We start from the raw sequence: 57,671 nt of genomic DNA, 5'->3' as shown, positions 1-57,671 counted from the left end.
TCAATGGAACACTCCTTCATCTTCAAATATTAATTTATAAAAATATACACAATTAAGTATATTAGATAACCTAATTATATGCTTAAAAAAATTTATCTTCCCACCCCCAGTTTATCTTCCATATGATGATGGATTTTTTCTATAATTCGCAAAAAAACGATCTGCTCCTCGGGCTCCAAAATACTCGCTAGGGAAGCACAGGAAGACCAAAATACAGGAAGCACCTGCTGTACAAGATGAGAACCCGCTTCTGTAATGCGCACATGAATTTTGCGTCGATCTGAAGAATTATGTTCTCTGATAATCCAGCCTCGTTGCTCTGTCCAATCCAGGAGAGATGTCACAGATGCACGACGAATTCCCAGACGGTCGGCAATCATTGAAGGGCTCATCTGGGCCTGAGATTGGTGCAGTGTCAACAGCAACAATAAATCTAGCTTACTCTCTGTCAGGCCGTAAGCAGCTAGATCCAAATCTATTGCGTCGAGCGTATTATCACCGGTCCATAACAAGAAGAGACCAATACGGGCAAGTTGGCGATCCGTTTCTGCAAGGGCAGTTTGATCCATTAGCTCCAGATAAGGTTCTGTTCCCAGACGAGGCAGAGACTGCTGGACGGTGTCCCGCTTACGTTGCTTTGACGACATAAGTTCACTCTTTTCATATAATTAGGTTATCTAACTATTATCAATATAACGTATTGTCATGCATAAGACAATATCTAGCAAGAAATACTGCTACATTCGATACATAAGCAGGGTTAAAAACCGGCTGAATGAACCAAACTGTAAATAGGTTACCAAAATGCGCCAAAAGATAAGGGAAGGAGGCGTTGCTATGTTCCGCAAGCAGGAAAGAACGCTCATTATTGTATGTATCGTAATTGCGGCCATCATGCTATATGCCGTAATTAAAAGCATAGCTCGCTTGACTCCCTAGCTGGTAATCAAGAGTGATTTCGAAGTTTTCCCTATTAAAAATGTGGAATGAAGGAGTGAAACCGATTTGTCTTCACTGGACCCTGTATTACTAAGCCGGATACTGACCGGAGTTACCCTGTTTGTACATATCGTATTTGCATCCATCGGCGTTGGCATACCCTTAATGATTGCACTTGCTGAATGGCGCGGGCTGCGAACCGGTGATCCGCACTATACACTACTGGCCCGGCGGTGGGCGCGGGGATTCGTCATTACTGTTGCCGTGGGTGTCGTGACAGGCACCTCCATTGGTCTGCAGCTCAGCTTGCTCTGGCCTACCTTTATGCGGGTGGCCGGACAAGCGATTGCGCTGCCCCTGTTTTTAGAGACGTTTGCTTTTTTCATCGAAGCTATATTCCTAGGCATGTACTTGTATACTTGGGATCGGTTTAAAAGTAAATATTTTCACTTAATGCTGCTCATCCCGGTAGCGATTGCCTCGTCTGCATCAGCGGTTTTTATAACGACGGTGAACTCGTTCATGAACCAACCTCAAGGTTTCACACTCAAAAATGGAGTCATGACCAATATTCATCCCATCGAGGCTATGCTAAATCCGGCCACGCCGACCAAAGTGTCTCATGTACTGGCCTCCTCGTATACATTGAGCGCCGGGGTGCTGATGGGGCTGGCTGCTTACAGCATGCTGCGGGGGCGTAATCACCCTTATTTTAAAAAGGCGCTGAAACTGACGGCTACCTGTACCATTGTGTTTGCCATCAGTACTGTGATGATTGGAGACGCATCCGGTAAGTTTTTGGCCAAATATCAGCCGGAGAAGCTGGCTGCCGCCGAATGGCATTTTGATACGATGACGCACGCCCCCTTTGTATATGGCGGCTTTATGGATAAAAACGGTGAAATCAAATATGCCCTGAAAGTGCCTTATGCACTTAGTGTGTTGGCTGGTAATTTGCCTAGTACGGAGGTTAAGGGATTAAATGACTATCCAGTGGAGGAGCGTCCGCCGCTGTCTATTCATTATATGTTTGACCTCAAGATCACTACAGGAGTGCTGATTCTCGTCATCCCACTGCTGTATCTGATCCGCAAGCGGTTGCCAGGTCGTAAACCCTACCCCAAATGGCTGCTGTTAGCGCTCGTTCTGGTCGGACCGATGGCGATGGTAGCTATTGAGCTGGGCTGGATGTTTGCGGAGGTCGGCAGACAGCCGTGGATTTTACGCGGATATATGAAGGTGTCCGAAGCAGCAACCACTTCGACAAGTGTTGGGTGGATGCTGGTGTTGTTTGTTATTTTGTATCTGGTGCTGTGTTTCTCGGCCATCAAGGTACTCAGCAAGCTATTCCGTAATAAGGATGCCGTGGAAGAGATCAGACAGCTGGGCCTGGAAGGGGCTGATGGCAAGTGAGCTATGAAATTGTAGGGATCGCCATTTTGTGGACCTTCCTGTTCGGATACTTGCTGGTGGCATCTATTGATTTTGGTGCAGGCTTTTTCAGCTTTTACAGTGTGCTGACAGGCCACCAAAACAAAATCCACAATATCATTCAGCGGTATCTGTCTCCAGTATGGGAGGTCACGAACGTATTTCTTATCTTTTTTGTGGTGGGGCTGAACGGTTTTTTCCCGGATGCGGCTTATTATTATGGGACAGCGTTGCTCATTCCCGGTAGTATTGCGATCGTGCTGCTCGCGATCCGGGGAGTATATTATGCTTACAATACTTATGGGCATTCGGGTAAAAATAATATCGTCTACATGGCTTTGTACGGTGCGACAGGATTGCTGATTCCCGCAGCACTGTCGACGGTCCTCGCCATTTCGGAAGGCGGCATTATTGTTGAGAACAGCACGGGTGTTCATCTGCTATGGGGTCATCTATTAAGCAACCCTTACACGTGGGCGGTTATTATTCTGGCGCTGGTGAGTGTATTGTATATATCGGCGATGTTTTTGTGCTTTTATGCCAAAAGGGCAGGGGACAAGGTCGCTTTCGAAATCGTACGAGGGTACGCAATGCTCTGGAGCGCTCCTACGATTTTGGCGAGTTTGTTCGCATTTTTTCAGATTAACAAACAAAATCCGGATCATTTTGCCAATATGCTGAGCATGGCCTGGATGTTTATCGCCTCCTTCATATGCTTTGTGGGGGCAGTTTATCTGGTATGGCAGCGGCGTCATTTGGGAATTTCCTTTATATTGGTGATGCTGCAGTTTGCATTTGCCTGGTATGGCTATGGCCGCTCACATCTTCCGTATGTTTTGTATCCCTACATTAATGTATATGCCAGCTTTACAAACTCTACGATGGCGTATGCATTGATTACAGCGTTTGTCGCGGGTCTGCTGGTGCTGGTTCCTTCGCTGCTTCTGATATTGAGATTGTTCCTGTTCGATGCGAAGTATGTACGAGGACAAGCAGGAAAGAAAGGGTGAGTTAGAGTGGTAGCATTTGAGCATTTTACAATCATGTATGAGTCGCCGATCATTATCGTGGTGGCGATTGTGTTTTTGTTTATTTATTCGGCACGCTTTAAAAATCCACAGGACTGACAATAACATGCGAAACAGGCCTTCCCGATCGATTTCAGGAGGTCTGTTTTTGCTGTATTATCGCAGAATTTCCTTTACAGATGTGATTGAATTATACTTTACATATATCAGAATGTTGGATCATTTCATGTTCACATTCAAGTGACAATATATAGTTAAATTGAACCGTTGCGCTTTTGGAGAACGGGTCTGTCAGGGAGGGGGTTGCACCATGCCCAAAGTGCGTTTTACCAATATGGATCATGTAAATACCGATAAAACCATCAAGCAATTCAGACAATGGCGGCAGGAGCGACGCAGCAAAATAAAGGATTATACGTTCGTTGTGCCAAACCATCCCCCGGAGCTGGAGTTTTTGCATCATAATCGGGAAATGGCGACGGCGACCTGGGTGGGCCATTCGACCTTTTTCATTCAGTACCTTGGACTGAATATGGTCACCGATCCGGTGTGGGCAGAGCGTATGGCTTTTGATAAAAGGTTGGCTCCGCCCGGCATTCGCATTCAGGATGTACCGCCGCTGGATATCATTCTGCTATCACATTCGCATTATGATCATTTACATTTAGCATCGTTGCGGAAGTTATATCGCGCAGATACATTAATGCTCGTACCTAAGGGGTTAAAGTCGAAAATGATCCGCAAAGGCTTTCGCAACTGCCATGAGCTACAATGGTGGGAGCATTTTACGGTAGGCGGGGTGCGGATTACATTTGTTCCGGCCCAGCACTGGACGCGGCGTACGCCGTTTGATACCAATACTTCGCATTGGGGCGGATACGTTCTGCAAAGTGAACAGCAGGTGACCGGCTCTGCCACGTCTGTTGCAGTGGCGGATGCTCATGCCGGATCTGATTCAGCGGAGGCACCTACGTTGTATTTTGTGGGAGACACCGGATATTTCCGTGGGTTTAAGGAGATTGGCGAGCGCTTTGCCATTGATCTGACCTTTATGCCGATTGGCGCGTATGAACCGGAATGGTTCATGACCTCACAGCATGTGACACCGGAGGAGGCGTTGCAGGGGTTTGTGGACTGTGGCGCAGATCAGATGATCCCGATGCATTATGGAGCCTTTAAGCTGGCGGACGATACGCCGAGAGAGGCGCTGGATCGACTCGAAGCCGAGCGTGAGCGCTTGGGGATTGCTAAGGAACGTATCCATGTACTGGGACACGGAGAGACGCTGAAAATTGGACGCCGAAGCTCAACTAGAATCTGAGGAGTTCAATAAACAAGGTATATAAAAACGCGGCTCGCGGACAATTATTTGCCTGCGAGCCGCGTTTTTTAATTCTAGACTACCGTCCGGAATTAAACGGCTTCGATTTCACTCGCCAAAGAGGGATCATGGTTAGCGATGGGGTGACGAACGATTTTGACCTCATAGAACGTGATTTTATTTTCAATAATATAGTCTGGAATTTGGCGGTGGTTGTGAGATTCGCGGAAGGCTTCGCTTTTTGTCCAGCCTTGAAAGTTCTCTTTTTCCTTCCAGCGTGTGCTAATCGTTACTTCCTCATAATCCTTCGTGTTTTCCGTCAGCAGTACCTCCAGACCGAGGAATCCTTCCATCTTTTCAACTTGTCCTTCTTTGTTAAATCTTTCGATGAGCAGGTGGGCATTGCCCGGTGTGATTTTAGAAGTATTTGTTACGATAACCATATTAAATTCCTCCTGAATGATGTGGTATGGTCGGTATAATAACCGGATAGCCACCCTCAAATTTGATGGTAGCGTTCATTTCATAAATGTCGCGAAGAAAAGCAGACGTCAAAATCTGGCGGGGTTCGCCAGCAATGGCGATTCGTCCCCTTTTAAGCGCAATCATATGATGACAATAGGCCGCAGCTTGCTGCAAATCATGCAGTACCATAACAATCGTCAAGCCGGACTCGTGATTGATACGCCGCAGCATATCCATAACTTCAAATTGGTGGGTGATATCCAGAAAAGTGGTCGGTTCATCGAGCAAAAGAATATCCGTTTGTTGGGCCAGAGCCATAGCAATTCGTGCTTTTTGTTGTTCACCTCCCGATAGAGTATGGAACATCCGATCTGCGTAGGGCATGATGCTTGTGATTTCCATGACATGATCGACAATTTGCTGGTCTTGTCTGGTAGGGCGTGTCCTCAAGCCCTTGGCATGAGGGGATCTTCCATAAGCGACCAGCTCGCGAACCGTTAATAACGGCAGCATATCCTTCATTTGCGGCAGCATGGTAATCGTCTGGGCCAAATCCCGCCGTTTGTATTTTTCCACAGGCTTGCCCAATACAGAAACCTCGCCTTGATCTTGCTTGAGCAGCCGGGTCAAAATCCGCAAAAGCGTAGATTTGCCTGAGCCGTTGGGACCGACAATGGCAGTTAGTTGGCCGGCAGGCAAGGTAATGTTCACATCGTCCAGCTGGAAGTATCCGCGTTGTAAGGAGAGATGCTCACCCTGAATGGCTGTCATCCGAAATTCCCCCGTTTCTTGAGCAGGATTAAGAAGAACGGTGCCCCAATGACGGCTAGCAAAATCCCGACAGGCAATTCAACCGGATCAAACCAAGAACGTGCGACTGTATCCGCCAGGACAACCAGTGTCCCACCGCCCACAATGGAAAGGGGCAAGAGGAAACGATAATCTTCCCCAATCAGCAGCCTTATGATATGCGGAATGACCAGTCCTACGAACCCGATCAGCCCGGCTACACTGACCGCCGTGCCGGCGAGCAGGGCAGAGAGCAAGATAATCAGCATCCGTTGAAGCTCTACCCGCTGGCCCAGTAGCTGTGCTGAATCGTCGCCCAGCAGCAGCAAATTCGCAGGCTTAATCGCAAATAAAGAGGCGATTAAGCCAATGATAGCGTAAGGAGCCATGAACTCCAGATGATGCCAGCTTCGTCCATTTAGCCCGCCGGATAGCCATGGAAGTACGGCCTGCACGCGGTCACTGTACATGACCATCACCCCGTTGGTGAGCGCGCCCAGCAGCGCGTTGATCGCAACGCCAGCCAGCACAATTTTGACTGGGGAAGCCCCGCGGTCCCAAGCCAGCAGGTAAATGACGATTGCGCTCAAAAAGGCTCCCAAAAAGGCGCTTACTGGAAGAAGGTAACTTAGCTGTGGAAGCATCACCATCGTAATGACGGCAGCAAGTCCACCTCCAGCCGATACACCAATAATGCCTGGGTCAGCCAGTGGATTTTTCATGACGCCTTGCAGAAGTGCTCCAGAAGCCGCCAGGCAAGCTCCTACCAGTAAACCTACCAGTACTCTAGGAAGTCGAAGATTCATTAGAATCGTACGATAGGTGGATTCATCGTTATGTAACAAAATCTGATTGATTTCTTGAAGTGGAATCGATACCGAACCGTAAGCCAGTCCGTACATAGAGACGACTAGTAGCAAGATCGGAAGGGTAATCCAGGCGATGGTGCGTCTTCGAGTGCGCTGTAGTTTGTTCATTACCATCGCCTATTTCGCCGGATACAGCTTTTGGTGCATCAGATCCAGCGCCTTAGTGACCCGTGTCCCTGGATTCGTCCCGAACAAGTCTGAAGGTAAAACCTCGACCTGATTGTTTTGGACTGCCCGGATTCCGTTCCAAGCTGCATTTTCCTGCATTTCTTTTATAAATGCGGCTTTAACCTCTTCCGTATTTCCGTGAGTCATGATGAAGATGTAATCAGGGTTAGCCTGTAGGATGCGTTCTGTGTTCAACTGTGCATATTGCGGGAAATTTTGCAGGCTCGGAAAATCAGCGGCAATGTTGGAGCCACCTGCGACTTCCAGAATGTTTCCACCCAGAGAATTCGGCAGCGCTGCCATGTACGTAGCCGGAGCTCCGTAGACCAGCAACACCTTCGGTTTGGAGGCAGAAGCGGTTTCCTGTTGCAGCTTGGCTACTTGTTGGTCAATTTGCTGGTTCAGCTTTGCAGCCTGAGCCTGCTTTTGTAGTAATTGTCCGAACAGCGTAATTTGTGACTGGATATCCTGAACTGAATTGGCACCAGTCAGCAACAGCTGTGAACCGACTCCTTCAATGGCTGGAATGTCTTTTTCATTCATAGGATAACTGCCTAACACCACATCCGGCTTGAGCATCGTAATTTTCTCCAGATCCACTTCATGAGTGGAGCCTATTTGCTGAACGTTTTCAGCAGCGGGTACGACGGAAGGTCCATTGGAGTTGGGCCTGCCCACGGCGGTCCCGCCCAATGCGTAAATAATGTCCAGATCGCCATTGCTGAGCGCAACGATATGCTGAGGGACTTTTTGAAACGATAATGTCCGTTTTGAAAAATCAGTAATTTGAATCGTCGCGCCGCTTGTCGTATTTGAAGTGGCAGATACGGAAGGACTGGCTGGTTTGTGATCTGTGGTCGAAGTTCCATGACTGCATCCGGTAACTACCAATAAAAGCGCTGCGGACGACCACAACACGTAAGATTTCATGTTATTCCTCCTGCAATTTCAAGTTAAACAATAATGATAATCATTTTCATTTATAGTTAAGAGAATGATAATGAATATCACTGACGATTGTCAATTGAAAATAGAAAATTTTTAAATAAATTTTGAATCAAAAACAAATGAGATTCACTCGAATTATAGAAGAAGGAACTACAAATTTTTCTTAAAAAATAGCATATATCAAGGGATTCCGCATACACAAATACATATTGACATTTTCGAAAAGTGTAAGATATATTGGTGATGGGTTTGCTTAATTTTGCGAAATTCTGGAATAGAAAGGTGGGGGAGAAAGCTCGAAAAGAGCTATTTTTTTAATTTATTTATTGAGAATGATAATCAATTAGTTATACTCGTGGGGAGGGACTGCTGTCAAAATGAAGAAGGGGTATTCTGCAATAATAGCTGTGTTTCTGCTGGTGAGTGTGCTGAGCTTTTGGCCGACTTCGTCATCTGTAGGAGCCGCTGCGGCTTCTCCAACATTGGCGGATGGTACATACACGCTCAAATACAATATTCTTAAGGCAGAAAATGATTCGGTATCCATGGCTAACGATTATTTTGAGAAACCAGCTAAGTTGTATGTGAAAAAAGGGCAAATGACCATGCAAATTAAGCTGAATCATAGCGAATGGACAACCGGGTTTAAAGTGGATTACAAAGGTAAAATCATCGATACAAAGGTCATCCATAAGGATGCCAAAACCGATACTCGCACCGTACAATTTCCAATTTCGAGTGTCAACAGCCCGTTGATCTCTAAAATTCATGTTACTGTCCCTGCATACAATTACGATCATGATTATACGATCCGCTTCGCTTTTGATTCCAAAAGCATCAAAAAAGTTGCAGCCGTTCAGTCAGCTAAATCAGCCAAATCCTCTAAAAAGTAAATTGAAGCTTCTTTATCATTCATAAAATCAACATAAATTCAAGCATAAATAATGGAGGAGAGTGTGTAGATATGAATATGGTAATGAATCGCTCTGAGCAATTTTTTGGATCAAACCAATGAAACTTCTCGATTGGATAGCTATCTGACAAAGCCTGCGCAGGTTACGGTAGCCAATGGCAAAAATGTCGTTCGTCTGACTGTAAAAAGCAGCAATCTGATTACAGCCTTCAAAGTGGAGCAAAACGGCGTACTGCAAGATGCGACTGTGGTAAGCACCAATACGGCGAACAACACTCGTGTAGTGGAATTCGAAGTAGCTGACCTGAATGCAAAAGTAAATGCTTACGCGGAAATCACCATCCCAGTGATTGGATACACAGGCAAGTACGATGTACAACTGCAATTCGACGAAATCTAATTCAAAATTATACGTAAAAGGAGATGGAAAACATGAACATGGTTATGAATGGTATGAGGAAATTGTCTCTGAAAAAAGTAATGCTCACTGTATTGATGGCTGCGCTTATTTTTGTGGTACTAGCCCCATTCTCGGCTAATCAAGCGAATGCGGCTTTGCCTAATGGAACATATCAATTGCCTTACACCGTGTATAAAGATGGAACTACGGAGCCTTCTTACATGGATACGAATGGTTATGTGAAAAAACCAGCCACACTGATTGTTACAAATGGTCAATTCAAAGTGCGAGTAGCGATTACCAAAAGTGCTTGGGTTACTGAATTCAAAACTCAACAAAACGGCCAGTATGTGAATGCGACTGTGGTCAGCACCTCCGGGGATACAAGAATAGTTGAATTTCCTGTAACTAGCCCAGCTCAAAAATTGAATGTCAAACTGCATGTAAGCGTGCCTAAAGAACACACTGGTGGTATTCCTTACGATCACGACTATGTCGTTCAGTTTCAATTCGATGATAGCGATATCTAAGAGTTTGTCTTCGAAAATATGATTTTGAATTGAATACTCATTTGGAGCTTAGTTTCAAAGCTCCAAATGAGTATATTTTAAGTAGGGGGATACATCACCTTGAAGAGCCGATTTAACAAATATATTTCGACATTCGCTGCTATTCTAATGTTGTTTTCTTTAATTTCACCATACGCAGGAGCAACATCCGAGGATGAACCCACTTCGTCGAATTTGCCTGATTCAAGCACTACAGTGACTAGTGCTACGTATGCTACTTATCAGTATCCGGTAGAACTGCCAAGTCCATATGTTGAGCCTACCCAAGCTATAACTACAACTAAAGCGACTTATGCAGATGGAGAATACCTGATTGATTATAAGCCTTTACGAAAGACAGTCAGCGGAATCACCAAGGATTCGAGTTTTAAAACAAACTATACCTATCCTGGAGACCTGATCATTAAAGATGGAAAATACCATTTTTCATTTAAATTTGCGGAGGCTCAAGGACTTTCGAAATTTGTAGTAGAACAAAACGGGGAAACGGTTCCCGCCAAAATAGAAGTAGATTCCGGTAAAGCTTCGGGAAGTGTGAGCTTCGATGTTTATGATTTTCATCAAGACGTAAATACGGAGTTTGGGTTTAACAGCAGTTCTCCATGGTATGTAGACACCGATCCAGACCGTTCAGTGAAGGAATGGATTGAGTTTGATCCTTCCAGTTTGCGACTTAAAAATTCAACGGAGAATCCAACGATTCCACCAGTGACACCGCCGGTAACGCCTCCTAGCACAGGAGAAAAATTAGCTGACTTGGACTTTACCCTCCTGAAAGACGGAACAGATGAAAAGTCTATGATGGATGGGTATACAGAAAAACCAGGCTCACTAATTGAGCGTGGAGGTAAGCAATATGCCCGGTTAACATTAAAGAATAGTAAACAAATTGATGGCTTCAAGGTAGAGCAAAATGGAGTGTTAAGCGACACCTCTATTGTAAGTGAAGATCAGAATGCGAATACACGAGTTATCGAGTTTGAGGTAAAAGAACTGCCTGCCAAGCTGAACGCATGGGTGAGCATCAACTGGCCTGAGCTAGGCTACGTGCATACTTATAATGTAGATCTGCAGTTGGCTTCTGTACCTGTACCAACCACTTTGGCGGATGGAACGTACTCGATCAACTTTAACGCGTTGCATGCCACAAAAGATCAGCCATCAGCTATGGCACAATATTTGTTGTCTCCAGCGACTTTGACGGTAGTGAAGGGACAGAAAGAAGTTTCATTTACGATTAAAGACAGCACCACCGTAACAGAATTTAAAACAGAACAAAACGGAACATTGACGGATGCAGATATTGTAAGTGTGGACAAGACAGCCAATACGCGTATTGTGAAATTTAAGGTAGCCGATTTGGACGCTGTTTTGAATGCACAGGTTCATGTAAGCACCACCTATCCAGGTGGGGTTTATGAGATGGATCATAAGCTTCGTCTTCAGTTCGATAAAAATAGTATCACAGAAAATGGAACGTCTCCAGAAACAAGATCCAATCTGGACTTCACGCTTTTGAAGGATGGAACGAATGAAAACTCCATGATGGATGGGTATACGGAGAAACCAGGCACCTTGATTGAACGTAATGGCAAGAAGTATGTTCGTTTTACCTTGAAAAACAGTAAACAAATTGACGGATTTAAGGTTGAACAAAATGGAGTTTTGACCAACACGACTGTAGTAAGCGAAGACCAAGCTGCGAATACACGTGTCATCGAATTTGAGGTTAAGGAAGTGCCTGCCAAGCTGAATGCATGGGTAAGCATCGACTGGCCTGAGCTGGGCTATGTGGAAACATATAATGTCGATCTCCAATTGGGAACGGCTACAACCCCGGTTGATCCTGGGACGCCAGGTACACCAGGGACGCCCGGGAAGGGTATAGCGGATGGAACGTACTCGATCCATTTTAACGCGCTCCACGCAACTAAAGACCAAAAATCGGCCATGGCACAATACTTATTGTCCCCAGCCACGCTGACGGTATCGAAGGGCAAGTATGAAGCTTCCTTTACGATTAAAGACAGCACCACCGTGACCGAGTTCAAAACAGAACAAAACGGAACGTTGACAGATGCAGATATCGTTAGTGAGGATAAGAATGCGAATACACGTGTTGTGAAATTCAAGGTGGCGGATTTGGACGCTATTCTGAATGCACAGGTTCATGTGAGCACGACCTATCCAGGTGGGGTTTATGAGATGGATCATAAGCTTCGTCTTCAATTTGATCGCAGCAGCATTACAGCTAAAGGTTCGGATAACGGAACAACGACTCCAGTTGAAAACGGCAGATACAGCATTGATTTCACCGTACTCAAAAATGGAAGCAATGAACTATCTGTGATGGATGGATATATGCAAAAGCCAGCCACACTGTTAAAACAGTCTGGGAAAAATATCATTCAAATTAAAATGGATAAAAGCAGCTGGATTAAAACGTTTAAAGTAAATGGTTCTGAAGCTCAGGTGGTTGAACAGTCCACCTCTGCAGACACAAGAACAGTACAATTTGAAGTGCCTAATCTTTCAGATAAAGTTACAGTGAATACGCATGTCATCGTACCTGGATTGGATTTGGGTGGCACCCCATATGATCACGTATATGATGTGCAATTCCAGTTCGAGCCTGCTACCATTCGCGGCTTTGTTGAGCCTACCTCTTCAGGGGCCGCTGATCCTATGGTTAAATTGGATTTTGACAAGCTTGCCAATGGTAAATATGCATTGAAATTCAGCATTGTGCTGCCAGACGGTGTTACAGGATCTGAATCTCCGGCTCAACGCTTCATCACCAATGAACCAGCGCAATTGGTCGTGGAAGGCGACAAACGGTTTGTTGGTCTCAAGCTGCAAAACAGCAATGAAGTTAAGGCGCTGCGCATTTGGGATAACGCAAGTGGAGGTTACCAGGATGCAGAAGTGACCCGGGAAGATGCGGCAAGTAATACGAAGGACGTCCGTTTTGGCGTAAGTGACTTTAAGAATAACGTAAAAGGTCAACTGGTTGTCTATGAAGCTCCTAAAGTGGCAAGTAGTACTCCGATGGTTTTCAAGGCGGAGGATCGAGTAGAAAAAGTATACGATTTTGAAATTAAATTCGATACCAGTAATGTATCTTATCACAACGAAACCAAAGCAGACAGAGTAGAACAGGTGAAAAATAACTTAGCCGATGGCGAGTACACTGCGAACTTCCGCGTGCTTGCGAACGGAACGGACAAGGATTCTTTGGTGGCACCGTTTGTACAAAGCCTGGCCAAGCTGATTGTGAAAAATGGTAAGGTCCAAGCCTATGTAACCGTAACGAACAATCAGGCTTTGAATTTATTCCAAACGGATTTTGAAGGCCGCTATACCAATCCGACGATTGTGGCTTCCGACGTCAAAGGTGATACTCACACAATGGCCTTCGAAGTGCCTGATCTGGACAAAAAGTTAAGTGTGTACACACAGGTATATCTGCCCGAGAAATACATTTTTAATGAGAAATTTGGCGGACAGATTCAATTTGACCGTGCATCGCTCAAAGGTGAGGGAGTTAACGCAGCAACTACCGCAACTACTACTGAACCGACAGCAGCTTCTACGGATAAAGCAGTGGAACCGACCACATCCGTAGCTGAAGCCAAACCAGCAGTTGAACAGCCGGTTCAAGCGGCTTCCGAGAAGCGATACACGATCAATTACAACGTATTTAAAGACAAAACGAATGAGGCGTCCGTTATGGATGGTTATCTCGTTAAGCCGGCCACATTGATCGAAAAGGGAGACAAACGCTACATCCAAGTCACTTTGAAAAATAGCTTTTGGATGCCAACTCTACAGGTGGAGCAGAACGGTACGCTAAAAGATGTGGAAGTGATTTCGACATCCGGCGATACACGTATCGTTCAATTTGAGGCAGGGGACTTGTCTCGGAAAATCAGTGCTCACACACACGTCATTGTGCCTGGTTTGGTCCTTGGCGGAGTACCCTATGATCACTGGTATACGGTTCAGTTCCAATTTGATGAAGCAAGCCTAAAAGTGAAATAACCTCAGGTTATGGCATCAATGAAGCCCGAATAACAGCAAAGTTTGTAAGCGTGCAAGTCTTGGTGCCCCGGCATCAAGACTTGTCAGCATACATACCCGAAAAAGTTGGGACTCACGCTGTTGCTTTATATTTTGAATTGAGGTGATTGGATTTTCATGAAACAGTATGCAGCTTTGGCTGAGAGGAAATCGTTTGGTTTCTATATGTTAATCGGTATCATGATCTTATTGCTGGCTGGATGCTCCGGGGGAACAGTGGCTGGACAGAACCAAAGCGCTGGTTCGGCTTCAACGACAGCATCTGAAGCAAACGGAAAGTCGTCTGACGATAAAGCACAAGCTCCACGTATTGTGGCGACTACAGTAGCCATTGCTGAAATTACGGATGCGCTGGGCTTGGATTTGGCTGGCAAGCCGACCAGCACCAAAGCACTGCCTGACCGTTACAAGGACGTTCCTGATGTCGGGAATCCAATGAGTCCTGATATGGAAAAAGTAATGTCTTTGAAGCCTACAGATGTGCTGTCGGTAACCACACTCCAATATGATTTGGAGCCTAAGTTTAAGGACCTGAACATCAATGCTGAATTTTTGAATTTTGAAAGCCTTGCGAATATGCAAAAGGAAATTCAAAAGCTGGGGGACCGATTTGATAAAGCTGAAAAGGCAAAAGAGATAAATGGGGCGTTGGATGCCAAAGTCGCCGAGATTCAGCAAAAGATCCAAGGCAAGAAGTCCCCTAAAGTCCTAATTTTACTGGGGGTTCCGGGAAGCTATCTGGTAGCTACCGAACATTCCTATATTGGGGATTTGGTTAAAATTGCAGGCGGAACCAATGTGGTTCAGGGTGAAAAGGTAGAGTTCATAGCCCACAATACCGAAGCCTTGCAGCAATCCAATCCCGATATCATTTTGCGCGCTGCGCACGGGATGCCGGATGAGGTCGTAAAAATGTTCGATGAAGAGTTCAAAACGAACGATATCTGGAAGCATTTCAACGCTGTGAAGAAGGGGCATGTTTATGATCTGCCTGAACCGTTGTTTGGTACCACAGGGAACTTAGCGGCAAGCTCTGCGCTGGATGAGCTGATGAAAATGCTGTATCCTTCGAATTAAAGGAAGCTGATGACATGTCCAAAAAATTATGGAGCCTTATTGTTGTAATTGTCTTACTTGTCGGTATCATGTTGTATTCAGCGATGACAGGCAGTCTCAAGGTAAATTTGAGTCAGTTGGTGACCGGATTGTGGACAGGTACAGATGATCAGGTAAATGTGGTCAAGGATCTCAGACTACCGAGAATTATCGTAGCCGTGATGGCGGGTGCAGCCCTTGCAGTGGCGGGCGTTTTGCTGCAAGCTGTCATGAAAAACCCGCTGGCAGATTCCGGGGTGATCGGCATTTCTTCGGGAGCGGCCTTGATCTCGCTGATTGCGGTGACCGTCTTTCCGACGCTATATTTCTGGATGCCGTTCTTTTCGTTTATTGGCGGTGCATTGGCCTGCCTAATGGTGTACGGATTTTCATGGAAATCCGGCTTGCATCCCATTCGTCTTATTCTGATTGGGGTGGCAGTAAACGCTATTTTCTCCGGTCTAGGTCAGTCGTTTAATTATCGGGGCAGTTATGCGGTCACCAGCATTAATCAGGTCACCACCTCAACGTTGTCTATGAAAAAATGGGTGGATGTCGAGGTAATTGTGACCTATGGCGGGATGGGTCTGATTTTAGCCATGCTTGTGTTCTCCTGGTGTAATTTCTTGTCCCTTCAAGATAAGACGGCTAAAAATCTGGGCTTCAATGTGACGCGCGCACGACTTTTGATTTCTGTGATTGCAGTGCTGCTTGCAGCAACGGCTACAGCCATTGCAGGGGTGATTGCTTTTATCGGTCTGCTTGTCCCGCATTGTGCCCGCTACCTGGTTGGCTCGGATCATAAGTGGCTGATTCCGTTCTCGGCCCTATGCGGCGGTTTGCTGCTGTTGCTTGCGGATACACTCGGACGAACGGTGCTGGCTCCCAATGAAATTCCGGCCTCTATTATTATGGCAGTCATTGGCGGACCATTCCTGATATTCCTGATCAGAAAGGCGGATCGCACCTATGGACATTAAAGATGTAACCTTCTCCTATGATCGGAAAACAGATCGTTTACATGCGATCAATGCTGTTATTGAGCGGGGACGAATTACGACAATTATTGGGCCCAACGGATGTGGCAAATCGACACTGCTCAGCGTAATGTCCAACAATGCCGCTCCTCGCATGGGTCAGGTCGTTCTGGACGGCAAGGAGATAGCCCACTACAAGCCCAAGGAGCTGGCTCGCCAATTGGCGGTGGTTCATCAGCAGAACGAGGCACCCTCCGACCTGACAGTAGAAAAGCTCGTCAGCTTCGGAAGACTGCCTCATAAGAGCATGTTCACAACCAACCGGGACGAGGACGAGGAAGCAGTCGAATGGGCGATAGCCTGTACCAATCTGGAGGAACGCAGAACACGTACACTGGATCAGCTTTCCGGCGGGGAACGACAGCGTGTATGGATTGCGATGGCCTTGGCGCAGCGAACGCCGATTTTGTTTTTGGATGAGCCGACCACCTATCTGGATATGTATTACCAGCTCGAGATTCTGGAGCTGATCCGGCAGCTCAATCAGGAGCACGGACTGACCATCGTGATGGTGCTGCATGATATGAATCAGGCTATTCGGTATAGCGATGTGATGATCGCTATGAAGGAAGGACGTATTATAGCGAATGGTCCACCTACAGAGGTCGTTACACCCGAACTGATTCAGGAAGTCTATGGTGTAAAGGTAGCCATAAGACAAGACGACGAGGCGGGCATGTATCTGATCCCGATAGGCGTTGGAGCTTCCGGACATTTACACGTACAGAGAGAGTGCAAGGTGCCTGTCCTTGAGTTATCCCATTGAATTTAAAATATAAAAATGGTTCTGGTCCAGGTGTTTGTCAGGTGACAATCGTGGAGACAGAAGCATTTTTTATTTTATTTGACGGATTGTAATATGAAGTGCGACACCTACGGGAAATAAATAAAAAATGGCCCATGGCCGGATTCGTGTAGAATGAAGGTTCCTACACCACATTCACACAAGGAGAATCCACCATGAGCTACACACATCTTAGCATAATCGAGCGCAGCAAGCTAGAAATCCTCCACCAGCAGGGGAAAAGTGCTCGAGCCATTGCCAGTGAATTGGGCAGGCATCATGCCACCATTTGCCGAGAACTCCGTCGAAATGAAACGCAGAAGCCCTATTGTGCCGAGCGATCTCAGGAGAGCTATGTCCAGCGACGTAAGTCCTCCGTCCCAGCCGGAAAATAGACACCACAGCAGTCGGTCCTTATTGAAGAAAAGCTTCATGCCACGTGGTCTCCCGAGCAGATCGTAGAACGACTCCGTCAAGAGGGACACCCTGTGGTCTGCTTTAAAACCATCTATCGCTGGCTATATACAGGCCGTTTGGTGAAAGGAGTGCTTGCCGTCCTACGCCACAAAGGTAAACGGCAGAAGCCTGTAGAGACACGCGGCAAGTTCGCTGTGGGTAAGACCATCTCTCAGCGTCCGAAAGAGGTTCGTTCCCGGAAAACCTTCGGTCATTGGGAACTCGATACGGTCGTCTCGGGCCGTGGGAAAAGCAAGGGCTGCGTAGCTACATTCATCGAACGCAAGACCCGACTGTACACCGCCGTTCCCATGCCTGACCGTACAGCTTTGTCCATGGAAATTGCTTTTGGTGTAGTAGCCTCGCAGTACCCTGACGGTGCATTTCAAACCGCTACTGCAGATCGTGGCAAGGAATTCGCCTGTTACGCCAGCCTGGAAGAAGCTCATGGCCTACAGGTATATTTCGCAGATCCGTATTCTTCCTGGCAACGCGGCTCGAATGAGAATGCCAATGGCCTCTTGCGAGAGTTTTTTCCCAAGGGGACAGATTTTGCGCAAATCACGGATGAAGCCTTGGAGACTGCTCTGCGCTTGATCAACCATAGACCACGAAAATGCTTGGGTTGGAGAACCGCTCACGAATCCTTTTCAGAGGAACTGTCGCACTTAGCTTGACAATCCGTCATTTATAAGAAATTGAATGAGATTCAAGGACAGTTCTGCTTAGACTACGGTTCGAATCCGAACTTTTGTGTGTTATACTATTGCCGTCGGTAATTTTGTGTTTAGCACTTAACTAATGATAAGGATGGTATGCTTATATGATCAGTACAAGCGGCGTAACGCTTCGTTATGGCAAACGCCCACTTTTTGAAGACGTAAATATCAAATTTACTCCCGGAAACTGCTACGGCCTGATTGGGGCGAATGGCGCGGGTAAATCCACCTTTTTGAAAATTCTTTCCGGTGAAATCGAAGCCAATTCAGGTGAGGTTCACATGACACCGGGCGAACGGATGGCTGTCCTCAAGCAGAACCATTATGAATACGATGAATTCCCGGTTCTGGAAACCGTTATTATGGGTCATACGCGTCTGTATGAAATCATGAAGGAAAAGGATGCGCTGTACGCCAAGGCGGAGTTTTCCGAAGCAGACGGTCTGCGTGCGGGTGAATTGGAAGGCGAGTTTGCAGAGCTGAACGGTTGGGATGCCGAGCCGGATGCAGCTGCATTGCTGATCGGTCTGGGTATTCCGCGTGACCTGCATGACAAAAAAATGGCTGAGATGAGCGGCAATGACAAAGTGCGCGTTCTCTTGGCACAAGCGTTGTTTGGTCGTCCGAACAATTTGCTGCTTGATGAGCCTACCAACCATTTGGATCTCGAATCCATTCAGTGGCTGGAAAACTTCTTGATGGACTATGAAGGCACCGTTATCGTTGTATCCCATGACCGTCACTTCCTGAACAAGGTATGTACGCATATTGCGGATATCGATTTTGGTAAAATTCAGATGTATGTCGGCAACTATGACTTCTGGTATGAGTCCAGCCAACTGGCACTTACTCTGGCTCGCGATGCGAACAAGAAGAAGGAAGAGAAGATCAAAGAATTGCAAGCCTTTATTCAGCGCTTTTCCGCGAATGCTTCCAAGTCCAAACAGGCAACTTCGCGTAAAAAGCAACTGGATAAAATTACGTTGGACGATATCCGTCCATCCAACCGTAAATATCCGTTCATTAACTTCAAGCCTGAGCGTGAAGCGGGTAAACAATTGCTGACTGTTGATAGTATCAGCAAAACTGTTGAAGGCGAGCAAGTGCTGAACGAGTTCAGTCTGGTCGTGAACAAAGGTGATAAAATTGCGTTTGTAGGTCCGAACGGTCTGCCTAAAACGACGCTCTTCCAGATCTTGATGAACGAACTGGAAGCGGATAACGGTGTATTTTCCTGGGGGATTACAACGAGTCAGGCGTATTTCCCGAAAGATAACTCCGCTTATTTTGAAGGTGTGGATCTGAATCTGGTAGACTGGCTGCGTCAATATTCCAAGGATCAGGATGAAACGTTCTTGCGCGGCTTCCTGGGACGTATGCTTTTCTCAGGCGAAGAAGCGCTTAAGAAAGCAAGCGTGCTGTCCGGGGGAGAAAAGGTTCGCTGTATGCTGGCGAAAATGATGCTGAACGGTGCTAACGTGTTGCTTCTGGAAGAGCCAACCAACCACTTGGATCTCGAATCCATTACAGCGCTGAACAATGGTCTGATCGACTTTGACGGGACGATTTTGTTCACTTCTCATGACCATCAATTCATTCAAACCATCGCGAATCGCATCGTGGAAATTACACCAAACGGCGTAATTGACCGTACGATGAGCTATGATGAATACCTGGAAAGTGAAGAAATTGCTAAATTGCGTGAACGCATGTATCCGGTAGAAATCGGCTAACATCCAAACCGCTAATTTTAGCAAGTAAATAAACGAAAGAGGAGCTCCATCACGCCATTTGATATGGCAGGTGGACTCCTCTTTTTTCGTTTTGTGCCGTAACCCTTAGCATACTTGGTTCCGAGCGTGAGGTGAGATAAAACTCGCCTATCCTGCATCCGGAACCCTATATAGCCTATGGGGTGGCTTATGATCCGCCTGTGCGACGGCGTTGGTTGTTCGGCTTCTTCGTATTTTGGCTTTTCAGTGTTTTGGTGGAACCGCTTTGAAAGCCGCCCTGCTGTGAAGCGCCGGACTGCTGTTTTTTTTGTGCCAGCTTTTCCCGAATGGCATCTGCGAGATTAACTTTACGTGGTTCCTTAGCATCGCTCATGAATAAATTCCTCCTGTTGCCGCCAGGTTCATGTCAATCATGCTGGATTGAAGAAAAACGCGGCTGTGTCCTCATTTTATACGTTTTTAAAAGAAGGGACAAGGGCAACAATGATAACACATCGCAGGGGTGAGGCAAGGGGGAGAATAACTGTTTTTTGCATGTAGGAAAAATTGTTTTGTGTAACCTACAGGAATGGGCTCTGGCAATACTTTTTCGTGGTTCCTACAGCGATGTAGAGCGGAAAGACTGTTTCTCTAGACCCACACAAAGTTCGTCTGCTATCCTGAAAATAATAGTCAACCACAGGCAAATTTTTATTTTTAAGGCGGCTATGCTGCTATTTTTATTTTTGGGCAGGTCTTTATGCTGCGAACTATATATTTAAAGGAGTGCCTCCATTGTGGTAAATGTCTATGATGAAATACGAAAAGGTGAGCGAGGGGCGTGGGTAAGCATTGCTGCTTATCTTTTACTGTCTGCTTTTAAGCTGATTAGCGGATATCTATTTGCCTCTAGCGCGTTGCTGGCCGATGGCTTCAATAATGTCACCGATATTGTGGTGTCGGTAGCTGTATTGATTGGTCTGAGGATTTCCCAGAAACCACCAGATTCCGATCATGCCTATGGACATTTTCGGGCGGAGACGATTGCGGCGCTGCTGGCGTCCTTTATTATGGCTGTCGTTGGTTTACAGGTGCTGATTGACGGAATCGGGAGTATTTTTAAGGGAGGAAAGCAAACACCGGATATTACTTCTGCGGGTGTGGCTGTGATTTGTGCAGTGATTATGTTGGGAGTGTATCTGTACAATAACAGGCTGGCTCGGCAAATCAATAACAAGGCGCTGCTGGCTGCGGCCAAGGATAATCTATCGGATGCACTCGTCAGTGTTGGAGCGGCAGTGGGCATTATTGGCGCACAGTTCGGGCTGCCGTGGTTGGATACTGTTGCGGCGATCGTGGTAGGATTCATTATTTGCAAAACGGCATGGGAGATTTTTAGGGATTCTACACATAGCTTGACTGATGGATTTGATGAGCAAGAACTGTCAGACTTACGGAGTACGATTGCTCTTGTACCTGGAGTAGAGGGAATTCGAGACGTTAAGGCACGGGTACACGGTAACCACGCGCTGGTGGATGTCGTTATTGAGGTGAATCCGCAGCTCAGTCTAATTGAAGGACATCGGATCAGTGACCGGATTGAGGAACGTCTACAAGAGGTTCACAATACGATGCATGTTCATGTCCATGTAGAACCTAAATTATAGTTTAATTATTAAATAATTAGTATAAAAAGTGACTTTAGACCTATATCGAAAAAGGTGTACACGCTATCTTTTGTGACGTTTGGATTATATCTCTATTCCTGCTGCTTTTACTATAATGAAGGCATGTCCGGCTATATTCGTCGGAATTATGCTCTTCAAATTCGTAAAAACAGCCAGGAGGTGCAACATTGAGAAGACGCGTGATGGGAATGCTCATGACGTCAGCCGCGCTGTTGGCAGCAATTCATGTGGTGCCGGGTCAGGTTGACGCAGCGGCATCGACAGCATCCACAGGACAGAAGGCGGTTATCCAGGCGGCTGTAAAGCTTAGATCTGGTCCTTCCACTACGGGCGATGTAGTCAGCTTTATGAAGCAGGGAGAGGCCGTAACGGTATTGGAGAAAACGAACAACTATTGGTATAAGGTCAAGACTTCTGATGGAGTAACCGGCTACACAAGCAGCTCTGACAAGTACATAAAAGTTGGCGCTACCAGCGTCGCTGCTGCTGCCACGTCGTCTGTCAGCCGTAGAACGGAAACCTCGGAGTCAGCTAAAACTGTTTCAGCTACAGTTAAAAATGTTTCAACTAAAGAGGCTTCGGCTTCAGTGAATAGTTCTGCCGGTCAAACGAAAGCTACGATTCAAACGTCCGTTCGTTTGCGGGCGGAGGCATCCACTTCTTCAGAAGTTCTGGGCTATATGAACACAGGGGATGTCGTTACGATTACCGATGCAAGCAACGCGTATTGGTTCAAGGTCACCACTGCTGACGGTACAGTAGGCTATGTCAGCTCATCTCCACAATATATTCGTATTGGTGAGGGTGTTGTTGTCCAGCAGGCTGTAGCTTCTTCGGCTGCACCCGCTTCAGATACTACTGCTCTACCTGCGGTAGCGTCTCCTGCATCGACGGTTAGCTTGCTTTCCGGTGATGCGGCGGCCTCGATCGAACAGGTTATTGACACAGGTATGACCTATCTGGGAACACCTTATGAATATGGTTCTGATCGCAACAGTACGGCTACTTTTGATTGCTCGGCATTTACTCGCCAAATCTTCCGTCAGGCTGTAGGGATCCAGCTTCCGGCAGATTCTCGTTCACAGGGTGAGTGGATCAAGCAAAACAGTCAGCCGAAAACGGATATGACGACACTGAAGCGTGGCGATTTGCTCTTTTTTACAAATTATAATGCATCTTCCGGGGCGTACACGTCCTTGGACAATTCCTCCCAAACGATTACTCATGTAGCAGTATACTTGGGAGACAACAAGCTTCTCCATACGTTTTCTGTAGCGGCTGGCGGTGTGAAAGTTACGGATTTCAGCAAGCCTTGGCAGGACCGTTTCCTGTTTGGGGGCAGCGTGATCCAATAAAACGCCGTTCACTCTTAAAATTTGCATCAAAAAAAAGGGATGTTCCACAGCTCTGTTGACCAGGGTGGGAACATCCTTTTTTCATAAGCATATGATACATATCACTTCTGGGTGTAGCTATCATCCAATGTTTATGAAGCTCGCTTTCTTCCGGTAAAGAGTGAAATAACGAATAGTACCAAAAATAGCACAAATAACATTTTAGCGATTGTAGCAGCTATGGAGACGACGATACCAAAAAAACCTAAAATCCCGGCGATCATAGCAAAAAATAAGAATAAAGCCGACCATTTCAGCATGTTCTGTATCCTCCTTTGATTGTATATAATGTGGCATACTCGCGCCCCGATCGAGCGTGGTAGTAGATGACAGTGACTTCTACAGATTAAGCGTGGCTGTGCCATCATTATATGTTGTTTTAAACGGTGCGAGGCCCCGTGAATCATAACGTTTGGAGCCCAAGAAGATACCAGTCTGGACTTTGTTTCGTGTCCGAATGTAGAGGGTAACTATGCAGTATCATAAACATCATCGTGAAAGACGAAAGAGAGGTTACGCTATGTTAACACAGGTCAGCATTTTTATTATTGCGATCGCATTTGCCGTTCTCGTTATTTACCTTATTAAGACATTGAAAGCAGCCCAAGGCTCTCTGGATAAGGTAACTCAAACCTTGCAGGAAGTACAAAAGACAGTAGATGAACTGAGTTATGAAGTTAAACAAACGGTTCGACATGCAAATGACATCACCGCAGACGTTGATCATAAATTGAAGCAAGTAGAACCGGTGATGGAGTCGGTTAAAAACCTGGGGGAGGTACTGAGTGAAGTGACACTGGCCGCTAAGCAGGCGTCTACGGCGTTAATGACACGGCTTCAGAAGGCACGTAGCACGGCCAGCAGTACTTCCAGAACGGAGAAGGCAATCAAGTCAACGACATCGAACAGACCCTTGACTGCAACAGAACGGACGGTTCAGAGCTACAATGCCACTTATGGGGAACCTGCGGGCAAGCCGGCTAAGAACTGGCTGGGATATGTAGACATCGCTGCTGGGGTGTGGCAGAAAATGCGTCAGTAGTGTAGTGCTGAACCGTAAACTACAGGAAATTCATTGAAAGGGTGAGAATTATGATGAAGACATTATTACTAGCTGCTGGTTTGCTCACTCCCTTTTCCGGACAGGATACGGTTCAGCAAACCGTCTCCCCGCAGACAGCGGGGCATATGGTAAGGACTGTTCAGACGATAACCGCTCCACATGCTGTACCAACCGATTTTCGTACCTTGAATGGCATATCTCTGGATGATACTCGTGCGGATGTATTGAAAAAACTAGGGAAGCCGCTTCGAATCAAGAAGGATATGCTGCTGCTTTCTACAGAATACCAATATCCGGATGTCACCGTAGGTATGCGTGATGACGTCGTCTCTTATGTGCATGTAGACCCTGCTGCCGGTCGAATCAAGGTGAATGATAAGTGGCTGCCGCTGCAACGGAAAATGCTGGATCAGGCGCTGGGCGGCTCGCAATTTACCGCAGAAGACGGAGAGGTGTATGTGCGCGGGCAGCGTGCGATCAAAGTGTTTACAGATAAGACGTCTGATAAGCCAAAGTATGTTGAGTTTTTTGATGAAACAGAGTGGTGATCGACTTTTTCGAGCCGTGACATCATATGGAAGTTTCAAATGGATGTATGGAGTGTAATAGTCAGAGAAGTCAATCCTTAAAGGAGCGTGAGAAACATGAATCAGACCAATCATAAATCTTATGCCAAGGTGGTAGAGAACGGTGTACAAGCCGTTGAAGCTGTGAATGAGTTGCGTAACACGGGCTATCGTTATGAGGATGTGTTCGTGCTCGCTCATGATCAGGATCGGACGGATCGTATTGCAGATACGGTGGCAGCCAAGGAAATCGGAATTAAGGAAGAAGGCGTTTTCGATTCCTTAGCGAATTTGTTCCGTTCCCGTGGTGATGAGCTACGCGCTAAAATCACTTCCTTGGGCTTTACAGATACGGAAGCAGATTTTTATGAAAAAGAATTGGATCAGGGTAAGGTGCTGGTTATTGCGAAAAAATCGTGATATTGCCAGTTCATCATAGGATCAGACAAGTTAGATTTGAAAAAGAGGATGTGGCCGCAGCACAGTGTTCCGCGGGTCCTCCAAAAACATAGATAAGGAATGGGGCCTCAGCCTCATTCCTTATCTATGTTTTTGGAATGCCTGCTTACGGAAACGCTATTCCTAATCAACATGGGTGTTGCCCCCTAAGCAGGTATAGTATAATACATGGGTTACAGATAAGGAGAGAGCAATGAGAATTCTAATTGTTGACGATAATCCAACGAATGTCATTATTATTCGTGAAATACTAAAAAAAGAAAATTATCGCGATGTAATCTCTGCCAGCTCGGCCGCAGAAATGCTGGAGCATTTGGGAATTGGCGACCGTACCATTAGTCTTCGGCCCCGTCCTTCGGATATTGATTTGGTGCTGCTGGATATGATGATGCCTGAAATGGACGGCATTGAAGCATGCAGTATCGTACAGGAATATGAGCATTTAAAAGATATTCCGATTATTATGGTTACCGCTGTAGGCGATTCTAAAAAATTGGCCGAAGCCTTGGATGTGGGAGCCGTCGATTATGTCACGAAGCCGATCAACAAGGTAGAGCTAATGGCTCGAATTCGGTCTGCCTTGCGTCTCAAGCAGGAAAAGGACTGGCATAAGGATCGGGATCAACGGATTCAGGATGAATTGAAGCTGGCTGCGATGGTTCAGCAGGCGGTGCTTAGTCCTGCCATTCAGGACCCGATGCTGCATGCGAATGCATTGTATCAGCCTTCCTTTGAACTGGCGGGGGATTTATATTCATGGTATCCGCTAGGAGAAGGGAGATATGCCATCATTTTGCTTGATATGATGGGCCATGGCATTTCTTCTTCTCTGTTTTGCATGTTCATTGCGTCTGTACTCAAGGATACAGTCATCACGTATGTGGAGCCTGAGAAGGTCATACAAGAGCTGAATCGTCGTTTTAATCAACTGGATCTGGGCAAGCAGCTGGTACAGTATTATTTTACGGCGATTTATATGGTGATTGATACTCGTTCACGGCGAATTGACTATGTAAATGCAGGGCACCCTCCCGGCTTGCTGTTCAACCAGGACGGCAGCATAACCAAATTAGACCGTGCGTGTAGCCCGGTCGGATTGTTTGATAAAATTGATGCAGAGATGCACACGATTTATTACGAAGGAACTGGACATATCGCTTTGTATACAGATGGCTTGCTGGAGGCAGTAGAAGGAGAATATGAGGAACAATTGGAGTATCTGACTACCTGTCTGCGCAAGTATGAGGAATGGAATGAAGAAGCGATGCTGGATGCGTTTTTTCGTAACGAAGGGCCGCAGGATCGCGATGATGATAAGTGCCTGATCTGGATTTCATTGAAAGAGGGAGAGAGCTTGCATGAAAATCAGAAATAAACTGCTGATTGGCTTTGGATCGCTTATGGCGATCCTCCTTGTGCTGACGCTAATCAGCTATGACCGGATGGGGAGCCTGAATGAACAGCTCAATCAGGTGTATCAAGAACGATATGTGAAGGTCCGGAAAACAACGGCTATACGCGGACAGGTGAACGATATGGCTAAAGTCATGGCTAACCTGATCTTGAATCCAGGCTCCTCTGTCAGTGAGGCCAAACGCGAGCTTGATGATATTTCCGCTACTGGAACAAAAGTGCTGGCTAGCCTGCAAACGGATTCTGGCACAAGTGAAGAGCAACAGCAGATTGACCGGGTGGCTGTCGCCTGGAAAGATTTCCTAAACTACGAAGACAGACTCATTTCCTTATTGGGGCAAGATCGTATTGAGGAAGCTAATGCTTTTCGTAACAGCACGGGTCTACCTGCTCAAGAGGAGGCAATGGACAGCATTAACACCCTTGCCGTTTTTCAGGATCGAGAGATTGATAACGATATGAAGCAAGCCAACCTGGCTTATGAGGAATCTGTACAGGTTACCACAATCATGATGGCTGCTGGTCTGATCATGGGCTTACTGGTTATTTTGTGGGTGCTCCCAAGCATTGCCAAGGGTCTAAATACGGTTAACCTCATGATGAGCGGCTTTGGCAAGGGGAAGTACAGGGCCATCAGCCGGATGAGTGTGGCCTCCAAAGATGAAATCGGAGAGGTCGCTCGTGTATTTCAACAATTGGCTGGAGACTTGGATGAAAAAAGGAAATTCGAGCATTCTGTCCTTCAAACGCAGAAGGATCAAACATGGCTTAATGCCAATACTGCACGGGTGACTGAGCTGTTTCGCGGTGTGAATTCACTGGAGCAGGTTGCTCAGATGTTTATTAGTGAATTTACGCCCATTTTGGGAGGAAGCTATGGAGCCATCTATTTGCAAGGGAAAGATGTAGAAGACCACCGATTCAAGTTATATGGCTCCTATGCAAAGGTGACTGGCGAAGGCTCAATCAGAGACTTTATCCAAGTGGGCGAAGGTTTGCTAGGGCAATGTGTTCTGGATCGTAAGCCGATCTTGATTGCAGAGGCGCCTGAAGGATACTTGTCCATTGGCTCCGCCTTAGGAGAAAGTAAGCCAGTCGGGATTATGATTTTCCCCATTTTGTTCGAGGATGAATGCATTGGTGCTGTAGAAATAGCGTCACTGGATCGCTTCACTGAGCTGGAAACGAAGCTGTTTGCACAGTTAGTGGAGAGCTTGGGGATCATTTTGAATAATATCAAGGGACGGATGCGGGTTGAGCAATTGCTGCGCGAATCGCAGGCACTTACTGAGGAATTGCAATGCCAGTCCGAAGAGCTGCAAACTCAGCAAGAAGAACTCAAGCGTTCCAACGAGAATTTGGAGGAGCAAACCGAGGAACTCAAGCGTTCCGAAGAGTTATTACAGCGTCAGCAGGAAGAATTGGAGCATTTTAATACTGAATTGATTGCCAAAACGAGAGCGCTGGAAGAACAGGTTCGAGAGGTGGAAGAAAAAAACGACGAGATCGAACGTGCACGGGCCCAGTTGGAGCAGCAGGCGATGCAGCTAGGGATCACAAGCAAATACAAATCCGAGTTTTTGGCCAATATGTCGCATGAATTGCGTACTCCGCTAAATAGCTTGCTTATTCTTTCTCAGCTGCTGTCTGAGAACAAGGAAGGCAATCTCAAGCCCAAACAAGTGGAATATGCACAAACCATTTATATGTCAGGCGCGGATTTGTTGAAAATGATTGATGAGATTCTGGATTTATCCAAAGTGGATGCTGGAAAAATGGATATTAACCATGAAACGGTTCATCTAAAGGAACTAGAGCTGTTTGTTGAACAGAACTTTGCGCCGGTCGCAGCCAAACGTGACCTTCATCTGCATACCGAAATCGAAGAGGATTTGCCAGAAGCTATTATTAGTGACAGTTATCGTCTCAAACAAATTTTACGTAATTTGCTGTCCAATGCGTTCAAGTTCACCACCGAAGGTTCTATTCGTTTCAAGGTATCTCGGGCAAACGGAGAGCAGCTTCCAGATATGCTAGATTCACGAAAATCCTATCTGGCTCTATCAGTACGTGATACAGGCATCGGGATTGCATCAGATAAAACAGATCTGATCTTTGAAGCCTTCCAGCAGGTAGATGGTACGACTAGCCGGAAATACGGGGGAACAGGGCTGGGGCTGTCAATCAGCCGTGAGCTTTCCAAATTGTTGGGCGGTGCCATTACAGTCGAATCCGAGCAGGGACAGGGCAGTTGCTTCACCCTGTATTTGCCGGAACAAACGCCTACCGAAGAGATTACGGATTCTCATTCGAGAGAGGAGCGTAGCAGTGCAGAGGTGAACCCGAATTTTGAGGATGTCGCTGCTTCAGCAGAAGCAGATCTGCAAATGATTATGCCAGCTGAACGCTTACCCGTGTATCAAATGCCTTTGAAGAGCAGAGCGGAGGACATTAAGCATCCGGGTGACGACCGAAATGAGATTACCCCGCAGGATAAAGTGCTGCTGATTATTGAGGATGATATTAATTTTGCTAATATTTTGTACGACATGGCCCGCAGCCGGGGTTTTAAAGCGCTGATCGCTCTCAAAGGAGACGATGGGCTGAACATGGCTCATTCTTATTTGCCGGACGCTATTATATTGGATATTCAGTTACCAGTGATGGATGGCTGGTCCATTTTGGGCGAGCTGAAAGGAAACTCATCGACACGTCATATTCCGGTACATGTAATTTCGGTCATTGATGATGTGAAGCAGGGCTTAATGATGGGCGCGATTGCCTATCTCAAAAAGCCTTCTTCGAAGGAGAGCCTGGACAAGGCATTTTCACATATAAAGTCGTATACAGATCAAATAGTAAAACGCCTGCTTGTGGTGGAGGATGATGATAATCAGCGTAAGTCCATTATTGAGCTCATCGACCATGACGATGTGGCCATTACGGCCGTATCGACAGGTAAAGAAGCGCTGAACGAGCTGGCCATCCAGCGGTATGACTGTATGGTACTGGATTTGATGCTGAGTGACATGACAGGCTTTGAATTACTCGACCGTATTCGGGAAAATGAGCAGCTCACCGATCTGCCGATCATTATTTATACAGGCAAAGATCTGGATAGTAAAGAAGAAACACAACTCCGAAAATATGCAGAATCCATTATTATTAAGGATGTCAAATCACCTGAGCGACTCTTGGATGAGACTACGTTGTTCCTGCATCGGGTAGAGGCGAATCTTCCAGAGGATAAACGTAAAATTTTGCAAAAGCTTTATAACAAGGAAGAGCTGTTTGAAGGCAAAAAAATATTGTTGGTAGACGATGATATTCGTAATGTATTTGCTTTGTCTAGTGTGCTGGAAAGCTATCGTATGGAGGTTACCTTTGCGGAAAATGGAAGGGAAGCTCTGGAAATGCTTGAACAGACGCCTGATTTTGATCTGGTGCTGATGGATATGATGATGCCGGAAATGGATGGATATGAAGCAATGCGACGGATTCGAGTAATGCCGCAATTCGAAAAGTTGCCTATTATTGCCCTGACAGCCAAGGCGATGAAGGATGATCGCTCCAAGTGTATTGAGGCAGGCGCCTCCGATTATGTAAAAAAACCCATTCAAACCGAACAGCTTTTATCATTAATGCGGGTGTGGTTGTATTCGTAATCCAAAAAAATGGGTAATATAAATTGACACTTGATTCAGAGCGGTACAGGCAAAACCTATTTAGGAATTGGAGAGAGATTATGACATCGAAGGATATGGCGGATAATGCTGCTAATGAAGTGAAATCGAATGACAATGAGCGGGAAATGATTGAGATTGAGCTGTTGCTGGAAGGTATACATCGGCTGTACGGCTACGATTTTCGTAACTACGCTCTGCCATCGATCAAGCGGCGTATTTATTATCATGCGCAGTCCGAGAACGTAAGCACGATATCAGGGCTTCAGGAGAAGGTGCTGCATGATCGCAGCGCCTTCGATAGACTGGTACAGAGTCTTTCCATTCCGGTGACCGAGATGTTTCGCGACCCGGAGCTATTTCTAATTTTCAGGCAAAAGATCATTCCTATTTTACGGACGTATCCGTATATCCGAATATGGCATGCAGGTTGCTCCACAGGTGAGGAAGTGTACTCTATGGCAATCATGCTACATGAGGAAGGCTTATATGACAAGGCCCGTATTTATGCGACGGATATGAATAACCTGTCTTTACAACAAGCGAAGGAAGGCGTATATGGGATTGACCGAATGAAGCTGTATACCAAAAATTATTTGGAATCAGGGGGCACACAATCGTTCTCTGAATATTATACAGCCAAGTATGATTCGGTGATGTTTCATCCCTTTTTACGAAAAAATATCATTTTTGCTGAGCATAATTTAGCGACAGATCGGTCTTTTAACGAGTTCAATGTTATTTTTTGCCGGAATGTTATGATTTATTTTAACGATGAACTTCGCAACCACGTACATGGGTTGTTTTACGATAGCTTGAGTCATTTTGGTGTGTTGGTGCTTGGGGCCAAGGAATCCATACATTTTACCGATTATAGTGATTCCTACGAGCCGCTAGACCGGGTAGAGAAAATATACCGGAAGATTAAATAGAGATGCTTAGGAGGATTCCATGGGGCTTCATGAACCGATTCATATATTGCTGGTAGATGATAGACCTGAGAACCTGCTCGCTCTTGAGGCAGTGCTGGAGAGTGAACAATATAATCTGGTAAAGGCCACATCTGGGGAAGAAGCGTTGCGATGTCTGTTAAAAGATGAATTTGCACTCGTGGTCCTTGATGTGCAAATGCCGGGTATGGATGGAATTGAGACCGCAAAGTTAATCAAGGCCAGAGAGAAGACGAAGGATATTCCGATTATCTTCATTTCAGCTAACAGCAAGGAAGCGGAGCATTTGTTTGCCGGATATTCAGCGGGCGGTATTGATTATATGGTGAAGCCGTTCATCCCTCAAATTCTCAAGTCCAAAATTGAAGGCTTCGTACAAATGTATCTGACAAACAAGCGTTTGAAAACACAGTCCATGCTGCTGCATCAGAAGACGCAGGAACTGGAAAAGATGAACAGCGAACTAATTGCCGCCAAGGAGGCGGCAGAGATTGCTGCCAATGCCAAAACTGAATTTTTGGCAATGATGAGCCATGAAATTCGTACGCCTATGAACGGTGTCATCGGCATGATTGATCTGCTGATGGAGACAGAGCTGCAAAACGATCAACAGGAATATGCTGATATCATCCGTCGCAGTGCAGACGCTCTGGTGGCGGTCATCAATGATATTCTGGACTTTACCAAGCTGGAGTCAGGCAAGATGGAGGTTGAGGAATATCCGTTTGATTTGGTTTCCTGTATCAAGGAAGTTTTCAGCCTGTTCACCGTAGAGGTGAACCGCAAAAATTTGGAGCTGGTTTATTTTCTAGATGAAATGATGCCTCCCGTGTTATATGGGGATATGGGCAGATTGCGGCAAGTGCTGATTAACCTGGTTTCCAATGCTGTCAAATTTACAGACCAGGGCGGGGTATATGTCTTCGCATCTGTCAAAGAACGTAGCGACAATGGGCTCACAGTTGAGTTTTCTGTAAAAGACACAGGCATTGGTATTGATCCCGCTAAGGTTGGAAGACTATTTCACCCTTTTTCCCAGCTGGATTCTTCAATGACACGGAAATATGGGGGGACGGGTCTGGGACTCGCAATTTGCAAAACCTTAGTGAATATGATGGGCGGAGATATCCGTGTAGATACGAGTGGAGAACAGGGTGTGACGTTTCATTTTACAATGAAACTTGGCATTGCCAAGGAAAATGAACTGGAGGGGGAGTCCAGCCACGATTGGGAAATTCCACATCAGGAGTCTCCTACCCGTAAACCCGTACTAGTCGTGGATGACCATCCCATCAATCAGAAGCTGATGGTAAATATACTGGATAAGCTTGGTTTGGCTTCAGACGTGGCCGCAGATGGGCAACAGGCGCTTGATATGGTCATTGCGAATCAGGATTACGACTATATCTTTATGGACTTGCAGATGCCTGTAATGGACGGTCTGGAGTGCACGAGTAAAGTACGTGAACAATTGGCGGGAAGATCTCAACCTGCCATTATCGCTATGACAGCTAACGTCATGGAGGGAATTCAGCCCCGATGTATTGAAGCTGGAATGAACGATTATATTAGCAAGCCTGTTAAAATCAGCAGTGTAAAACAGGCGTTGCTCCGACATTCTCCGGACCATTTTCCAATGCGGCCAGGTAAAGACCGAATCAATGAAGCTTAGCTGGTTGTATTTGACAGGTGTATAAAAAGTGATAACGTGATTCAAACACTCGTATATTGGGTTAGTATGTAGGGAAATCTTTTTTTGGGAGAGTAGGCCAATGAATACTAATAAAAATGAGAAGTTCAATGCGATCACAGAAACAGCAGATGGTGTAAATACCGTTTATCTGAGTGGAGAATTGGATCTTTCGGTAGCACCTGATTTCCGTCTGGTCATGGAGCCTTTAGTGGGGGAATCCAGCCAGGATTTGATTGTTAACTTGAGAGACCTTAAATACATTGACAGCACTGGCATTGGTATTTTGTTATCCATTTTAAAAGCAAGGCATGGGATGGAGTCCCGGTTTACAGTTCAAGAGGTGCCGCCTCAGATTCAAAAGCTGTTTGATATGACCGGTATTGCCAAATTCTTTGCCCCCCAGGAGAATTCCCAATAGGAAAGGAAAGAAAAAGAAATGAATGCTCAAATACAAAAAGTAGTTCTTAATTTGCCGGCCACAGCTGACTTTGTTGATATTGTAAGATTAAATTTATATGGTATTGCCGCGAAAATGGGATTCTCTTATGAGGATATTGAAGACATGAAGGTGGCTGTATCGGAAGCTTGTAATAACTCTGTCCTTTATGCATATGGTCATGAGGGGGGAGTCGTGGAAGTAACATTCGAATTTGACGAAGCTTCGTTGTCCATTCGAGTCAAAGATGAAGGGGAGAGCTTTGAACGTGTGGAGGACCCGTCCCGTATCGCATCCTTGCATGACAAGGAGTTGAATGATGCGCAGATCGGCGGATTAGGCTTTTATCTCATGCAGGCGCTTATGGACGATGTTCAAATCTTGAATGAGACAGGAAAAGGCACCGAAGTGGTGCTGGTAAAGCGTCTAACCAGAAGTGAGGAAACAGTATGAATGAAAAGGTAACTCCCCCGGAGTCGATGGATGAAGCCGTTGGTCTAATCTGGGAGTACCAGCAAACCAAAGATAACGAAATTGCTACCGTGCTGATCCGTAAGTATGAGCCTATGGTCAAAATGGCTGCCGGGAAGATATCTCGTAACCGCCCGGACTTATACGAGGATTTATATCAGACCGGTCAGATGGCTTTGATACGTCTGCTCCAGCAATACGATATCAGCTTGGGTATCCCGTTTGAACCATACGCTATGAAAAGTATGCTGGGACATATGAAAAATTATTTACGCGATAAATCCTGGTACATACAGGTTCCTCGCCGTATTAAGGAAAAGGGAGCGCTTGTTCAACATGCCATTGATGAGCTGACCGTCAAATTAGAACGCTCACCCAATGTAGACGAGATTGCGGAGTATCTGGATCTTACGGTTGAGGAAACGATCGAGGTGCTTGCTGGTCGCGAGTGCTACCACTATGTTTCACTGGACTCGCCATTATCCCAGGAAGAGAGTGCAGCAACGTTAGGCGAGCTCATTAGCTCGGATGCTAACGATTTTGACACGGTGGAAAAACGGATGGATCTTCAACAGGCTTTAAGTCAACTAAAAGAACAAGAACAGAAAGTGCTCCTTCTGGCGTTTCAGGATGGTCAATCTCAGCGTGCGATTGCGCAGACGTTGGGCGTATCGCAGATGAGTGTTTCCCGTATTCAGAAGCGAGCAACAGAAAAGTTGAAGCAGATTATGTCTAATTCCTCTATTTCATGAGAATATCGGTGAATTCATCGCTTATAATATTTGTCGCTCCATCGTAAGGACACGTTATTCCAATTAGGGAAGCGTGTCCTTTTTATAAAGCGGAAAAAGCAAAGAAAGGATGGGATCTATGACAGCATTTGAACAGATTTCCACCTTTCGTGGAGGTTGGGAATGGTGGGACATCTGTGCTGCGGACTGGCAGGATTCGGTCATACAGCACTTGAAGCAGAAGATTCCAGAGGCCGCAGAGTGGCTGGATAAGGTAGAAGACATTCCATCCAGCTTTATTTCTGTGCGCTTTCCAGATGGCCATCAGCCGTTGATGTGCGGATCGTTGATCTACTCCGTTCAGGAGGAGATCGACAGTCAGCGCAATTGCAATAAGTTTTATTTCCTCGTCCTAAACCAGAAGTTAGTGACCTTAAATCTGGACCAGAATACCCGTGAAATTATGCATACCGCAGAACGCCAAACCATGCTGGAACAGTGTGAGGACGCAGCTGACGGCATGTTCGTATTGGCGAGAGCTGTGCTTCATTATTTTCATACAGGTATGGACAAGTTTGAGATCAATCTAAGAAGACTGGAGGAGGACATGGAGAAAAGGAATGCACGTACGCTAATGGATTCCATATTGAATGCGCGTTTCGAATTGTTGTATTGGAGCAATATGTTCATTCCTTTTTCAGAGCTGGTCACGGCTTCCCGGGAAGCATACCTGGATAAGCTGGAGGAGAATCGCTTTTTTAAGCAGTTACTGTACCGGGTCACTCGGATGGAGGGACTTTTCCGCCATTACGAAAAGGAAATCGACACACTGATCTCTATAGATGACGCTATTTCTGCGTTTAGGGGCAATGAGATTTCAAAGACGCTCACCATTGTGACCGCTGTATTTACCCCTGCCACTGTAGTGGGGGCTATTTGGGGGATGAACTTTGAAAATCTACCCTGGATTAAAACAGGCTGGGGCTTCGCCTGCGTGATCATTGCTACGGTGCTAAGTATGGCTGGGATGTACGGCTGGCTAATGATGAAGGGATGGACAGGAGATTTATTACAAACAAACAAGCGCAACAAATTGTAGCGGCTGCTTACAGCATTTAATGATGTATATGTAAAAAACGATCCATCACCATCGGAGGCGTGTTAAGCCTAATACCGATTACGATGGATCGTTTTTATAGGAGATAAAAGACAATTACTTAGCACCCTGGCTCATTTTGATATATCCTAACAATTCGGCGATGAAGTCTCCGATGACTGGAAGATTTAACTGCACCAGGAAGCTGAGCAACCAAGCGAGTAAGGCGAGTATGACCACTGTACCCAGCGTAAGGCCAAGCCCCCGTGAAATCCCAGCCGTCAGATTGCTGATAATTCTTCTTTTGGTGCTGGAGTAGTTTTCTATAATATCTTTGAATTCTGCTTTTTCCAATGTGTCTGCAATTTGATCTAGACGTTTGTTAAGCCGCTTGACCTCATGGCGCAGTTCAAAAGGATGTTCATTTACATCAAAATCTCTATCATGATCACGCTCTTTAACAGGAGTAGCAGAGGCCTGCTTGGATGAAACTTCGTCTGTTTGATCTTGTTTCTCCAGGGGATGAAAGGTTCTTTTGTTGTTCGGGGCAAGATCATCTCCATAAGAGTTTGATTTGTTCATGGTCATCCCAGCCTTTCTATCATTTAAAAACAGCCAGCTTCTTGCCTGCTGGCTGTTCAGTGTTTGGAGCTTATTATGGTTGTAATCAGAATGTGTTCCTGTTAGGAATTTGTGTTTAATTGTTTCTGAGTGTCCTTGGCTGCCTGAGCAGTTGCATCCATAACTTCTTTATCTGCTTTGGCTGCTTCATTAGCAACATCTGCAGAGGCTTTAGTTACGCTGGCTACGATGTTGTCTTTGCTCTCGGATACCGTTTTGGCTACATCTGCTGTTTTAGTTGAGACGGTTTTAGCCAGATCCGTCGCTTTACTGCTGACTACGGATGCGACATCCTTGGTTTTATCGGAGACAACAGTCATTTTTTCAGACAGATCGCTACGCAAATCGCGGCCGGGCTTTGGTGCGAACAGCAGGGCTGCCGCAGCACCAATCAAACCTCCGATGAATAAACCTTTTGCAAAACCTGAAGTGCTTGCCATATTTTGATTGTCGATGTTACTCATGATAGATCACTCCTTTTATAGAATAAAAAATATATATAAATGTTAGGTAGCCCTTCTTAATAGCCTGGACACAAGTCCGAGCAAGAACACGAACAATGCGGTTCCCAGTATGGCTGGAATGACTGCAAAATCCCCGATGACTGGGCCCCAGTCTCCCAGGATCGTAGCACCGAGCCAAGCTCCTACAAAACCAGCAATCATAAAGCCTGCAATGCCGCCAGGCATTTCATGACCAGCTAGTGCATCGCCAATCAATCCGATAATAATAGCCATTACAATACTTAGGACAATTCCCCACACAAGGATCGCCTCCTTTATCCTGAGTTCACACAACGATAAGGTTTTTGATGAATGCTGAGCTTCAATATTTTTTAGCCTTGCTTACTTCGTATATAAACGTTGTGATCCGGAGTGAAACAAAAAATGCCTTCTTATGAGTGCTTATAGGCGAGGGAGACGGTTGAAAGGAACGCTACAGACGCGCTCGCCAATAGACCACGGGAACGGTAAATAGCAGCCAGATCATACCTGCAATATAGCCGCCTGCAATGTCGGTAGGAAAATGAACTCCCAAATATACACGACTGAGGCCAATCAAGAGAATGAGCAATACACCAAGCACACACGGAAGGAAGAATGTACGCTGATGAACCTTCCGTTCTATAGCCCAAATGGCAAATATCATTCCGTAAAATCCCATGGAAATCATCGCATGACCGCTGGGAAAACTGTAACCCCCTGCTTCCACCAAATGTTGAAGAGACGGGCGTTCCCTTTGTAAAAATTGTTTTATGATCGTATTCAGCACCCACATCGCCGTAAAGCTGCTTAGGATGGCAAAGGAATACGCCTTTGAGCGGAAATAGACCTTGCACAAGATTGCGGTACCGAGGGCTATCAGTAATGATATGTGGAATGAGCCCAACGATGTAATGAATATAGCGACGGGTAGCAGTTGGCAATGAGCAGCCGCTGTGTCTGGAAAAATAATATTCTGAATGCGCTCATCCCAATATAAAAAAGGAGCTGTGCCAATCCATCTGACTGAATAGGCAATGAGCAGCAAGACAACGATCATGATTATAGATGCGGACAGACTGCGGCGCAAATAGCTTGGTAAGAATCGGAATGGTTGAGGTTTATGGGATAGCATATGTAGTAAATCGCCTCCTTATGGCTGTGATACATTCATTTTGTGTACTATTAACTTAACGAATAACGAACTGGAGAGCAAAACCAGGCAGAGACAATAGGCTGATTGACGCATATAAGTGCGGGGTAAAGGGATCGTATTACAGCGTTTGTAAATGCAGGGCCGGAAGTGGAATCACGAAGTAAGGGCTGCTTTACGGAACTGAAATCCATGGAGGTGTTAAGGATGATTAAAATCGTGACGTCAGCAGAGAGACATACCTCAAATAAAGGATGGATTCATAGTGAGTTTAGCTTTTCGTTTGCCGATTATGAAGATCCCAGCAATGCCCATTTCGGATGTATGCTAGCCCATAATGATAACGAGCTTAAACCGCAGCAAGGGTTCAAAAGACATCCGCATCATGATTTGGAAATTGTCACTTATGTAATTGAGGGTCTTCTCCATCATAGCGACAGCTTGGGACATGAACAGGATCTGAAAAGCGGCTCGGTCCAAGTTATGAGTGCAGGTACCGGGATTGAACACGAGGAACGAAATCCTGGGAATGAAAACCCGGTTCGCTTTTTGCAAATGTGGTTTCTCCCCGAGCGTCCTGACCTTCAGCCTTCTTATCAGGTTCAAAGATTCAAGCACAGTGAACGCCTAAATCGACTTCAGCCGGTTGTGTCTGGTTCAGAGGTGGAGGGAGCGTTATCCATTGCACAGGATATCAATCTGTATCTGAGCAGATTGGAAAAGGGACAGCAGCTTGAATATCCGCAGCAAGAAGAGCGCCGCACTCACATTTATATCATTAGCGGTCATGTAGAAGTTACGTGTCAGGATGGCGAATTTCAGTTAAAACCTGGCGATGCCGCGCGAATTCAGAAAAGCTGTACCTTAAAGATACTAGCTACAGGGAATGAGGATATAGCTGAACTGGTATTAGTAGATTTGCCTTGAAGCATCCAAGCGTAAAGGAAGAAGTGTATGAAAAAACTATATATATCGAAAAAATAAAGCTCGTATCCCTTGTACGTCTGTTAAGACGACTGGAGGTACGAGCTTTATTTGTGGTGACAATCTTAATATAGCCAAGCTGTCAGTCCTACAAGCTGAGTTAGGAGGGCTTGCGCAATCTGCCCAGTTCGGAGACGATGGCTTCAACCTCAGAAATGCTGAGGTTAGGCTTGTTGATCACCATATCGTAGACATCATGGATGTCTTCGTATTGCTCTAGCGAGAAAGCGGAAGCCTGCATAGCAGCACCACTCGCCATACGGAGCTTGGTTTTAATGCCCTCAATCATATACTCAATGTTGGCATGAGACGGTACAGACAAATCCATCGTTAATGTTCCATCCTTTCATAACAGGGGAAGTTGCCTGTATTGTATCATGTTTTTGTTGTAGAATGTACTGATAGCCAGATTACCGATATACAACTGTAATAAGGAGGATGGACAAAGTTGTCTTTGTATAATCGAGCTTCCGCATCCGGTCGCTCGCCTTTAGAACCTAATGTAGAGAAAACAGATCGCGCTGGACTCGCATTGTTTTTCCGAGAAATTCAACATCAGCATGCTATAGATAAGTTGACTTTTGTCTGTATCGGTACAGATCGCTCGTCGGGAGACTCACTTGGGCCACTGGTAGGCACCATGCTCAAGGATCAAGGCTTTCCGCATGTGATTGGCACCATGACGGAGCCCTGTGACGCAGATCATCTGGTCTCATACTTGAAGCGTATTCCCCAAGATCATCACGTGATCGCTATAGATGCTTGTCTTGGACAGCACGGCTCAACGGGAATGTTCCTTGTTGCTCGTCAGCCGCTAACCCCTGCGCGATCGGTCGGGCTGCCTCTGCCATCTGTCGGTCATTATAGCGTGGCAGCGATTGTAAATGAGCGCAGTCCCAAACCCTACTGGACACTCCAGATGACGTCGCTTCACCTGGTCATGACGATGGCTGCATATATTGCTGATGCAGCGGCTTGTGAATTTGGCTTAAAAACAGCTTCGCAGGATTTTCCAGCAGGCTACCGTTTCAGATATTGACGGTCTGCTTAATAATATACATCAGCATGTTCTACTTACTAATATGTTTAGAACCAATAGATTATATACAGAGAAGGAAGGGTTCCACATGGAAAAGGTATTATGCGAAGGAACGACAATCTGCTATGCCGAGCAGGGAAAAGGAGATCCTATCATTTTATTGCACGGATTTTGCGGAAGCTCCTCCTATTGGGATGAAGTTGTTCCCTTGCTGTCCCCAAGCTATCGTTGTATTGTTCCAGACTTGCGTGGACACGGACGCAGCGATGCTCCACTCGGAGCCTACACGATTGATCAAATGGCAGATGATGTGCTTAAACTTCAAGAACAATTGGACATTCCCCAGGCTGCATGGTTTGGTCACTCTCTGGGAGGTTACTTAGTCCTTTCCGCAGTCCAAAGACATGCCGAGCGTCTTACAGCCTTTGGACTGATTCATTCCACGGCTTATGCAGATACAGACGAAGGTAAGGAAAAGCGCAATAAGGCTGTATCCACCATTCAAACGGAAGGGATTACAACCTTTGCAGATGGACTCGTACCAGGATTGTTCGCTCCTGAACATGTGGAGTCGATGTCGAGCCAACTACTCAAAGTCAAAGAAATTGGCTACAAAACACCTCCACAAGGAGCCGTAGGAGCATCGCTGGCTATGCGTGAACGTCCTGACCGTCGGGATGTGTTATCAGCTTCTGCATTGCCAGCTCTTTTAGTAGCAGGAGAGCAGGATCAGGCTGTACCTCCAGCTCGGACGTTTACAACAGCTCGGGCCGGAGTTACTCAGGTTACCCTACCGCAGTCTGGACACATGAGCTTGTTCGAAGCACCAGAGTTATTAGCAAATACCATCTTGTCATTTTTGGACCAGAACGTGAAGAAGTAGAGTAAGGTAAGTTATATAACCGGAACCTTCTGATGTAGTAACAGAGGGGATCCGGTTTTTTGTATACAAATTGTTATTAGATGTATAGAATGCCTAAGTCCTATTGTTTTTGTTCAAGGCAAACGCCGTTGGCAAACCGTCGATACTCTCTAAATTTTTCTCGTATGCATACTTTCTAAGTGCTTCTTCGCCCATCTGAATCGCCACGTCCTTCAGCTTTTCCCGTTCACTCGTGTATGTCATAAAGGGAACTGCAAATCCACATGTATGTTGTACCATATGAACATCAACAACAATGATTTGTCTTGCTCCAGGCAGTGGATTGAAGAGGGGATACAGCTCATGCCAACGCTTTGTATCGGGCAGTACGACTGCACCAGTACCATAGAGCTTTAATACACAAGGTTCGCCTTCAAATGCACAGAACATGATGGTTACCCGTCCGTTCTCTATAATGTGTGCGCTTGTCTCATTGCCACTTCCCGCCAAGTCAAGATAGGCTACCTGATGATCTGACAATATACGAAAGGAGTCGTATCCTTTGGGGGAAATATTCACATGCCCCGTCTCAGATACAGGTGCTGATCCTACAAAGAAAATATGCTGTCGCTGTATAAACTCCTTATATTCCGGTAGTATCGAACTAAATTGTTTTCCCATACGTTAACATCCTCCCCGTAAAAACATCAAAGTGTAATTTTGTTTCGGTTGAAAATAAATATTTTATTATATTGCGTGGTTTAATAATACATAACAATTATTTTTGTTTCTAACGAAACAAAAATAACATAAGAATAACAGAGGATCAATAGCAAATTTTCGAATAATGGAATTACGCCATGAGGGCGACATTTGGCTTTTAGACAAGGATGTCATACAATCAGAAGGGACAAGGTTCCTGATTCTCTAGGCATCGGGATGAAAGGAAGGGAACAGCTTGCTTAGAAAAGATTATTTGCTAGGTATGATGGAAGAATTGACATCCGCAGTAGCATCGGTGCTTGGGCTGAGGCGTGAAAATAAACACGTCGAAGCGCTAAAACAACTAGATGACTTACTCAACAAGCAGTTTCGCCTTCGTTCAGATTTGCTCAGACGATTGCCGCCGGAACAAATTATTGAGCTTTTCCGAATGGGACCTGGGATGGAAGCGGATGAGCTTCAGCAAGTGGCTCGCATTCTGGAAGAAGAAGCTGCTATATACTTGGAAACCAGCAAAATAGACGAGGGCATACGAATTTTAATGAAAACTCTTCATTTATATTTGTACAGCGATCTGAATGGCGCGACTCGTGATCTACAGGTCCTGCCCGAACGAATAGCATGTATCGTGAAACTGGTTCATGAATATGAGCTTCCACCTGAAACCAGCAAGCTGTTGGCTCTTCATTATGAGCGCGAAAACAGGCTGGATAAAGCCGCCGATGTCTGGTTTGGATTGGCGTGGGAGCAGCCAGAGCTGAGATTGGAAGCAGAGACATTTTACAGTCAGTTACTGGATAAGACCAATGCAGAGCTGGAACGGGGTGGAATTTCACGTCAGGAAATCACCGAGGGGTTGTCCGAGATCACCCAATTACATGAAAGAAAGTGAGATGTACCTTTTGGATTCACTGCGCGAACTTGTATACCAATTAACCACGGGAGGTTCCCTCATCACAGCAACGCTGAGTCAGCTGCGCAAACGCGAGGATGCTTCTTTTACTAAAGTACAAATCAAACCTGTAGAATTGAAAAACAAACTGCATTACCAGTTTGCCTTTCATTACAGCAACAAAGTCATTCATGAAAATCTGACTCCTGACGAAGCTAATGAGCGCATGACTGCCTTGTTTGAGGATACATTCCGCCAAGGACTGCTGTGTGCCAAGGATGCAGACTATCAGGTGCTAATCAGTAAAAAATATAAAGTATCCATTCTGACAAAGTCACCGAGCAAAAGTAAAGCCGATCTGTCTCATAATCGCAAAAAGCAATATGTGCTTGAGGAAGGAGAGCGTATTCCTTTCCTGATTGAGCTCGGCATCATGAATGAGGACGGTAAGGTACTAGCTCGCAAGTATGATAAATTCCGTCAAATCAACCGTTTTCTCGAAATGGTGCAGGATGTATTGCCCAGCCTTCCGGTAGGCCGCCCATTGACGATTGTGGATTTTGGCTGCGGCAAGTCGTATTTGACCTTTGCTCTGTATCACTATTTGGCTGTGCAGCAAAAGCGACCTTTGCAGATTGTCGGCTTGGACTTAAAGGCAGATGTCATTGAAACCTGTAATGTTCTGGCTCAAAAGCTGCAATATCGGCAGTTGGAGTTTCTGGTCGGAGATATTGCGGATTACAATGAACTGGAGCAGGTGGACATGGTCGTTACCTTGCATGCATGCGATACAGCAACAGATGCAGCGCTGGAAAAAGCTGTCCGCTGGGGAGCATCCGTCATTTTATCGGTTCCGTGCTGCCAGCACGAGCTGTTTAGCCAACTGGAAAATCCGGTATTGGAGCCTTTGCTCTCCCACGGTATTTTGAAGGAGCGTTTTTCTGCACTGGCAACGGATGGAATCCGGGCCAAGCTGCTGGATATGATGGGGTATCGGACACAGCTACTGGAATTTATCGATATGGAGCATACCCCTAAAAATATTCTGATTCGTGCCGTTAAAGGTCAAGCGGGAGAACGTTCCGTTTTGTGGCGTGAGTACACAGCATTTCGGGATTTTATACATGCTGATCCTTACCTGGAACGTGCTTGTGCGGATCTGCTCCCCGAAGGAGCGGGGCAGAAGCAGTCACACAGCTAAGGAACATAGTAAAAGTGGAGCCACAGCAGGGGGCTCCACTTTTTTGTAGTTAACAGTTTATGGGTGCTATACGCAAACATCTACCCGCCATAGGCACTTCTAAAAGCGGTGCACAAGACATCACGATCCACCTCCCACAATGCTGCGAGCTCTTCGCTGACATCTTCGTCCCACCAGTCGCAGAGTAGTTTGCGATTGCTATGGTTTTCCGCAATCCAGATGAGGTGTCCGACGACCTTGCGGCAGTACAGCTCTTCACCCTGCTTGACCAGATCAGGAGCAATGTGAACAGGCAGACGCTTGCAGGTTCGGTACAGCTCTTTGCTGCATGCGCGGCGGATACCACGAGCCGTGGGTAAACGGGATTGTGAATTGTCATGTTTGGGGAATTTGCCGGGAGGCATATTGTACCCCCTCCTCTCTCTCACAACTTATGCGGGCACAGGAGCCGGGGTCACTGACCTCCCTAATTGCGCGAAGTGGCGACGTGTTCTGCCGCTGTGATACACTAATGAAAATAGAGAAACAGGCAGGGAGTGGGAAGAGAAATGGACCATATATCTAGTATCATTAGTTATTTGTTTGAGATCATTCGCAGTATGGGGTATTTTGGTATTATGTTAGGCCTGATGGTGGAGGTTATTCCAAGTGAAATTGTCCTCGCTTATGGCGGCTTTTTAGTGTCCTCAGGACATATTAATTTTTTTGGAGCAGTTATTTTTGGAACGATTGGCGGGGTGCTGGCCCAGCTGTTTATATATTGGATCGGGCGCTATGGCGGCAGACCGGTATTGGATAAGTACGGGAAATACATACTCATCAAAAAAAGCCATGTCGACCACGCTGAAGCTTGGTTTAATAAATACGGCACAGGAGTCATTTTTACAGCTCGCTTCATCCCTGTTGTGCGTCACGCGATCTCAATCCCTGCCGGGTTGGCTCGAATGAACGTATGGCGCTTTATTATTTTGACGACGCTGGCGATTATACCTTGGTCTGTTTTGTTTATATATTTAGGTATGGTGCTGGGAGACAAGTGGGAGCAAATTGATGAAGTGGCGGCACCTTACATCAAACCCATCTTGCTGGTTGCGCTTGCACTCTTGATCGTTTATTTTGTAATCAAATGGATTGTAGCCAAAAACAAAAAAGGAAGTGTATAACATGAGCCGTACTAACGTATCGCAATATTTCGGCAAGGGCTTGAGTCCCGAGCAGTTTATGGAAGGTATGGAAAAAAACAAGGAAGCTTTTCGCTTCGGATACGATCAGTTTGTGTGGAGTAGCGAAGAGGATCGGAAGTTTTTTGAAAGCTTGAACCATCGTGACGATCTGCGTGTGCTTATATTGGCTGCCGACTGGTGTGGGGATGTCGTACGCAATGTACCTGTAGTGTTCCGCGCACTGGAAAATAGCGGTATTCCAACTGAAGTGTTGATTCTTGAAAATCATCAGGCGCTGATGGACGATTTCCTGACGATGGGCGGACGTGCTGTGCCGATTGTGATTTTTGCGGATACGGGAGGTCACGTACTTGGTCACTGGGGACCACGCCCTGCACATGTCCAACAAATTATGATCGAATTCAAACGTGAAAATCCAGATCGGGAAGCCGATGATTATCAAGAAAAAATCGCAGTTGCTCGCAAGGAAATGGCTGCAAAATATGGGGAGGGAACCGAGGTTCATCCTGTGATTGTTCAGGAATTACGCGAGCTGATCTCGGGATTTTAACTTATGACCTTATCAATTCGTAGCTTTAACCTTGGACCCCTTCAAACGAATGCTTATTTGCTTCAAGGGGATGATCCACAGCGCGCCGTTATTATTGATCCAGGAATGAATCCGGGACCTTTGCTGAGAGCGATTGAATCCCTGACCATTGAAGCTGTCCTGCTGACCCATGCCCATTTTGATCATATCGGTGGGGTGGAGGAGATTCGCAATGCCAAAGGATGCCCGGTGTATCTACACGCCTTGGAGCAGGACTGGCTCACATCTCCTAAGCTGAATGGCTCCTTAATGTGGCCAGAGGCATCACCACCGATCTCGACAGAACCTGCTGAATATGATTTGGCAGAGGGGCAGCAATTAAATCTAATCGGGCATACATTCAAAGTGTTCCATACACCGGGGCATTCACCCGGTAGCGTCAGCTTCTTGTGCGGCAAAGATCTTTTTTCCGGGGATGTACTGTTCCGTCAGGGCGTTGGACGCACAGATCTAACGGGTGGCCGGGAACGCGATTTGTATGACTCCATCCAGAATAAGTTGTTTCCACTTGGAGATGACGTTACAGTGTATCCTGGTCACGGACCCAAAACATCCATTGGTTATGAGAAAGCCCACAATCCGTATATTCGTTAAATCTGATGAACATCAATTAGTGAGGCAAAATCAAAGAAGTGACAGGTTTTGCCTCAATTCGACAACAAAATATAAATTATGTATAGACAAAGGTTATTATTTTTGTTAACATACATGTATTAAAGTTACATACTAAACTCGCGAAGCACGCAAGCTGTGGATGAATCCCGGTTTGCGTTCTTTTTTTTGCCCATAAGAGGATATAGAGGGATGAAGCCGTCAGATCACAAGGGGGGAGCAAGAATGAAAAGAAAACATATATATAAGGTACATCGTGAGAACGAAGGTAGTTTACATCTTCCCAAAATAATAGATATTAAAGATGATGTGGTAGGTTCCGAACCGAAGATTATAACCTGGAATAAGGTAAAACGGCGGGACAGAAGTCTTACACAAAACTGGCAGATAAGGCTCAATGAACATAGAAATGGACGAGGAGACGGTCGATTATGAAGATATATAGATGATATAGACAAGCTACCTTTTTTTTAGTAGACTTAGCAGATAAGTTCAGACAAACGGGGGGGCTAACGATGCATCATTTAGGAGCTAGAATTATGATCGTCGCGGATGCTTTTGAGCAGAATCTTCCTGTGGGCGAACATGGTTATATCATTGCTTACGACCGTAATGCGGACAATGCTTTTGACTATGTCATTCGCATACCGAAAGTGAATCGCAATTTTTTCGTACCATCCGGGGACATCGAGCTGGAAGAAAGTATTCTCAAGCTGGAAGCCGAACGGATTGAGCGTGAAGCGCTGATAGATTACGCCCTTGCTACTCATAATGAGAAGCTGTTCAGACATGTGATGAACGGTGGTCATGATTCAGTAGAGACGGAGGAAGAAGAAACCGCGGCAGAATTGTTGTCACAGGCTGATTTTATCAAACAAGTTAATTTACGTGCTTGGATATAGGAGTCGGCTGTTGCCGACTCTTTTTAACAATATATAATGAGCACGATTTCAGCTGCTATAGTTTTCTCGAAAGAGCACCGAGAGGTGCTTTTTTTATATTCTTTTAGTAACATTTACCTCATTCATGTACAGTCTGCTTCTGTACCGCGTCAAAGATTGAATTGTATAGGGTTCTATCCTATAATTAAAAACGTTATTTCAAAGTTCGGTGTAACATTTTTGATGTCAGGATTTTGCAAAATCCGATTCCAGTCGCTTATTGGATTTTTGTTTATATATGAGGAGGGATTTGAATGAACATTTCCAAAGAAGATGTCCGTCATGTAGCCAGGCTGTCCCGGTTGAATCTGACCGAGGCTGAGGAAGAAACCATGACAGGACAATTAAATGCCATTCTCCATTATGCGGAGAAGCTGAATGAGTTGGATACGGAGCAGGTAAAACCGACCACTCATGTGCTGCATGTCAGCAATGTTATGCGGGACGACGAAGTTCGCGAAAGTTTGACGCACGAGCAAGTGATGCGTAATGCACCTGAAGAAGAAGACGGACAGTTTAAAGTTCCTGCTGTTCTGGAATAGATTTCACATTTGAAAGGAGGATGCAAATTGAGCTTGTTTAATAACACATTGCCGGAAATACATAACAAGCTGCATCAAAAGGAAATTTCCGTGAGTGATCTGGTGGGACACGCTCTGGAGACAATTGATGCGCGGGAAGACAAGATCAGAGCCTATATTACCGTTGACGAGGAACAGGCCCGGGCATCCGCACGTCAGCTGGATGATCAGCTGATTTCAGGAGAAGAACGAGGGTTGCTGTTTGGTTTACCGATCGGTATTAAGGATAATATCGTGACAGAAGGGCTGCGTACTACATGTGGTAGTCAGTTTTTGAAAAATTTTGACCCTGTTTACGACGCCACGGTTGTCGGTAAGTTACGCGCAGCGCAAACGGTGACACTTGGTAAAATGAACATGGACGAATTCGCCATGGGCGGTTCTAATGAGAACTCCAGCTTTTTCCCGGCACGTAATCCATGGGATCTAGAACGTGTTCCCGGCGGTTCCAGTGGCGGCTCGGCTGCGGCTGTTGCGGCGGGTGAGGCTTATTTCACACTCGGTTCCGATACAGGCGGCTCTATTCGCCAGCCTGCTTCTTATTGCGGTGTAGTTGGCCTAAAACCAACCTATGGTCTCGTATCCCGTTTTGGACTGGTGGCCTTTGCCTCCTCTTTAGACCAAATCGGACCGATTACCAAAAATGTTCAGGATTCGGCCTATGTCCTGCAAGCCATTGCTGGCTATGACCCGAAGGACTCCACGTCTGCGAAGGTAGACATTCCTGATTATTTGAACGCTTTAACCGGAGATGTAAAAGGACTTCGCATCGCTGTGCCTAAAGAGTATCTTGGTGAAGGCGTAGATCCACAGGTCAAGGAAAAGGTGCTTGATGCACTGAAAACACTGGAAGGCTTGGGCGCTATATGGGAAGAGGTATCTCTTCCACATACGGAATATGCAGTTGCGACATATTACCTGCTGGCTTCATCCGAAGCATCATCCAATCTGGCCCGCTTCGACGGCGTGCGCTATGGTGTACGCTCCGACAATCCAGATAACCTGCTTGATCTCTACCATCAGTCCCGTACGCAAGGGTTTGGTCCTGAGGTGAAGCGTCGGATTATGCTCGGTACTTATGCACTCAGCTCCGGGTACTACGATGCTTATTATTTGAAAGCTCAAAAAGTGCGTACACTGATCAAACAGGATTTTGATCGTGTATTTGAACAATATGATGTGATTATCGGACCTACAGCACCGACTACCGCTTTCAAAATCGGTTCTCAAGTGGATGATCCATTGACGATGTATTTGAACGATATTTTGACGATTCCGGTAAGTTTGGCTGGTGTGCCGGCTATCAGTATTCCTTGTGGTCTTGCAGATGGAATGCCAGTCGGACTGCAAATTATCGGGAAAGCTTTTGACGAGTCTTCTGTACTGCGTGTAGCTCACGCTTTTGAACAAAATACTGAATTTCACAAGCAGCGTCCGCAGCTGTAATTTGCCAAAAAGGAGGGAACCTATTCATGTCTACAACTACATCGAAGTATGAGACGGTCATCGGACTTGAAGTCCATGTGGAACTGCATACGAAGTCCAAAATATTTTGCGGATGCTCGACATCCTTCGGAGCGCCGCCAAACTCTCATACATGTCCGGTTTGTCTCGGACATCCGGGGGTATTGCCAGTATTGAATCGTCAAGCCGTTGATTATGCGATGAAAGCAGCAATGGCGCTCAATTGCACCATCGCTGATGTGAGCAAGTTTGACCGCAAAAACTATTTTTACCCCGATTCACCGAAGGCTTACCAAATCTCGCAATATGATCAACCGATTGGCGAGAACGGCTGGATTGATATTGAAGTGAACGGTGAAACCAAGCGTATCGGTATTACCCGGTTGCATCTGGAAGAGGATGCAGGGAAATTAACCCATGTTGATGGTGGCTATGCGTCATTGGTTGATTTTAACCGGGTCGGCACACCATTGGTGGAGATTGTTTCGGAACCAGATATATCTTCGCCGGAAGAAGCCAAGGCTTATCTGGAAAAAATACGTGCCATTATGCAGTATTGCGACGTATCCGATGTGAAGATGGAGGAAGGATCGCTTCGTTGTGATGCGAATATCAGCCTTCGTCCGCGCGGACAAAAAGAGCTGGGAACCAAAGCAGAACTGAAAAACATGAACTCCTTCCGTGGCGTACAGCGCGGATTGGAATATGAGCAGTTCCGGCAAGAACAGACGCTGGAAGAAGGCGGAACAATCGTACAGGAGACACGGCGCTGGGATGAGGCGCAGGGTAAGACCTTGTCCATGCGTGGTAAGGAGCAGGCGCACGACTACCGTTATTTCCCGGATCCGGATCTCGTTACACTGCATATTGACGAGGAGTGGAAAGAGCGTATCCGTGCTTCAATTCCTGAATTGCCTGACCAACGTAAAGCGCGTTATACTTCGGAATATGGATTGCCTGAGTATGATGCACAGGTCATTACGTCCTCCAAGCCACTGGCTGATTTGTTTGAGGATAGTCTCCAGTACACCAAGGATGCCAAAGCAGTATCCAACTGGATTATGGGGGATTTACTCGGTTATTTAAACAGTGCCGGTGTCGAACTGTCACAGGTTAAATTGACAGGTCGAGGCTTGGGTGAAATGATCGGTCTACTGGAAAAAGGGACGATCAATAGTAAAATTGCCAAAACAGTCTTCAAGGAAATGCTGGAAAGTGATAAACTGCCACAGCAAATTGTTGAAGAAAAAGGGCTTGTGCAAATCAGTGATGAGGGTGCAATTCTGACAATTGTCGAACAAGTTGTAGCAGCCAACCCGCAATCGGTCGAGGATTACAAAGCTGGCAAGCAAAAGGCCATCGGCTTCTTGGTCGGTCAAGTGATGAAGGAGAGCAAGGGCAAAGCTAACCCTGCCCTCGCTAATAAGTTGCTGACAGAAGTGCTGAATCGTTAATGGCATAGTTATGACAGGGGCTTGTCTTTTAGGGACAGGCCCCTTTTGCATAGGTGCAAAGCAACGCATGGACATCAAACAGGTATTAGAAGCGTGTTGACATATGATGAGTTTCCTTAGGAGGGCAAACGGCATGGTTACCCTATGTTCATTGGAAGATGATGATATTGTCAGTCAGATCTGGCGTCTTCAACACGTCGCCTATAGACTGGAAGCTGAGTTGATCGGGTTTAATGAGATTCCTCCGCTGATGGATACATTGGAAACGCTGAGAAGCTGCGGAGAGTCTTTTTACGGGTGGCTGGAGGATGGTGAACTATTAGGGGCGCTGGCAGTGCAGTCTGAGTCGTCCGGATCGCTTACCCTTACACGTATGATGGTTCATCCAGATCATTTTCGCCAAGGAATTGCGGATTCCTTAATGAAGCATGTTTTGAATAAATATCAGAGTGTCCCCCTGTTTATTGTCACTACAGGAACTTTAAACACGCCAGCGGTGGCACTTTATCGAAAGCATGGTTTTCGTCCCGTTTCCGCGGCAGAGGTGGCCCCAGGCGTGGAATTAACCACCTTCCATTTGCATAACGTGGAATAATACTCACAACCGCGTGCCCGGACAGGGAAATATGACCACAACCGGGAGGAGGACTCGAATGAATAATCCGTGGATTATAGACGATTCACATATCATTTTACGGCTATTACTGTCCATGCTTCTCGGTGGGTTCATTGGCTTTGAGCGCGAACGTTCCAATCACGCTGCTGGTTTACGAACTCACATTATGGTCAGTCTTGGTTCGACGCTGATTATGCTACTGTCCATTTACGGCTTTGCTGATTTTATTAAAGAAGCTAATGTGCGTATAGATCCAGCACGCTTGGCTACGGCGGTGATTACTGGTGTAGGCTTTTTGGGGGCAGGTACGATTATGTTCACGGGTAAATCCATTACTGGACTGACGACGGCGGCTTCCATTTGGGTCGTAGCTGCCATTGGCCTTGGGGTCGGAGCAGGCTTCTACTTCCCCTCTATAGCGGCAACTGTGCTCGTATTTTTAAATTTGTGGGTGTTCAACAAATTAGAACTTCGGTATATGCGTGGACGGAAGCGTCATCTTATTACACTGTACGGATTGTCTTCACACGGATTGCTAGAGCAAATTTCGACTTATTTAGAGCAAGAAAAGATAGAAATACGCAAAATCATGATTAAAGAGCATGAAAATGTTCCGTTTCATGAATTGCATCCGGATCGGCAGAGTATGGAGGTTTCCCTTGAGGTTCTGGCCCGAAATGAATTTAATCCGGTACGTATTGCAGCTGATTTACGACAATGGGAAGATATAGCTGCAGTCTCCGTTGAGTGATCATATTCCTGTTTTTTACAGTTACTATCAAATCTGATTGGGGTACTATGTAACCATCAAAGTATTTTCAGCAGAGTTGCGTATGGAATTCAAAGGGGAGGATGGCATGAACTCGGAACAACCGTTACCGTCTGAACAGTCTAAACAGGCTGAACAGCCCTATAGACAGGAACGGCGGGGGCGTCTGCAATACGCTAAATTTCGCAAAGTAATTGCTATTATCATGGCAGCTATAATACCAGGAATGGGACATCTTTTTTTAGGACTGTTTATTAGGGGACTTACATTTATTGTATTGCTCCTGCTAGATATTTTTGCGATGTTGTATGTTTCCTCAGATGGACTAAGGATTAACATCCCGCTGCTTATTTTGCTTGGATTGTTTATACCCGTTCTATATTTTTATAATGTATACGATGTCTTACAGTCAGCAGATTACATGGTTCGTTATCGGCGTAAGCCAGATCAATATGCACGAATGGATGCTAGAGGTCAGCAAAGCAGTCCTTTTTATGCATGGGAAAGAGGTTTTGCCTTTGCCGTGCTATTGGTAGCAGGTGGAGGACTTATGATTCTGTTCCGCATGAAACCTCGCTGGTTAAGCATTTTCTTTGAAGATTACGGATTTTTGACGCTGGCCATTATATTAATGATGATCGGTTTATTCCTTTTTCTAAGGGAAGCCTTATTGTCCTTTAGACGTAAAAAGTTGAAAGAAAGAGGGTGAAGCAGGCGTGCACCGCAAAATAAGAGTCGGCCGCTACACCGCTTCGCTTTTGTTGATGGCTGTAGGCATTTTGCTGATTGTAGATGTGCTTCAGAACACTGAATATATGCTTCAGCTCCTTGTGTGGTGGCCTGTAATCTTTGTGCTGTGGGGACTGGAGTATCTGATTTTTTTTGGCGTGTACTATCGCAAGGAAGGCAAGCCTGACAATGGACGACGTTTTAGGCCTGACCTTAAGGGAATTCTGTCCGCTTTGGTAGTGACTGCCTCGGTTTTTATCGTGACTCAGCAAAACCATTATATGTATCTGTGGAACCGGGTTAGTCTCAATCTGACATCGGCCTCTATGGATTTTAGCCAGGCTAAAGAGAATCGGTATGATATGGGCGGTGTGCTCATACCTGTAACGATGCAGACGTCCGATGTGGTAGTTGATTCGGTGAATGGAGATATAACACTGATCAGACGACCTGTGTCCAATATAGAGGTGCGTGGGACTCTATGGGTGGATCAAGCGCCTGCGGCCGAGGCGGACAAGATTGCTCAAGCTTCTTCACTGACCTCTACCGACGGGAAGACCATTCAGATTCGTCCGGAGGCACAGTCATACGGAGCATCAAGTAAACGTCAGCCTCGTATGAACATGCTGATCACCGTGCCGGAGGACCGGCGATTCAATATGCAGATTAGAACCTCCAATGGGAATATTACCTTGAATGGAATTGACGCTATCGACAGTATCCGGCTTGAGAGCGGCAATGGGAATCTCATAGTTAATGATGCTATTGGCAATGTCAAAGGAGTCACTCTGAACGGTCAGATTAGATTGTATCGGATTACCGGAGATGTGGATGTGCGCACGAACCGTGGTGATATGCAGGCAGGGGATATTGAGGGAGCCGTGTCATTACACACCATGGTAGGTAACATCCAGGTTGCTCGCTCGGAAGGGGATATCACTGCAGATACTCAGAATGGTGACATGAATATACTGAATTCTAAAGCCAAACTGAATGCAAGTTCACTTAACGGTGCAATCAAAGTGCATAGCGAGCAGGTAGGAGGGGACTGGAAAATATACAGTGCTGTCGGTGATATCGTATTGGATCTTCCGTCGAATGGAGATTTTCAGCTAGAGGGTTCAAGCAGTTATGGTAATCTTCAGTCCGATTTTCCATTTAAAATAGACAGTAAAAGTATTTCAGGCCAAAACGGGGATGGCAAATATGTGATCAACGTAGAAGGGAATAGCAATTTAACCATCAAAAAGTTACTGATACCGTCGTTACCCGACTTGAATGATTCCGGGGAATCGACTGCACCCGATACCTCTGGAAACTCTCTGGATGAACGAGAAGCTCCAATGACAGATACTCCTATAGGAACATCCGGCGACAATGCGTCGCGTTGACAAGAATCTTGAGTAGACCGTACAATGTGAGTAGCTATAGAAGTAAATTGTAAATAGATGTGTGGTAATTTTTGATAGGATTGCAAGTAAGGGATAAGGCGGTGGACATATATGGCAGCACGCGTCCAGCATGCTTTGGAACTTCTGAAGAAGACAGGTGTACGCATAACACCCCAGCGCCATGCCATATTAAACTATTTAATGGAATCTATGGGGCATCCGACTGCAGATGAAATATATCGTGCGCTTGAGTCCAAGTTTCCAAGTATGAGTGTGGCTACGGTTTATAATAACTTAAAGATGTTTATAGAAGCGGGTATGGTACATGAGTTGACCTATGGAGATAACGCCAGTCGATATGATGCCAATATTTCGGAGCACTATCACATCATTTGTGAAAAATGCGGAAAAATTGAAGATTTCAGTTATCCGTATTTGGCAGATGTGGAACGCCATGCTGCGTTGGAAACAGGCTTCGAGGTACATGGACATCGTATGGAGTTACACGGAGTATGCAAAGCTTGTAGTAACAAACAATCGTAACGAAACAAGGAATAGAAGTTTTTGTGGCGTATGTATATATTGTAATGGATTGGAAACGTGAGGAATTCCCCATAAGTGGGGATTTACCGCGTTTTTTTGTTTAAATCACTTTGTTTTTTTGTTTCAAGTCATCTGCTGAAGTCACAAAATACAGAAATCAAAATTTCTTACAATGGAGGTTCAATATTGGCCAGAATTCATTCCAGACGCCGCCGTAAACGTTCTCGATTCAAAGGAGCGGCAAGCCTGCTATTATTCGCAGCGATTATATGCGCTATTACTGTCGTATGGTATGGTAATCCTCTTCACGAGAAACCGGATTGGCAGGGGAGTGTCCGACCTATTTTTATGAAGGGCAAGTTAACCGGATATGAAGCTCAAAGCTCCGGCAAAAACATGTTGATGCCGCTTAAATTGATACAAGGTCAAATTGACCCTACAATTCGTTATGAGGATGACAGCCAAACCGTCATTATGGCAACGAGGCAAAGCTTGCTCCATATGAACGTTTCACAGACACAAGGAGAACTGAATGGTAAAGCATATGTGCTTAGCGCCGCCCCTCAGATCATCGGTGGAGAGGTGTATATCCCCATAGAGGCTGTACGTGAAGTGTATGGTATATCCATACACGAAGATCCTGTGACAGGTGCCGTTATTTTAATGAAAGCTGGAGAGAAGGTCAGGCTAGGTAGTGTAGAAAAGAAAGATGGGGAACAGGATGCTAGAATTGCTTTGCGTAAAGAAGCCTCTAGCCTATCTTTTATTTTGACCGATGTATCTCAGCAGACAAAAGTACGTATCTGGTCCCAACAGGGCGATTGGTATTTTGTGCAGTTAGACAATGGCTATGCAGGATACATTAAGTCAGACTGTATCTCTGAAGGAGAAGAGCTTGCGATACCTTCGGTTAAGGACGAATTGTCCATCTCGGAGAAGCATTGGGAGGGTAGACCCGTGAATCTCGCTTGGGAAGCTGTCTATAATCGTAAGCCTGATCCTTCCAAATTTGATCCTATGCCTGGCGTAAATGTGGTAAGTCCTACATGGTTTAGCGTCGTTGATGATGAGGGCACTGTAGAAAGCAAGGCGGACCCTGCATATGTCAGCTGGGCACATCGCAAGGGGATGGAGGTATGGGGCTTGTTGAGCAACAGCTTTAACCCCGAAATAACAACCGAGGCATTATCTACCTTTGAACGCCGAAAGTCGATTGTAGATCAAATGATTTCACTTGCCCTAGAAAATGATCTGGACGGTATTAATATTGACTTTGAAAATGTTCATACAAAGGATGGTCCCAATGTCACCCAGTTTTTGCGAGAACTTAAACCGATGGCTCGGGCACATGATTTGATATTATCGATTGATGTTACGCCTAAATCTCAAAGTGAGATGTGGTCTGCCTTCTTGGATCGAAAATCACTAGGCGCGATCACTGATTATCTCATGGTAATGGCGTATGATGAGCATTGGGCAGCTAGTCCAAAGGCTGGTTCCGTTGCCTCATTGCCATGGACAGAAGCGTCGATTAAGCGGGTTCTTCAGGAAGACGAAGTGCCGCCTCAGAAAGTAATTTTAGGTATACCGTTATATACCCGCGTTTGGTCCGAGACTCCCAAAGAAGGGAAGATTAAGGTCACATCCAAATCACTTGGTATGGAGTCAGTAGCGGATATCATAGCCGAATTTAAGTTGAAGCCTAAATTTAGAGCCTCCGAAGGTCAGAATTATGTCGAGTATACAGAAGACGGTGTGGTCAAAAAGATTTGGTTAGAGGATCAGGTATCCCTGAAGGCAAGAGTGGAACTTGCCAAATCACTGAATCTAGGCGGAATTGGTGTGTGGAGTCGAAGTTTTGCAGATAAAAATGCTTGGATAACACTGAAAGAAATAATTAAATAAGATAAAAATTTATACAATTGAAGAAGGAAGTTTCTTATTTATGTAGAAATGATCACATGTATCCAAAATTCAATTTAGCGGTTATAGCCGCCTTGCAGGTATGGAGGGTGAAGTGCAGCTAACCAAATTAAACCTGATGCATGATGAATTGTTGCAGGAAGATTCAATAGGTGTTATTTCGTACAGAAAGCCGGGAGAGTATTTCCACGGTTCGATGTTGCACGACTTTGATGAACTCATTCTGATTATTGGAGAAGGCCGGAAACCAGTTCGTTCTATTCAACACTTATTGATTAATGGATTAAAGTGCCAAGTGTTGTACACAACGCTCAGATGTCTGAAGGGCTGGATTATCGCTGGTGAACAAGCCAACATTATAGATTATGTGCTAGAAGGTCGTATGGTCTGGGAACGGGATGAAAGGGTTCGTCATTTAAGGCAGGAAATTATTGAATTTAACGATCCACTGCGGGAGCAGAAACGATTTCATGAGTTCTCCCGCTTTCTGGTCAATTACGTTCAGGGTAAGAAAGCAGTACGGGAAGGGCGGACCATTGACGCTTATCAAAGTGTATTGAAGGCACTGGATCATTGGGCTTCTATTGAACTCATTGAACGAGGAATTTATCCTAAGGTTCACTTATGGGTTCAGGTACAATCGCTGGATCGAACGGTTGAAAAGTTATATAACGAGCTCACATTAAGTACGGAGACTCTGGAGCAACGGGTTGAACTGGTACTGCTTGCCTGTGAATTTTCAGTCATGTCAAAAATGGAGGAGTGCTCCTCTCCGCTATTACGTATATTAGGCAGCAGGCGGGAACCTTGGTCAATAGATGAACTTATGAATCATCCTGAGCTAGAAGATCTACAAATAGATCTTACTGTCGTGCTTCGTAAGCTGGTTTATCGTTCGCTTATTAGAGAATCAGCCGCCGGGGGATTTAGGGATCGCGGACAAAATCGTGAACTGCGCTACTCCCTTCTTTGATGATGGTCGAAGAGGTTAATTTATCAGGAAGAAAGGTTGATATACGCGATCCTTTCTTCCTTTTTTCTTACCTGAATTTGGAGTTTACAGGAGATAAAAATAAATAAATTATTAGTTTGGCTTGACGAGTATGTAAAATATGTGCTAAGTTATAACTCGCCCCATTAAGCAACACGAATAATTTATAACTGTCTAAAGCAGGATAAAAGGTGTTGCAACAAGCGAAAGAATAAAGTTTAAAAAAATGCTTGACGAAAAATGAGATTATATGTTACATTATTTAAGTCGCCGCTGAGACGCGGTGGTGAAACAAAGCGAGTCATAATAAAGGTTTGATCTTTGAAAACTGAACAACGAGTGAGTAAATTGATTTTGTTCACAAAATCAAACATGAGATATTTTATCTCGTCAGTTTCAACATGAGCTAATCGCTCTTTCGATAAACCAACTTTGGTTGGTCTTTAATGGAGAGTTTGATCCTGGCTCAGGACGAACGCTGGCGGCGTGCCTAATACATGCAAGTCGAGCGGGGTTGTTTAGAAGCTTGCTTCTAAACAACCTAGCGGCGGACGGGTGAGT

The 57,671-nt window shown here is 45.7% G+C and carries 60 protein-coding genes, 1 rRNA gene and 1 pseudogene (1 of these 62 running past the window's edge); 47 read left to right on the top strand and 15 right to left on the bottom strand.

The annotated features are described in order from the left end of the window. A protein-coding gene (locus FKV70_RS19840) for an MFS transporter (RefSeq protein ID WP_142613953.1) crosses the window boundary here: on the bottom strand, position 1 shows a 1-nt sliver of it. 1,232 nt of this gene lie to the left of the window's left edge; only 1 of the gene's 1,233 nt is visible here; its start codon straddles the left edge of the window (only 1 of its three bases is visible, at position 1); its stop codon lies off the left edge, out of view. 91 nt (positions 2-92) lie between these two features. Further along, positions 93-647 carry a MarR family winged helix-turn-helix transcriptional regulator gene (locus FKV70_RS19835; RefSeq protein WP_063212857.1) on the bottom strand — a complete coding sequence of 185 codons (555 nt, stop codon included), beginning with the start codon at positions 645-647 and terminating at the stop codon, positions 93-95. A 358-nt stretch (positions 648-1,005) separates the two neighbouring features. Here FKV70_RS19835 and FKV70_RS19830 point away from each other — a divergent pair, with 358 nt between their 5' ends. The 4 genes from FKV70_RS19830 (at position 1,006) to FKV70_RS19820 (ending at position 4,719) form a co-directional block, all read left to right on the top strand. Continuing rightward, positions 1,006-2,352, top strand: coding sequence for a cytochrome ubiquinol oxidase subunit I (locus FKV70_RS19830; protein ID WP_063212856.1), 1,347 nt, complete (start codon positions 1,006-1,008; stop codon positions 2,350-2,352). Next, a complete protein-coding gene (locus tag FKV70_RS19825) occupies positions 2,349-3,380 on the top strand; it encodes a cytochrome d ubiquinol oxidase subunit II (RefSeq protein WP_063212855.1) in 1,032 nt (343 codons plus the stop codon). The genes FKV70_RS19830 and FKV70_RS19825 overlap by 4 nt, the downstream gene beginning before the upstream one ends. Positions 3,381-3,386: 6 nt before the next feature. Then, a complete protein-coding gene (gene cydS, locus FKV70_RS27140; RefSeq protein WP_014278118.1) occupies positions 3,387-3,497 on the top strand; it encodes a cytochrome bd oxidase small subunit CydS family protein in 111 nt (36 codons plus the stop codon). A gap of 211 nt (positions 3,498-3,708) precedes the next feature. Continuing rightward, positions 3,709-4,719: an MBL fold metallo-hydrolase gene (locus FKV70_RS19820; RefSeq protein ID WP_142613952.1), complete on the top strand. Its 1,011-nt coding sequence runs from the start codon at positions 3,709-3,711 to the stop codon at positions 4,717-4,719. A gap of 92 nt (positions 4,720-4,811) precedes the next feature. Here the strand turns inward: FKV70_RS19820 and isdG are convergent, their stop codons facing one another. Genes isdG through FKV70_RS19800 form a run of 4 tightly spaced genes read right to left on the bottom strand, consistent with a single transcriptional unit; the run spans position 4,812 to position 7,940 of the window. After that, positions 4,812-5,162 carry a heme oxygenase gene (gene isdG / locus FKV70_RS19815; protein WP_142613951.1) on the bottom strand — a complete coding sequence of 117 codons (351 nt, stop codon included), beginning with the start codon at positions 5,160-5,162 and terminating at the stop codon, positions 4,812-4,814. 1 nt (position 5,163) lies between these two features. Next, positions 5,164-5,955, bottom strand: coding sequence for an ABC transporter ATP-binding protein (locus FKV70_RS19810; RefSeq protein ID WP_063212852.1), 792 nt, complete (start codon positions 5,953-5,955; stop codon positions 5,164-5,166). Beyond that, on the bottom strand, positions 5,952-6,950 hold the full coding sequence (locus FKV70_RS19805) for a FecCD family ABC transporter permease (protein WP_208738428.1): 999 nt from the start codon (positions 6,948-6,950) through the stop codon (positions 5,952-5,954). Before FKV70_RS19805 ends, FKV70_RS19810 begins: the two co-directional genes overlap by 4 nt. A 9-nt stretch (positions 6,951-6,959) precedes the next feature. Then, on the bottom strand, positions 6,960-7,940 hold the full coding sequence (locus FKV70_RS19800) for an ABC transporter substrate-binding protein (RefSeq protein ID WP_142613949.1): 981 nt from the start codon (positions 7,938-7,940) through the stop codon (positions 6,960-6,962). 395 nt (positions 7,941-8,335) lie between these two features. Here FKV70_RS19800 and isdC point away from each other — a divergent pair, with 395 nt between their 5' ends. From isdC to FKV70_RS19755, 9 genes and pseudogenes are all read left to right on the top strand, one after another. Then, positions 8,336-8,851, top strand: a complete 516-nt coding sequence (isdC, locus tag FKV70_RS19795) for a heme uptake protein IsdC (RefSeq protein ID WP_063212849.1) — start codon at positions 8,336-8,338, stop codon at positions 8,849-8,851. A 105-nt stretch (positions 8,852-8,956) separates the two neighbouring features. Further along, positions 8,957-9,271, top strand: coding sequence for an NEAT domain-containing protein (locus tag FKV70_RS19790; protein ID WP_244310790.1), 315 nt, complete (start codon positions 8,957-8,959; stop codon positions 9,269-9,271). A 32-nt stretch (positions 9,272-9,303) separates the two neighbouring features. Next, complete coding sequence (locus tag FKV70_RS19785; protein WP_142613948.1) at positions 9,304-9,801, top strand: NEAT domain-containing protein; 498 nt, start codon at positions 9,304-9,306, stop codon at positions 9,799-9,801. A gap of 99 nt (positions 9,802-9,900) precedes the next feature. Further along, positions 9,901-13,881: an NEAT domain-containing protein gene (locus FKV70_RS19780; RefSeq protein ID WP_142613947.1), complete on the top strand. Its 3,981-nt coding sequence runs from the start codon at positions 9,901-9,903 to the stop codon at positions 13,879-13,881. 156 nt (positions 13,882-14,037) lie between these two features. Next, positions 14,038-14,997: a heme ABC transporter substrate-binding protein IsdE gene (isdE, locus tag FKV70_RS19775; protein ID WP_142613946.1), complete on the top strand. Its 960-nt coding sequence runs from the start codon at positions 14,038-14,040 to the stop codon at positions 14,995-14,997. Between the two features lie 14 nt (positions 14,998-15,011). Further along, positions 15,012-15,995, top strand: a complete 984-nt coding sequence (locus tag FKV70_RS19770) for a FecCD family ABC transporter permease (RefSeq protein ID WP_142613945.1) — start codon at positions 15,012-15,014, stop codon at positions 15,993-15,995. Continuing rightward, on the top strand, positions 15,985-16,818 hold the full coding sequence (locus FKV70_RS19765; RefSeq protein WP_142613944.1) for an ABC transporter ATP-binding protein: 834 nt from the start codon (positions 15,985-15,987) through the stop codon (positions 16,816-16,818). The genes FKV70_RS19770 and FKV70_RS19765 overlap by 11 nt, the downstream gene beginning before the upstream one ends. 194 nt (positions 16,819-17,012) lie before the next feature. Next, positions 17,013-17,969, top strand: a pseudogene (locus tag FKV70_RS19760) (IS30 family transposase). Positions 17,970-18,115: 146 nt separating this feature from the next. Beyond that, positions 18,116-19,744 carry an ABC-F family ATP-binding cassette domain-containing protein gene (locus tag FKV70_RS19755; protein ID WP_142613943.1) on the top strand — a complete coding sequence of 543 codons (1,629 nt, stop codon included), beginning with the start codon at positions 18,116-18,118 and terminating at the stop codon, positions 19,742-19,744. 187 nt (positions 19,745-19,931) lie between these two features. On the opposite strand, the gene FKV70_RS19750 is transcribed toward FKV70_RS19755, so the two are convergent. Continuing rightward, positions 19,932-20,117 (bottom strand): hypothetical protein, encoded by a 186-nt coding sequence (locus FKV70_RS19750; RefSeq protein WP_063212842.1) that lies wholly within the window; start codon positions 20,115-20,117, stop codon positions 19,932-19,934. A gap of 403 nt (positions 20,118-20,520) precedes the next feature. On the opposite strand from FKV70_RS19750, the gene FKV70_RS19745 reads away from it, so the two are divergent. Both FKV70_RS19745 and FKV70_RS19740 read left to right on the top strand, forming a co-directional pair. Beyond that, positions 20,521-21,390, top strand: coding sequence for a cation diffusion facilitator family transporter (locus FKV70_RS19745; protein ID WP_063212841.1), 870 nt, complete (start codon positions 20,521-20,523; stop codon positions 21,388-21,390). Positions 21,391-21,578: 188 nt separating this feature from the next. Next, positions 21,579-22,766 (top strand): C40 family peptidase, encoded by a 1,188-nt coding sequence (locus FKV70_RS19740; protein ID WP_142613942.1) that lies wholly within the window; start codon positions 21,579-21,581, stop codon positions 22,764-22,766. A 131-nt stretch (positions 22,767-22,897) separates the two neighbouring features. Here the strand turns inward: FKV70_RS19740 and FKV70_RS19735 are convergent, their stop codons facing one another. Then, a complete protein-coding gene (locus FKV70_RS19735; RefSeq protein ID WP_081276833.1) occupies positions 22,898-23,065 on the bottom strand; it encodes a DUF1328 family protein in 168 nt (55 codons plus the stop codon). 260 nt (positions 23,066-23,325) lie between these two features. On the opposite strand from FKV70_RS19735, the gene FKV70_RS19730 reads away from it, so the two are divergent. From FKV70_RS19730 to FKV70_RS19680, 11 genes are all read left to right on the top strand, one after another. Next, entirely contained in the window at positions 23,326-23,847 is a 522-nt protein-coding gene (locus FKV70_RS19730) for a DUF948 domain-containing protein (protein WP_063212839.1), read from the top strand. Between the two features lie 50 nt (positions 23,848-23,897). Next, complete coding sequence (locus FKV70_RS19725) at positions 23,898-24,416, top strand: hypothetical protein (protein ID WP_064797212.1); 519 nt, start codon at positions 23,898-23,900, stop codon at positions 24,414-24,416. Positions 24,417-24,512: 96 nt separating this feature from the next. Next, positions 24,513-24,854 carry a YflT domain-containing protein gene (locus FKV70_RS19720; RefSeq protein ID WP_063212837.1) on the top strand — a complete coding sequence of 114 codons (342 nt, stop codon included), beginning with the start codon at positions 24,513-24,515 and terminating at the stop codon, positions 24,852-24,854. A 232-nt stretch (positions 24,855-25,086) separates the two neighbouring features. Then, positions 25,087-26,268 carry a PP2C family protein-serine/threonine phosphatase gene (locus tag FKV70_RS19715; protein ID WP_064797211.1) on the top strand — a complete coding sequence of 394 codons (1,182 nt, stop codon included), beginning with the start codon at positions 25,087-25,089 and terminating at the stop codon, positions 26,266-26,268. Further along, positions 26,252-29,971: a response regulator gene (locus tag FKV70_RS19710; RefSeq protein ID WP_142613941.1), complete on the top strand. Its 3,720-nt coding sequence runs from the start codon at positions 26,252-26,254 to the stop codon at positions 29,969-29,971. Before FKV70_RS19715 ends, FKV70_RS19710 begins: the two co-directional genes overlap by 17 nt. Before the next feature lie 80 nt (positions 29,972-30,051). Further along, complete coding sequence (locus FKV70_RS19705) at positions 30,052-30,921, top strand: CheR family methyltransferase (protein WP_017425950.1); 870 nt, start codon at positions 30,052-30,054, stop codon at positions 30,919-30,921. 19 nt (positions 30,922-30,940) lie between these two features. After that, positions 30,941-32,611 (top strand): response regulator, encoded by a 1,671-nt coding sequence (locus FKV70_RS19700; RefSeq protein WP_142613940.1) that lies wholly within the window; start codon positions 30,941-30,943, stop codon positions 32,609-32,611. Positions 32,612-32,711: 100 nt separating this feature from the next. Further along, positions 32,712-33,050: an STAS domain-containing protein gene (locus FKV70_RS19695; RefSeq protein WP_013373043.1), complete on the top strand. Its 339-nt coding sequence runs from the start codon at positions 32,712-32,714 to the stop codon at positions 33,048-33,050. 18 nt (positions 33,051-33,068) lie between these two features. Next, entirely contained in the window at positions 33,069-33,521 is a 453-nt protein-coding gene (gene rsbW / locus FKV70_RS19690; RefSeq protein WP_063212832.1) for an anti-sigma B factor RsbW, read from the top strand. Then, a complete protein-coding gene (locus FKV70_RS19685; RefSeq protein ID WP_063212831.1) occupies positions 33,518-34,291 on the top strand; it encodes a sigma-70 family RNA polymerase sigma factor in 774 nt (257 codons plus the stop codon). The genes rsbW and FKV70_RS19685 overlap by 4 nt, the downstream gene beginning before the upstream one ends. Before the next feature lie 118 nt (positions 34,292-34,409). Then, positions 34,410-35,369 carry a magnesium transporter CorA family protein gene (locus FKV70_RS19680; RefSeq protein WP_063212830.1) on the top strand — a complete coding sequence of 320 codons (960 nt, stop codon included), beginning with the start codon at positions 34,410-34,412 and terminating at the stop codon, positions 35,367-35,369. A gap of 114 nt (positions 35,370-35,483) precedes the next feature. Here FKV70_RS19680 and FKV70_RS19675 read toward each other — a convergent pair whose 3' ends face one another. The 4 genes from FKV70_RS19675 to FKV70_RS19660 all read right to left on the bottom strand — a co-directional run bounded on the left by FKV70_RS19675 (position 35,484) and on the right by FKV70_RS19660 (position 37,604). Next, positions 35,484-35,954: a DUF5665 domain-containing protein gene (locus tag FKV70_RS19675; RefSeq protein ID WP_142613939.1), complete on the bottom strand. Its 471-nt coding sequence runs from the start codon at positions 35,952-35,954 to the stop codon at positions 35,484-35,486. A gap of 95 nt (positions 35,955-36,049) precedes the next feature. After that, a complete protein-coding gene (locus FKV70_RS19670) occupies positions 36,050-36,451 on the bottom strand; it encodes a YtxH domain-containing protein (RefSeq protein ID WP_063212828.1) in 402 nt (133 codons plus the stop codon). A 42-nt stretch (positions 36,452-36,493) separates the two neighbouring features. Then, positions 36,494-36,751: a GlsB/YeaQ/YmgE family stress response membrane protein gene (locus tag FKV70_RS19665; protein ID WP_142613938.1), complete on the bottom strand. Its 258-nt coding sequence runs from the start codon at positions 36,749-36,751 to the stop codon at positions 36,494-36,496. Positions 36,752-36,923: 172 nt separating this feature from the next. Continuing rightward, complete coding sequence (locus FKV70_RS19660; protein ID WP_142613937.1) at positions 36,924-37,604, bottom strand: phosphatase PAP2 family protein; 681 nt, start codon at positions 37,602-37,604, stop codon at positions 36,924-36,926. A 225-nt stretch (positions 37,605-37,829) separates the two neighbouring features. On the opposite strand from FKV70_RS19660, the gene FKV70_RS19655 reads away from it, so the two are divergent. Next, positions 37,830-38,549 (top strand): pirin family protein, encoded by a 720-nt coding sequence (locus FKV70_RS19655; protein WP_142613936.1) that lies wholly within the window; start codon positions 37,830-37,832, stop codon positions 38,547-38,549. 157 nt (positions 38,550-38,706) lie between these two features. Here FKV70_RS19655 and FKV70_RS19650 read toward each other — a convergent pair whose 3' ends face one another. Beyond that, positions 38,707-38,934 (bottom strand): DUF1128 domain-containing protein, encoded by a 228-nt coding sequence (locus FKV70_RS19650; protein WP_063212824.1) that lies wholly within the window; start codon positions 38,932-38,934, stop codon positions 38,707-38,709. A 120-nt stretch (positions 38,935-39,054) separates the two neighbouring features. Between FKV70_RS19650 and yyaC the strand changes: the two genes are divergently transcribed. After that, positions 39,055-39,645 (top strand): spore protease YyaC, encoded by a 591-nt coding sequence (gene yyaC / locus FKV70_RS19645; RefSeq protein WP_064797204.1) that lies wholly within the window; start codon positions 39,055-39,057, stop codon positions 39,643-39,645. An 88-nt stretch (positions 39,646-39,733) separates the two neighbouring features. Further along, positions 39,734-40,528 carry an alpha/beta fold hydrolase gene (locus FKV70_RS19640; protein ID WP_142613935.1) on the top strand — a complete coding sequence of 265 codons (795 nt, stop codon included), beginning with the start codon at positions 39,734-39,736 and terminating at the stop codon, positions 40,526-40,528. Positions 40,529-40,621: 93 nt separating this feature from the next. Here FKV70_RS19640 and FKV70_RS19635 read toward each other — a convergent pair whose 3' ends face one another. Next, entirely contained in the window at positions 40,622-41,188 is a 567-nt protein-coding gene (locus FKV70_RS19635; protein WP_063212821.1) for a pyridoxamine 5'-phosphate oxidase family protein, read from the bottom strand. A gap of 277 nt (positions 41,189-41,465) precedes the next feature. Here FKV70_RS19635 and FKV70_RS19630 point away from each other — a divergent pair, with 277 nt between their 5' ends. Beyond that, positions 41,466-42,122: a DUF6483 family protein gene (locus FKV70_RS19630; protein WP_064797202.1), complete on the top strand. Its 657-nt coding sequence runs from the start codon at positions 41,466-41,468 to the stop codon at positions 42,120-42,122. After that, positions 42,109-43,323: a class I SAM-dependent methyltransferase gene (locus FKV70_RS19625; RefSeq protein ID WP_063212819.1), complete on the top strand. Its 1,215-nt coding sequence runs from the start codon at positions 42,109-42,111 to the stop codon at positions 43,321-43,323. The genes FKV70_RS19630 and FKV70_RS19625 overlap by 14 nt, the downstream gene beginning before the upstream one ends. 80 nt (positions 43,324-43,403) lie before the next feature. Here FKV70_RS19625 and FKV70_RS19620 read toward each other — a convergent pair whose 3' ends face one another. Continuing rightward, positions 43,404-43,727: a hypothetical protein gene (locus tag FKV70_RS19620; protein ID WP_063212818.1), complete on the bottom strand. Its 324-nt coding sequence runs from the start codon at positions 43,725-43,727 to the stop codon at positions 43,404-43,406. A gap of 144 nt (positions 43,728-43,871) precedes the next feature. Between FKV70_RS19620 and uptA the strand changes: the two genes are divergently transcribed. From uptA to FKV70_RS19540, 16 genes are all read left to right on the top strand, one after another. After that, positions 43,872-44,486, top strand: coding sequence for an undecaprenyl phosphate transporter UptA (gene uptA / locus FKV70_RS19615; RefSeq protein ID WP_063212817.1), 615 nt, complete (start codon positions 43,872-43,874; stop codon positions 44,484-44,486). Position 44,487: 1 nt separating this feature from the next. Further along, entirely contained in the window at positions 44,488-45,057 is a 570-nt protein-coding gene (locus FKV70_RS19610; protein WP_142613934.1) for a thioredoxin family protein, read from the top strand. 3 nt (positions 45,058-45,060) lie between these two features. Next, on the top strand, positions 45,061-45,690 hold the full coding sequence (locus FKV70_RS19605; protein ID WP_064797200.1) for an MBL fold metallo-hydrolase: 630 nt from the start codon (positions 45,061-45,063) through the stop codon (positions 45,688-45,690). A gap of 243 nt (positions 45,691-45,933) precedes the next feature. Next, complete coding sequence (locus tag FKV70_RS19600) at positions 45,934-46,143, top strand: hypothetical protein (protein ID WP_063212876.1); 210 nt, start codon at positions 45,934-45,936, stop codon at positions 46,141-46,143. Positions 46,144-46,223: 80 nt separating this feature from the next. After that, positions 46,224-46,610: a hypothetical protein gene (locus tag FKV70_RS19595; protein ID WP_063212814.1), complete on the top strand. Its 387-nt coding sequence runs from the start codon at positions 46,224-46,226 to the stop codon at positions 46,608-46,610. A 293-nt stretch (positions 46,611-46,903) separates the two neighbouring features. After that, on the top strand, positions 46,904-47,191 hold the full coding sequence (gatC, locus tag FKV70_RS19590; protein WP_063212812.1) for an Asp-tRNA(Asn)/Glu-tRNA(Gln) amidotransferase subunit GatC: 288 nt from the start codon (positions 46,904-46,906) through the stop codon (positions 47,189-47,191). 27 nt (positions 47,192-47,218) lie between these two features. Beyond that, complete coding sequence (gene gatA, locus FKV70_RS19585; RefSeq protein WP_142613933.1) at positions 47,219-48,676, top strand: Asp-tRNA(Asn)/Glu-tRNA(Gln) amidotransferase subunit GatA; 1,458 nt, start codon at positions 47,219-47,221, stop codon at positions 48,674-48,676. Between the two features lie 26 nt (positions 48,677-48,702). Beyond that, positions 48,703-50,148, top strand: a complete 1,446-nt coding sequence (gatB, locus tag FKV70_RS19580; protein WP_064797199.1) for an Asp-tRNA(Asn)/Glu-tRNA(Gln) amidotransferase subunit GatB — start codon at positions 48,703-48,705, stop codon at positions 50,146-50,148. Positions 50,149-50,281: 133 nt separating this feature from the next. After that, on the top strand, positions 50,282-50,743 hold the full coding sequence (locus FKV70_RS19575) for a GNAT family N-acetyltransferase (RefSeq protein ID WP_142613932.1): 462 nt from the start codon (positions 50,282-50,284) through the stop codon (positions 50,741-50,743). A 58-nt stretch (positions 50,744-50,801) separates the two neighbouring features. After that, positions 50,802-51,515: an MgtC/SapB family protein gene (locus FKV70_RS19570; RefSeq protein WP_142613931.1), complete on the top strand. Its 714-nt coding sequence runs from the start codon at positions 50,802-50,804 to the stop codon at positions 51,513-51,515. Between the two features lie 82 nt (positions 51,516-51,597). Then, a complete protein-coding gene (locus FKV70_RS19565; RefSeq protein ID WP_063212807.1) occupies positions 51,598-52,242 on the top strand; it encodes a hypothetical protein in 645 nt (214 codons plus the stop codon). A 7-nt stretch (positions 52,243-52,249) separates the two neighbouring features. Next, positions 52,250-53,653: a DUF4097 family beta strand repeat-containing protein gene (locus tag FKV70_RS19560; RefSeq protein WP_142613930.1), complete on the top strand. Its 1,404-nt coding sequence runs from the start codon at positions 52,250-52,252 to the stop codon at positions 53,651-53,653. A gap of 111 nt (positions 53,654-53,764) precedes the next feature. Further along, entirely contained in the window at positions 53,765-54,196 is a 432-nt protein-coding gene (locus tag FKV70_RS19555; RefSeq protein ID WP_013373015.1) for a Fur family transcriptional regulator, read from the top strand. 186 nt (positions 54,197-54,382) lie between these two features. Continuing rightward, positions 54,383-56,101 carry a glycosyl hydrolase family 18 protein gene (locus FKV70_RS19550; RefSeq protein ID WP_063212805.1) on the top strand — a complete coding sequence of 573 codons (1,719 nt, stop codon included), beginning with the start codon at positions 54,383-54,385 and terminating at the stop codon, positions 56,099-56,101. A gap of 112 nt (positions 56,102-56,213) precedes the next feature. Then, entirely contained in the window at positions 56,214-57,092 is an 879-nt protein-coding gene (locus tag FKV70_RS19545) for a nucleotidyltransferase-like protein (protein ID WP_231887526.1), read from the top strand. A gap of 461 nt (positions 57,093-57,553) precedes the next feature. Next, positions 57,554-57,671: ribosomal RNA gene (locus tag FKV70_RS19540) — 16S ribosomal RNA — on the top strand; the annotation flags it as partial.

This window comes from Paenibacillus ottowii (assembly GCF_006874425.1).
Classification (GTDB): Bacteria; Bacillota; Bacilli; order Paenibacillales; family Paenibacillaceae; genus Paenibacillus; species Paenibacillus ottowii.
Note: the sequence above shows the minus strand (reverse complement) of the source record. Positions and strands in the feature narration are given on the sequence as shown.

Excerpts from the sequence above, each read along its gene's own strand:
- FKV70_RS19800 (WP_142613949.1), bottom strand. The coding sequence starts at position 7,940 with ATGAAATCTTACGTGTTGTGGTCGTCCGCAGCGCTTTTATTGGTAGTT.
- isdE (WP_142613946.1), top strand. The coding sequence starts at position 14,038 with ATGAAACAGTATGCAGCTTTGGCTGAGAGGAAATCGTTTGGTTTCTAT.
- rsbW (WP_063212832.1), top strand. The coding sequence starts at position 33,069 with ATGAATGCTCAAATACAAAAAGTAGTTCTTAATTTGCCGGCCACAGCT.
- FKV70_RS19610 (WP_142613934.1), top strand. The coding sequence starts at position 44,488 with ATGAGCCGTACTAACGTATCGCAATATTTCGGCAAGGGCTTGAGTCCC.
- FKV70_RS19625 (WP_063212819.1), top strand. The coding sequence starts at position 42,109 with ATGAAAGAAAGTGAGATGTACCTTTTGGATTCACTGCGCGAACTTGTA.
- FKV70_RS19755 (WP_142613943.1), top strand. The coding sequence starts at position 18,116 with ATGATCAGTACAAGCGGCGTAACGCTTCGTTATGGCAAACGCCCACTT.
- FKV70_RS19710 (WP_142613941.1), top strand. The coding sequence starts at position 26,252 with ATGAAAATCAGAAATAAACTGCTGATTGGCTTTGGATCGCTTATGGCG.
- gatC (WP_063212812.1), top strand. The coding sequence starts at position 46,904 with ATGAACATTTCCAAAGAAGATGTCCGTCATGTAGCCAGGCTGTCCCGG.
- FKV70_RS19785 (WP_142613948.1), top strand. The coding sequence starts at position 9,304 with ATGAACATGGTTATGAATGGTATGAGGAAATTGTCTCTGAAAAAAGTA.
- FKV70_RS19555 (WP_013373015.1), top strand. The coding sequence starts at position 53,765 with ATGGCAGCACGCGTCCAGCATGCTTTGGAACTTCTGAAGAAGACAGGT.
- FKV70_RS19750 (WP_063212842.1), bottom strand. The coding sequence starts at position 20,117 with ATGAGCGATGCTAAGGAACCACGTAAAGTTAATCTCGCAGATGCCATT.
- gatB (WP_064797199.1), top strand. The coding sequence starts at position 48,703 with ATGTCTACAACTACATCGAAGTATGAGACGGTCATCGGACTTGAAGTC.
- FKV70_RS19715 (WP_064797211.1), top strand. The coding sequence starts at position 25,087 with ATGAGAATTCTAATTGTTGACGATAATCCAACGAATGTCATTATTATT.
- FKV70_RS19620 (WP_063212818.1), bottom strand. The coding sequence starts at position 43,727 with ATGCCTCCCGGCAAATTCCCCAAACATGACAATTCACAATCCCGTTTA.
- FKV70_RS19820 (WP_142613952.1), top strand. The coding sequence starts at position 3,709 with ATGCCCAAAGTGCGTTTTACCAATATGGATCATGTAAATACCGATAAA.
- FKV70_RS19605 (WP_064797200.1), top strand. The coding sequence starts at position 45,061 with ATGACCTTATCAATTCGTAGCTTTAACCTTGGACCCCTTCAAACGAAT.
- isdC (WP_063212849.1), top strand. The coding sequence starts at position 8,336 with ATGAAGAAGGGGTATTCTGCAATAATAGCTGTGTTTCTGCTGGTGAGT.
- FKV70_RS19575 (WP_142613932.1), top strand. The coding sequence starts at position 50,282 with ATGGTTACCCTATGTTCATTGGAAGATGATGATATTGTCAGTCAGATC.
- FKV70_RS19595 (WP_063212814.1), top strand. The coding sequence starts at position 46,224 with ATGCATCATTTAGGAGCTAGAATTATGATCGTCGCGGATGCTTTTGAG.
- FKV70_RS19725 (WP_064797212.1), top strand. The coding sequence starts at position 23,898 with ATGATGAAGACATTATTACTAGCTGCTGGTTTGCTCACTCCCTTTTCC.
- FKV70_RS19640 (WP_142613935.1), top strand. The coding sequence starts at position 39,734 with ATGGAAAAGGTATTATGCGAAGGAACGACAATCTGCTATGCCGAGCAG.
- FKV70_RS19695 (WP_013373043.1), top strand. The coding sequence starts at position 32,712 with ATGAATACTAATAAAAATGAGAAGTTCAATGCGATCACAGAAACAGCA.
- FKV70_RS19650 (WP_063212824.1), bottom strand. The coding sequence starts at position 38,934 with ATGGATTTGTCTGTACCGTCTCATGCCAACATTGAGTATATGATTGAG.
- uptA (WP_063212817.1), top strand. The coding sequence starts at position 43,872 with ATGGACCATATATCTAGTATCATTAGTTATTTGTTTGAGATCATTCGC.
- FKV70_RS19705 (WP_017425950.1), top strand. The coding sequence starts at position 30,052 with ATGACATCGAAGGATATGGCGGATAATGCTGCTAATGAAGTGAAATCG.
- FKV70_RS19635 (WP_063212821.1), bottom strand. The coding sequence starts at position 41,188 with ATGGGAAAACAATTTAGTTCGATACTACCGGAATATAAGGAGTTTATA.
- FKV70_RS19805 (WP_208738428.1), bottom strand. The coding sequence starts at position 6,950 with ATGAACAAACTACAGCGCACTCGAAGACGCACCATCGCCTGGATTACC.
- FKV70_RS19565 (WP_063212807.1), top strand. The coding sequence starts at position 51,598 with ATGGAATTCAAAGGGGAGGATGGCATGAACTCGGAACAACCGTTACCG.
- FKV70_RS19765 (WP_142613944.1), top strand. The coding sequence starts at position 15,985 with ATGGACATTAAAGATGTAACCTTCTCCTATGATCGGAAAACAGATCGT.
- FKV70_RS19770 (WP_142613945.1), top strand. The coding sequence starts at position 15,012 with ATGTCCAAAAAATTATGGAGCCTTATTGTTGTAATTGTCTTACTTGTC.
- FKV70_RS19670 (WP_063212828.1), bottom strand. The coding sequence starts at position 36,451 with ATGAGTAACATCGACAATCAAAATATGGCAAGCACTTCAGGTTTTGCA.
- FKV70_RS19655 (WP_142613936.1), top strand. The coding sequence starts at position 37,830 with ATGATTAAAATCGTGACGTCAGCAGAGAGACATACCTCAAATAAAGGA.
- FKV70_RS19835 (WP_063212857.1), bottom strand. The coding sequence starts at position 647 with ATGTCGTCAAAGCAACGTAAGCGGGACACCGTCCAGCAGTCTCTGCCT.
- FKV70_RS19700 (WP_142613940.1), top strand. The coding sequence starts at position 30,941 with ATGGGGCTTCATGAACCGATTCATATATTGCTGGTAGATGATAGACCT.
- FKV70_RS19600 (WP_063212876.1), top strand. The coding sequence starts at position 45,934 with ATGAAAAGAAAACATATATATAAGGTACATCGTGAGAACGAAGGTAGT.
- FKV70_RS19720 (WP_063212837.1), top strand. The coding sequence starts at position 24,513 with ATGAATCAGACCAATCATAAATCTTATGCCAAGGTGGTAGAGAACGGT.
- FKV70_RS19735 (WP_081276833.1), bottom strand. The coding sequence starts at position 23,065 with ATGCTGAAATGGTCGGCTTTATTCTTATTTTTTGCTATGATCGCCGGG.
- FKV70_RS19660 (WP_142613937.1), bottom strand. The coding sequence starts at position 37,604 with ATGCTATCCCATAAACCTCAACCATTCCGATTCTTACCAAGCTATTTG.
- FKV70_RS19680 (WP_063212830.1), top strand. The coding sequence starts at position 34,410 with ATGACAGCATTTGAACAGATTTCCACCTTTCGTGGAGGTTGGGAATGG.
- isdG (WP_142613951.1), bottom strand. The coding sequence starts at position 5,162 with ATGGTTATCGTAACAAATACTTCTAAAATCACACCGGGCAATGCCCAC.
- FKV70_RS19730 (WP_063212839.1), top strand. The coding sequence starts at position 23,326 with ATGTTAACACAGGTCAGCATTTTTATTATTGCGATCGCATTTGCCGTT.
- FKV70_RS19570 (WP_142613931.1), top strand. The coding sequence starts at position 50,802 with ATGAATAATCCGTGGATTATAGACGATTCACATATCATTTTACGGCTA.
- FKV70_RS19675 (WP_142613939.1), bottom strand. The coding sequence starts at position 35,954 with ATGACCATGAACAAATCAAACTCTTATGGAGATGATCTTGCCCCGAAC.
- FKV70_RS19810 (WP_063212852.1), bottom strand. The coding sequence starts at position 5,955 with ATGACAGCCATTCAGGGTGAGCATCTCTCCTTACAACGCGGATACTTC.
- FKV70_RS19685 (WP_063212831.1), top strand. The coding sequence starts at position 33,518 with ATGAATGAAAAGGTAACTCCCCCGGAGTCGATGGATGAAGCCGTTGGT.